This is a genomic window from Mesorhizobium sp. B3-1-6 (assembly GCF_006439555.1).
In the GTDB taxonomy this organism is placed as follows: domain Bacteria; phylum Pseudomonadota; class Alphaproteobacteria; order Rhizobiales; family Rhizobiaceae; genus Mesorhizobium.
Genome location: NZ_VFTM01000015.1, coordinates 55,317 through 111,587, shown reverse-complemented (window position 1 = coordinate 111,587; position 56,271 = coordinate 55,317). Strand labels below are relative to the sequence as shown.

Genomic DNA, 56,271 nt, shown 5'->3' with positions numbered 1-56,271 from the left:
CGATAGACTTCCTCGAAGCCGAGCGACCGGTAGAGCGAGAGGGCCGGCCTGTTGCTGGCCTCGACCTGCAGCCAGGCTTCGCGCGCGCCGCGCAGCCGGGCCCATTTCAGCGCCGACAGGATGAGATTGCGGCCATGGCCCTTCTTGCGCGCCGATTCTTCGGTGGCGACCTCGAACAGACCCGCGAGATCGCCGTCATGCACGCAGATCAGCGTCGCCAGCGGCTCGTTGCCCTCCTCGAGCGCGAACAGCCCCGCTTCCGGCTGGATCGCGCCGATGACCTCGGACAGGCCGGGCCGCAGCGAGGCGTCCGAGCCGCTCGTCCTCAGCGACGCGCCGATGAAGCGGCTGATGTCCTTGAGCGGAATCTGGTCCATGGCCGCGCCGAGCCCGACCTCCTTCAGCGGCAGCCGCATGACCAGGGATTCGTCGAACCTGTTCCAGCCGGCCTTGTCGAGATGCGTGGACAGAACCAGTCCCGACAGCGGCGACATGCGAAAGGTCAGCGGCCGGCCATAGGCGTCGAAGCGCCGCGCGGCGCGGCCGATGCGCTCTTCGATGGCGTGCGTGTCGCCCGGATCGAGCGGATTGACCGAGTTCAGGCGCTTGGCGGGGTGTCCTGCCGTGAGCCGTACCACCCAGGTCCCGTCATAATGGACGGCGGCCGCCGGCCAGGCGCGAAAGCCCGCCGCCTCGTAGCGGCGCACGACCGCCAGCACGCTTGCCGGATGCCCGGACACCGGCGCCATCAGCTCCGGTAATCGCCATTGATGGCGACATATTCCTTGGTGAGGTCGCAGGTCCACACCGTCGCCTTGCCGCGGCCGATGCCGAGATCGGCGCGAATGCGGATGTCGTCGCGCTTCATATAGGCCGAGGTCGCTTCCTCCGAATAGCTCGGATCGCGTTCGCCCTCATGCGCGAGCCGATTGTCGCCGAACCAGATCGACAGCCGGTCGCGGTCGGCCGGTTCGCCGGCCTTGCCGACCGCCATGACGACGCGGCCCCAATTGGCGTCCTCGCCGGCGACGGCCGTCTTGACCAGCGGCGAATTGGCGATCGAAAGCGCGATGCGCTTGGCCGAGCGGGCGGACTTCGCGCCGGTGACCGTGACCTCGACCTGCTTGCGCGCGCCCTCGCCGTCGCGCACCACCTGCAGCGCCAGCGACTTCAGCACCTTGCCGAGCGCCCGGCGGAAGGCGCCAAGCCGCGCATCCTTGGGATCGCCGATCGCCGGCGCGCCGCGGGCGGCGGCCTTGCCGGTGGCGAAGATGAGCAGCGTGTCGCTGGTCGAGGTGTCGCTGTCGACGGTCACCGCATTGAAGGTCTTGGCCGTGCCGCGCGAAAGCAGGTCCTGCAGTGCGGGGGCGGCGATCGGCGCGTCGGTGGCGATGAAGGAAAGCATCGTCGCCATGTCGGGTGCGATCATGCCGGCGCCCTTGGCGATGCCGTTGATGGTGACGTCGGCGTCGCCGAGCTTGACCGTCGCAGTCGCCACCTTCGGATAGGTGTCCGTGGTCATGATCGCCTTGGCCGCCTCGGTCCACAGATCCGGCTTGCCGTCCTTGACCAAGCCGGCGAGCAGATGGCTGAATTTGGTGGTGTCGAGCGGCTCGCCGATGACGCCGGTCGAGGCCAGGAAAACCTCGCTCTGCGAGCATCCGGCGGCCTTCGCCGCCGCCTCGCCGGTCAGCGCGGTCGAAGCCTTGCCCTTCTTGCCGGTGAAGGCGTTGGCGTTGCCGGAATTGACCACCAGGACGCGCGCCTTGCCGTCAGGCAGGTTCTGACGGCAGAAGTCGACCGGCGCCGACGGGCATTTCGACCTGGTGAACACGCCGGCGACAGCCGTGCCCGGATCGAAGACCATGGCCAAGAGGTCGGTTCTGTTCTTGTATTTGATGCCGGCTTCGGCGGTCGCGATGCGCACACCCTCGATGACCGGCATCTTCGGATACTTCTTCGGTGCGAGCGGCGAAATCGTAGCGGACATCGGAACCCCGGAGCGGCAAGAACGCGAAAGGAAGGCCGGTTTGCCCGATAGCGCGCGTCGGCGCAAGGGGCGTTCTGGCCGCGCCTTCCCGGCCTGGCCGGCGGCTTGGCAGTTGGAAACGCGTCGTTTCGTTTCGTCGCCGAAGCCAATATGATCGGCGCCAGATTCACCGGCTAAGGAAGACCTCGATGGACGAAGCCGCCGCTCGCGGGCGCAAGTCGATCGGCGCGAAACGCAATCCCGAGAGCGCCGATGCCATCGTCAAGGCCGCCGAGGCGGTGTTGCGCGAAGCGGGCTATGCCGGCTTCTCGATCGAGGCCGTCGCCCGGCGGGCGCGGGCGGGAAAGCCGACCATCTATCGCTGGTGGCCGAGCAAGGCGGCGCTGCTGATCGAGGTCTACCAGCGGCAGAAGCGCGTCGAGACGCCCGACACCGGGAACATCGAGGACGATCTGGCCGGCTTCCTTCAGAACCTGTTCGCGCATTGGCGCGACACCCCGTCGGGCAACATCTTCCGCTCGCTGATCGCTGAGGCGCAATCGGACGAAACTGCCGCGGCCGCCCTTGCAGAATATTCAAAGGGGCGCCGCAGCCATACCGGGCGGATGATCGAGCGCGCCAAGGCGCGGGGCGAGGTGGCGGCCGATGTCGATGCCGGGATCGTCGCCGATCTGATCGCTTCCTTCGCCTGGCGGCATCTTCTGGCCGGACGGCTCGACGAGGACGACGCGCTGATCCGCGCCGCCATACGCTACATCACGCGGGGTATAATGAACGCTTGACCCCCGAAAGCGAAAGGGCGCCCGAAGGCGCCCTTTTAGAATTATCCAGCCGCAAGCGGATTACTTGCCGGCTTCCAGCGTGTCGATGTCCTTCTTGAGCTTCTCGTCCGGGATCTCGACCTTGGCGGCCGCGCGCAGCTCCTTGACCATGGCGAAATACTTGTCGCGGATCACCGCCTGCTTGGCCTGATCCTTGACGTCGTCGAAGGCCGGCGGCTGCTTGGCGCGCTTGTCCTCGACCTTGATGACGTGCCAGCCGAACTGCGACTGCACCGGCTCCTTCGAATATTTGCCGACGTCGAGCGCGAAGGCCGCCTTGTCGAACTCCGGCACCATCTGCCCCGGGCCGAACCAGCCGAGGTCGCCGCCACTGGTCTTGCCGCTCGGATCGCTGGTGTGTTCGTTGGCGAGCTTCTGGAAGTCGGCGCCGCCGTCGAGCTGCTTGATGATCGCCTCGGCCTCTTCCTTCGTCTTCACGAGGATGTGACGGGCGTGGATTTCGTTGACCGGCGGCGTGTTGGCGATCTCCTGGTCGTAGCGGGCGCGCACTTCGGCGTCCGTCACCTTGTCGACCACTTCCTTCTCGACCACCTCGCCATGCAGGGCGCGAGCCTGCAGGAACGCCATGCGGCGCTGGAAGTCGGCGTCCTTGTCGAGGCCGCTGTCGACCGCCTTCTTGGCCATGACGCGGATTTCGATCGCGGCCGAAAGGGCAGCCGCGCGGCGCTGTTCGGGCGGCATCTGCGCGAACTGTTGCGACAGTTCGCCTTCGGCGAGCTGAAGATCGGCCTCGGTCAGCTTCTCGCCATTGACGGTGGCTACCACGGCATTGGGATCGACCGGAGCCGCCGCCGGCGCTGTGGCGTCCTGGGCGGGCTTGGTCTCCTGCGCCATCAGCGGCGACAGGCTAAGAGCCGAGAGCCCGAAGACCAGACCGAGGCTGGCGAGCGAGGCGCGGCGGAACGACAGGGACATCAAGATAACTCCAATGGGGATTGCCAATAAGGACCGCGTGAGCGGAAGGGTTCCAAATCAGTCGGATTGTGGCGGAATTTGGCGCTGCCCATAGGGCTAACGCGGCGTTGACATCGATTGAGCCCCCTCTTATCTGTCCATCGACTTGGCGTCCAGAACCGTTTTCCGGGCGCTTTTTGCGTTTGTCCGCATTCACGCGGATTTGATGGGCCCGCCAGGCGCCTGTCGCAAACGGCTAAATTGCTATCGAAAGGACCATTGGATGGTCAGTCTCGGCGGTCTCGCCCGTAAGGTTTTCGGTTCTTCCAACGACCGCCGTGTCAAGTCGACCCGGCCCAGGGTCGAAGCCATCAACGCCATGGAAAACGAGATGCGGGCGCTTTCCGACGCCGAGCTCTCGGGCCGCACTGAAAAATTCCGCCAGGATCTCGCCAACGGCGCCGCGCTCGACGACCTGCTGGTTCCAGCCTTCGCCACGGTGCGGGAGGCGGCCCGCCGCGTGCTTGGCATGCGTCCCTTTGACGTACAATTGATCGGCGGCATGGTGCTTCACAATGGCGGCATCGCCGAGATGCGCACCGGCGAGGGCAAGACGCTGGTCGCCACTTTGCCGGTCTATCTCAATGCGCTTGCTGGCCAGGGCGTCCATGTCGTCACCGTCAACGACTATCTCGCCACCCGCGACGCCGAATGGATGGGCCGCGTCTATAAATTCCTCGGCCTGACCGTCGGCATCATCGTCCACGGCCTTTCCGACGACGAGCGCCGCGAGGCTTACGCCTCCGACGTCACCTATGCCACCAACAACGAGCTCGGTTTCGACTATCTGCGCGACAACATGAAGTATGAGCGCTCGCAGATGGTGCAGCGCGGGCATGCCTACGCCATCGTCGACGAAGTCGATTCCATCCTGGTCGACGAAGCGCGCACGCCGCTGATCATTTCCGGTCCGCTCGAGGACCGCTCGGAAATGTACAACACCATCGACGCCTTCATGCTGAAGCTCGGCCCGGCCGACTACGAGGTCGACGAGAAGCAGAAGACGACGATCTTCACCGAGGACGGCACCGAGAAGCTGGAAAACATGCTGCGCGACGCCGGCCTGTTGAAAGGCGAGTCGCTCTACGACGTCGAGAACGTCGCCATCGTCCATCACGTCAACAACGCGCTGAAGGCGCATCTTCTGTTCCAGAAGGACCGCGACTACATCGTGCGCAACGGCGAGATCGTCATCATCGACGAGTTCACCGGCCGCATGATGCCGGGCCGCCGCTACTCCGAAGGCCTGCACCAGGCGCTCGAGGCCAAGGAGCATGTGCAGATCCAGCCGGAGAACCAGACGCTGGCCTCCGTCACCTTCCAGAACTATTTCCGCCTCTACAAGAAGCTTGCCGGCATGACCGGCACGGCGCTGACCGAGGCCGAGGAATTCGGCAACATCTACGGCCTCGAGGTCACCGAGATCCCGACCAACCTGCCGGTCATCCGCAAGGATGAGGACGACGAGGTCTACCGTACGGTCGAAGAGAAGTACAAGGCGATCGTCAAGGAAATCCGCGAGGCCAGCGCCAAAGGCCAGCCGACGCTGGTCGGCACCACCTCGATCGAAAAATCCGAGCAGTTGGCCGAACGCCTGCGCAAGGATGGCTTCAAGGACTTCGAAGTCCTGAACGCGCGCCACCACGAGCGCGAGGCGGCTATCGTCGCCCAGGCCGGCAAGCCCGGCGCCATCACCATCGCCACCAACATGGCCGGCCGCGGCACCGACATCAAGCTCGGCGGCAACGCCGAGATGCGCATCGCCGAAGAGCTTGGCGACATGCCGCCCGGACCCGAGCGCGAGGCTCGGGAAAAAGAGATTAACGACGACGTCGAGCGCCTGAAGGAAAAGGCGCTGGCCGCCGGCGGCCTTTACGTTCTGGCCACCGAACGCCACGAATCGCGCCGCATCGACAACCAGCTTAGAGGTCGTTCGGGAAGACAGGGCGATCCCGGCCGGTCAAAATTCTTCCTGTCGCTGCAGGACGACCTGATGCGCATCTTCGGCTCCGAGCGCATGGATGGCATGCTGCAGAAGCTCGGCCTCAAGGAAGACGAGGCGATCATCCATCCCTGGATCAACAAGGCGCTGGAGAAGGCGCAGAAGAAGGTCGAGGCGCGCAACTTCGACATCCGCAAGAACCTGTTGAAATATGACGACGTCTCGAACGACCAGCGCAAGGTGGTGTTCGAGCAGCGTATCGAGCTGATGGACGGCGAAGGCCTGTCGGAGACGATCGCCGAGATGCGCGAGGGCGTCATCGAGGAGATCGTCGCCAAGAACATTCCCGAAAACGCCTATGCCGAGCAGTGGAACGTCGCCGGCCTCAAGGAGGAAGCGGCGCAGTATCTCAACCTCGACCTGCCGATCGAGGAATGGGTCAAGGAAGAGGGCATCGCCGAGGACGACATCCGCGAGCGCATCGCGGCCGCGGCCGACGCCGCCGCCAAGGAACGCGCCGATCGCTTCGGCCCCGACGTGATGAACTATGTCGAACGTTCGGTGGTGCTGCAGACGCTCGACCATCTGTGGCGCGAGCACATCGTCAATCTCGACCACCTGCGTTCCGTCGTCGGCTTCCGCGGTTACGCCCAGCGCGACCCGCTGCAGGAATACAAGGGTGAGGCCTTCGAGCTGTTCCAGGGCATGCTCGGCAACCTGCGCCAGGCCGTCACCGCGCAGCTGATGCGCGTCGAGCTGGTGCGCCAGGCGGCGGACGCGCCGCCGCCCGAAGCCCCCGAGATGTTCGGCAGCCATATCGACGGCTCCACCGGCGAGGATGATTTCCAGAGCGGCGAGACCGCGCTTCTGCTGCGTCAGGACACCAGCGCCGTCGTCGCGCCGGAAAACCGCGACCCGAAGAACCCCGCAAGCTGGGGCAAGGTCGGCCGCAACGAGCTCTGCCCCTGCGGCTCCGGCAAGAAGTACAAGCACTGCCACGGCACGTTCGCCTGAGCAGGTCTTCAGTCCCGGCTTTCGCCGGGACTTTTCAACGGATATGATCCCAGCCCCAGATAACTTTCGCAAGGGGCTGAACAGGTTCAAAGCCGTGCCCGGCGTGCCTGACTACTTCCAACTGCACGACCTTAACTTCAATTCATCCATAAAGCCTGCAGTCATGGTGTCGGATATCGACACGACGCGGCAAACAATTCTATCGAAGATCGCGTCCTACAACGTCGGAGGTTGGACCCCGAGCGACAACGCGGCTGCACAGATCGCATCCCATGTTTGCTTCTGCAGCGGAACGCCGGAGCGCAGGCGCTCCTCGCGGTACCGGGCTTCCGGCTCGCCTGGAACCAGGACCGGGGTATCGGGCGTGGTCGGTCGTGAGGCCTTCACATAGTTGGCGTAAGCGCGCGCTCTCTGCAGGAAATCCGGCTCTCCAAAGCGGGCCGGGTCGAGGTAGATCGACAGCATGCCGTTGCTTATGCGGCCGCGCTTACCGCCAGGGATAGGACCGGACGTCGCGCCTCCAGCCAGGACGCCCGCCAGGATTTCGCACATGAAGGCAAGGCCGGAGCCCTTGTGCAGACCGAAAGCGACGAGAGCGCCCTCGCCATGCGCTAAGTCCCGAACGCCGCCCGGCACGATCGGTCCGTAAAGTGCCGACGGGTCCGAGGTGAACTTTCCGTCGAGCCCGACCAGTGCTCCCTCCGGCACTGGCTTGCCGCCGTTCGATGCGACCAGTACCTTGCCTTCGGCAACAAGCGACGTCGCGAAATCAAGCAGGAACATAGGTTCCTTGCCGTCCGACGGAACGCCTATGCAGATGGGATTCGTGGAAACCGTCGATCGATCCCACCGAACGGCGCAACCAGCTCACCGCCGCCCACATTGACGAAATGCAACGAAACCAGACCGGTATCGGCGGCCCGTTCTGCCCAGTCGCCGATCCGGCCGAGATGGCTGGAGTTTCGCAGGCCGATCATCGAAACGCCCGCGGCCCTGGCTTTCTCCACGCCCGTGTCGACGGCCAACGGACCGATTGTTTGGCCGAAGCCCCAATTGCCGTCCACCGTGGCGAAGGAGGGACCCTCCGAGACCACCGTCAGCGTCTGCCCCGGTAGGACATAACCCTGCCGCAGCCAATAGAGATAACGCGGAGTGCGTATCACGCCGTGGCTGTCATGGCCCGCTAGATTGGCCGACAGAAGGTAGTGTCCGATCCGATCCGCTTCGTCCCGCGCGCAGCCGGCGGTCGCGAAAATAGTCGCGACGAACTCTTTCAGCCGCGCGGCAGGAATGACGTAAGTTGGCTCCTCCATGACCATTGGTTTGTGCGGTACAATCAAGTTTAGATCAATCCCGAATCGCGCGCGGCCGCCGTCGCCTCGCCGCGCGAGACGGCCTCCAGCTTGTCCAGCACCGCCGACACGTGATGATCGACCGTCTTTGGCGAGATGGTCAGATGCGCGGCGATCTTCTTGTTGGAAAAGCCGCGTTCGATCAGCTGCAGCACCTCCATCTGGCGCTGCGTGAGGCCGGCCTGGTTGGCGCGCGTCGCCTGTCGCGGTCCTCTCGCGATGTGGCTGACGCCGCTTTCCCGCATAAGGCCGCGGACGTGCTGCGCGACCGCCCTCGCGCCAAGGTCCTCAAAAATGGCAAGCGCTTCGCGCTGCGCCGCTTCGTCGCCGCGCAGCAAGGCCATTGCCTGTTCGAAAGGCGCCTCCATTTCGGCCCATAGCGCTGCGGCGGCGCGCCAGTCGCCGGTCAGTTGCAGGCGGTGCGGCTCCGCCATGCCGTCCGTGTCGCCGGGTTCGGATCCGGGCGACAACAGCTCCCGCCAGTTGGCAAGTTCGCCGAACACGGCCGGCGTCGGCGCAAGGCTTTCGGCAACCGCGATCAGGCGCAAGGCTTCCTGCCTGTCGGCTTGTCCAAGCCAGGCCAACTCAGCCAGCACCTCGGCCAACGCCACCAGGCGCTGCAGCTCCATGCCCTTGTCCAGGAACCGCCTCATCTCTTCGACGATCGGCTCGGCCGACGGGTCGCCGCGGCGGATGCGCAGCCTCGCCAGCGCCACCAGCGACGGATAGCGCACGAGCGGCGTCGTTGCGTCGTCGTCGACAACCTCATGCGCCATTGTCGCGGCGTCGTCCCAAAAGCCGCGCCGAAGCAAAAGCTGCGCCTGCACGCCGCGCATGTAATCGCGCCATGTCGCGAGATCGTTCTCGACGCAATAGCCAATGCCGCGATCCAGGAACGACGCCGCCTCCTTGAAGTTGAGGCTGTTCATCTCGACGCAGGCGCAGTTCGTGAAGGCGCGCGCCGCATGCTCCTGGAAGTTGCCCGACAGCGCAATCCCAAGGCTGCGAGCGAGATCGCGCCGCCCTTTGGCAAAATCCAGCCATTGTCCGGCGGCGCCGACATTGTTCAGCGCATGACAGACAATGTCCGCCCGGTTGAGCCGCTCCGCCAGTTCGGCCGCCTTGCCTCCGAGCGAAAGCGTGTCCTCGAGCCGCTCGGCCAGCATCGCCAGTTGCGAGAGGTTCGAGTAGGCCATCGCCAGTTCGGCGCTGTCGGGCGCGGTCTCCAGAAGCTCCACGGCCTGCTCGCCGAAACGGTCCGCTGCATCGCGATCGCCGAGCAGATAGGCAAAACGCGACAGGCACCTGAGGCTGTCGCCTTCCTTGAGCCGATCGCCCAGCGCCTGGCGCAGCTGGCGCGCCCGGTCCTGCGCTTCCATCGCCGCGTCGATGCGGCCGATCAAGTGGCACTCGAAGGCATGGCCTTCATAAAGCTCCGCCCGCTTCTCGATCGGCAGGATATCCGCGTAGCGCAGGGCGACCTCGTAGTAGCCCGCCGCATCGCGATGGGCGCCAACGCGGGAAGCCTCGCGCGCGGCGACCGGCGCCAGCTCGCGCACCACGTCCAGGCTTTGCGCCTCCACGGCATGATGCACGAGCCTTGCGGTGGCGACTTGCGGATTTTCCCGCAACGCTGCCAGGGCGCGCTCGTTGTACTCCCGCCTCTTGCTGGGCGTCAGCGCCATCTCGATCGCCGTGCGGGCGATCTCGTGGCGGAAGGCATAGCCGTCGCCGAAATCCTCGAGCAGGCCGTTGGCGACGCATTCGGCGAGCTGGCCGGCGGCGGCGATTCCGCAAAGGCCGCTGAGCGCCCAGGCGTCGGCGCGGCGCGGGAACACCGAGACCGCGTCGAGCATCGAGCGGGCGCCGGAGGAGAGCTGCTCGGCGCGCGCGAGCACCGCGTCGCGCACGCTGACCGGCAGCAGGCCGTCTTTCTCGCCGGCCAGCAACTCCGTCACAAAGAAGGCATTGCCTGCCGTGGCGCGGTAGATGGCGCCGCCGTCGCGGCCGGCGGCCTCGGCGAGCGACAGGACGGCCGTCTCGCTGAGCAAAGGGACCTCGATACGATAGACGTTGCCGGCCGGGATTTCGCCGAGCGCCCGGCGCACCCGCATCTGCCCCTCGCTGCGGTCGGTGCGCGCCGTGATCAGAAGCAGGATGTGGGTGCTCGCGATACGCCGGCCCAGGAAGCGCACGAAATCGAGCGTCGCATCATCGGCCCAGTGCAGGTCCTCGATGACGAGCAGGCAAGGACCTTTCGCTTCGAAGACGTCGAGCGCCTCGGAAAACAAGGGCAGCCGCTGCACCTGGCGGTCGTCGATCGCTCGCGGCGGCTCCCACTGCGCCTCGCGCGCCAGATCGTAAAGCGGCCCCAAGGGATCGGGAATGGAGAGATCCTCGCAGGCGCTGCGAAGCACGGCCAGGTCCTTGCCCAAGCGGCTTGCGAACGCCTCGGCCAGCGCCGTCTTGCCGGCGCCGGCCTCCCCCGACAGGACCACGACGCGGCCACGGCCGCCTGTTGCATCCGCCAGCAAGGCATCCATTTGCTGCAGCTGCGTCTGCCGTTCCAGAAGCATTGTCACTCTCTCGCCAAATCAGAATTTCCATCGTGGCGGACCGCCGCCGCGATAGCCTGGGAAACGGCGCGACAATGTGACTTTCCACACATTGAGGTGCCATCTTCCACATAAAACGTCGCAAAGATAGGGATTCGTCCCGGCCAATATGGGGAATGGCTCCGATGCGCGCCTGCCGCGAAGGTGATTTCTGCTGGGTCGCGCTTGAACCGAGCGCAATTCACCAATGAAAGGAACCGATCGTGCCTCGTTACCTGATTGAACGTACCTTCCCCGATGGGCTTCACGTGCCGATGAACGATGCCGGCGCAACCGCGATGGGCGGCGTCATTGCCCGCAATGCCGAGAAAGGCGTCACCTGGGTGCAATCCTTCGTCTCGCCGGACAAGAGCAAGAGCTTCTGCATCTACGATGCGCCCTCGCCGGAGGCGATCCGCAGCACCGCGCAGAAGAATTCGCTTCCCGTCGACAAGATCACGGAGGTCCGGGTCCTCGACCCCTACTTTTATCGCTGATCGGGCAGACCATGTCGGGCAGACCATACCCGTCGCCGGCGGACCTGACGCCGTGCCAGAAGACGAGGCTGCATCCGCCGCGGCGGACATCGTCCCGTCACGGCGCGGCTTCATGCGACGGGCTGTGTCGGCGTTGCTTTCGCCGCTGCGAAACCGGCGACGCTTTCTGCCACCGCAGGACGACTACCTGAGACGCGACATCGGCCTGCACGAGCGGGAAAACCCGCGCGAATACTGGGAATATTGGTGGCATCACAGCTGATCCCGGGCACGGCAATTCCAGGAAAACTGCGCAGCGGTTTTCCGTCCGGAATTGCGCAAAACAAAGACTTGGAGCGGTTCGTTTGGTGAACCGCTCTGGTCGGGATCAGCGATCATCCCTTTTACCGACAGGCGCCGCCGGCGTTCGGAGTTGGCCTACCGGCCGACTGCCGCCGCTTGTGCGCCTCAATTGGAGAGACAAATGAACATTCAGACCTCAATCAAATGCGTTATCGGCGCTTCTGCCTCGATCATCATGCTGATGGCGGGCGCGGCCACGGCCGAAACCGTCAATCCGCTCGCCGAAAAGGTGCGGGCGCTGGACAGCCGCTTCGAGGACGTCGCGGTGGCGAAAGCTGAAGGCTACGCGCCGATCCCCTGCGCCAGCGGCATCACCGGCGGCGCCATGGGCATCCACTACGTCAATGCGACCTACCTCAAGGACGACGCCGTCGACGTCGCCAAGCCGGAGGCGGTCATGTACGAGCCGATGGCCGACGGCACGCTGAAGCTGGTCGCCGTCGAATATATCACTTCGAAGGGTCCGGCCTCGCTCGAAGGCCAGCTGTTCAACTTCAACAGCGCCCCCAACCGCTACGGCCTCGGCCCGTTCTACGAGCTGCATGTCTGGGCCTGGAAGCAGAACCCCACCGGCGCCTTCGCCGACATGAACCCGAATGTGTCCTGCGACGCTATGAAGGGGATGTAAGCAGCGCCCTTGCCTTCTCCCCGTTTGACGGGGAGAAGGTGGCCCGAAGGGCCGGATGAGGGGCAGCGCCGGCGATTGCGATTGGCCGCGTTTCGCAGCTAGTGACCTGAAATTAGTGCCAAAACGGCAACAAGGTACGAGACCGCAATCATGGCGTAGGCAATCTGGAGAAAGGTTATTCCGTCACCCTTAATTCGAGAATGACCTCCCAGATATTCCCAAAAATCTTGTCCCGACACGGGAAAATTCAGCGCGAATTCCCGTACGAGATGTCTGCTTATTTGCTATCATGCCCGCGCAGCTTTTTAGCTTTCTACGGCTTGCGCACTTCAGCGCAATTTCCGAAAGCCCGCGCTGCCCCTCATACGCCCGCCGGCACCCCACCCACCCTTTCTTAAGGTGTTTCGGATAGACCGAAACCTTGGAAAGAGGCGGAAAACGGAGAGTTCTGGGTGCGCTTTTCCGCGGCGACGACTGCCGGGCGGTTCCTGCCGCAGCGCTGGGCGCTGCGCATGCGTCCGTTGCTTGGCCGCATCGACGCAGTGCTGTTCACCGCCGACGAGCGCGGCGAAGCCGGGCGCATGTCGCTGATCGCCTTTTCGATCCGTATCATCAGCGCCTTCATCGCCTTCGTCAGCCAGGTGCTGATGGCGCGCTGGATGGGCTCGTTCGAATACGGCATCTCGGTGCTGGTCTGGGTGACGATGGTCATCGTCGGCAACCTCGCCTGCCTCGGCTTCCACACCTCGGTCATTCGTTTCATTCCCGAATATCGCGAACGCGGCATGCTGGCCGAACTGCGCGGCATCGTGCTCGCCAGCCGCCTGTTCGTGCTCGCTGCTTCGACGCTGATCGCGGGCCTCGGCGCCCTTGGCGTGTGGCTCGCCTCGGACTGGATCGAGAACTACTACGTCATCCCCTTCATCCTCGGCGTCATCTGCCTGCCGATGATCGCGCTCGGCGATCTCCTGCAGGGGCTGGCGCGCGCCAATTCCTGGGCGCTGCTGGCGCTCTCGCCCACCTATCTGGTGCGGCCGGTGCTGATTCTGGCGTTCATGGCGCTGATGCTTGGCCTGCACTACGTGCCCGACGCCAAGACCGCGATCTTCGCCTCGATCGCGGCCACCTATGTCACGACGCTCGGCCAGCTGATGGCCGTCACCTCGCGCATGGAGAAAAAGATACCGGCCGGGCCGATGGCGGTGCATTTCGGCCAGTGGATCCTCGTTTCGCTGCCGATATTCCTGGTCGAGAGCTTCTTCTTCCTGCTCACCAATGCCGACGTGCTGATGGTCGGCGCCTATATGAACCCCAACGATGTCGCCGTCTATTTCGCCACGGTGAAGACGCTGGCGCTGGTGCATTTCGTCTATTTCGCGGTCAAGGCCGGCGTTGCCCAGCGCTACGCGCAGTTCACCCATGGCGAACCGGACAAGCTCGCCGCCTTCGCTCGCGAGACCGTGTCCTGGACCTTCTGGCCCTCGTTGCTGATGGCGCTCATGGTGCTGGCGCTGGGCGAGCCGATGCTGATGCTGTTCGGTCCCGAATTCACCGCTGGCTACCCGCTGCTCTTCCTGCTTGTGCTGGGCGTCGTGGCGCGCGCCGCCGTCGGCCCCTGCGAAAGCCTGCTCACCATGAGCGGCAACCAGAACATCTGCGCCGCCGTCTATGCCATGACGCTTGCCCTGAACATCGGCCTCAACGTGCTGTTGATCCCGCTGTTCGGCCTCTGGGGCGCGGCAATCGCCACCAGCCTCGCCATGGTCTTCGAGGCCAGTGCGCTGTCCTTCACCGTCTGGCGCAAGCTCGGCATCGTGATGGCGATCTTCGTGCCCGCAAACAAGGAAATCGCCTGATGGCCGCCGTCCCGTTGCTCGAAGAGACCAGCGGCGGCACCGCCGGCGCCATGGTCTCCAACCTTGCCGGCCTGGCGCGCGAGGTCGACCCCGCCCATATCGAGCTCTTCGCCAGCAACCGGCCGGAGCGCAAGCTCGCCATCTACCCAGCCTCGGCGGGCTTCGAACTTGTCGAGGAACTCGACTATCTCAGCGCCCGCACGATCGAGCCGAACGTCTTCTTCAACCCGCGCTTCCTGGCGCCGGCGATGCCCCGGCTGGAAGACCGCGAGGTGCGGCTTGCCGTCATCCGCGACGGCGACGAATACCGCAACCGGCTTCGGCTTCTGGCGCCGTTCTCGGTCGAGCGGCCGGCGATCCCGCTCGGCGTCCCGGTGATGCGCACATGGTCGAGCCCGTTCGGCCCGCTCGGAACGCCGCTGGTCGATCGCGACGATCCGGTCGGCGTCATCGAGGATTTCTTCTCGATGCTGTCGAGGCCGCATCTCAAGCTGCCCAAGGTCTTCGTGCTGCCAGACATGAGGCTCGACGGCCCGGTGGCGAGCCTCATGACCTCCTTTGCCGACAGCCGCGGCCTGACCCTGGTGACCACCGGCAAGGTCGACCGCCCGGTGCTTGAAAGCGATGCCGACGGCGAGGACTACCTCAAGGCCTCGCTGCGCGCGCACCATTATCGCGAATTCCGCCGGCTGAAGCGGCGCCTCGCCGATCAAGGCAAGCTCGAGCACATCGTGGCGCGCGGGCAGGACGAGATACGCCACGCCATCGAAAGCTTCCTGACGCTTGAAGCGGCCGGCTGGAAAGGCCGCGAGCGCACCGCGATGGCGATCGACCGTTACCGCGCCGCCTTCGCCCGCGAAGCCGTGCACAGGCTGGCCGAGCAGGACATGTGCCGCATCCATCTGCTGACGCTCGACGGCCGCACCGTCGCCTGCCTGGTCGTCTTCGTCGAGGCCGGCGTCGCCTACACCTGGAAGACGGCCTATGACGAGGCGCTTTCCGCCTATTCGCCGGGCACGCTGCTGATGATCGAGGTGACCAAGCAGCATCTCGACGATCCCAACATCGTCATGACCGATTCCTGCGCGGTTCCGGACCACCCGGTGATGAGCCGGCTGTGGAGCGAGCGCAAGCCGATGGGCACGCTGGTGGTCGGGCTGACGCCGGATGCCGACCGGCTGGCCCGTCAGGCGGCCTCGCAACTGCACCTCTACCGTGAGACCCGCAACATGGCGCGCATCCTGCGCAACCGCATGCGGAGCCTTTTGAAAAGGCGCTAGATCAACGGCGGGACACAAGTTATGGGTCCGCGCGGCGAACTCGGGCCGGCCTACACGAAACCATCCAGATGATCAGAAGTCGTTTGCGTCACACCAGTTTCCGTGCGGCCGTGCTGCTGATTGCGCTCATGCCTGCCCGGGCCTGGGCCGATACCTGCCCGGAGGATTGCTCCGATCCGCTGCTTCCCCCGGTCAGCATCTACAGCCAGACCGCGGCCGGCCATCTGAGCCCCGCCACCGCCGGCGCGCTGCCGTGCGTCTATGTGCCGAACCGCTCCTCCAACAGCGTCTCGGTGATCGACACCATCACCTTGAAGGAGGTCAACCGGTTCCCGGTCGGCAGCAAGCCGCAGCACGTCGTGCCGTCCTGGGACCTCAAGACGCTTTGGGTCGCCAACAACGGCACCGGCAGGAACGGCAGCCTGACGCCGATCGACCCGATGACGGCCAAGCCCGGCCAGCAGATCCCGGTCGACGACCCCTATAATCTCTACTTCATGCCGGACGGCAGCGCGGCAATCGTCGTCGACGAGGCGATGAAGCGGCTCGATTTCCGCGACCCGCACACCATGGCGCTGAAATCGAGCCTGCCGACGCCGACCTGCCCCGGCATAAACCATGCCGATTTCTCGGTCGACAATTCCTACGCGATCTTCACTTGCGAATATGGCAATGGCGGCCTGGCTAAGATCGACCTGAAGAACCAGAAGATGCTCGGTCACCTCGACCTCTCCAAGATGGGCATGCCGCAGGACATCCGCCTCTCGCCCGACGGCAAGGTTTTCTACGTCGCCGACATGATGAATGATGGCGTGTTCCTGATCGACGGCGACAGTTTTCGCGAAATCGGCTTCATCCCCACCGGCATCGGCACGCATGGCTTCGTCGTCAGCCGCGACGGCAAGCGCCTTTATGTCTCGAACCGCGGCTCGCACAAGATGGAACAGGGCAAGGCCAACGGCCCGGGCAGCGTGACGGTGATCGACTTCGCCACCCGCGCCGTGGTCGCGCAATGGCCGATCCCGGGCGGCGGCAGCCCCGACATGGGCAATGTCAGCGCCGATGGCAAGCAATTATGGCTCTCCGGCCGCTTCGACAGCGACATCTATATGATCGACACCACCAGCGGCGGCGTGACGAAAATACGCGTCGGCGTCGAGCCGCATGGGCTGACGGTGTGGCCACAGCCGGGGCGCTACTCGCAGGGACACACGGGGAATATGCGGTAGCAGCCGGCTCCAACACAGCAGGACAGGCCGGGCTGCGCCGATGCCCGATCGGCATGAGATTGCTGGTGAGCCCGCCGGGCCGGACGAGCTCCTGCGGGATGCCCAGCCAGGGATGCCGCCGACATGGCGTCGAAATGGCGACTGTTTCGTCGAACCCATCGAGCTGACCAAGGCGGGCAATCCGACGATCCCAACTTCGTGATGTCCTTGTGTCTGCACAAATGGCACATCGTCACACAACTGAAATCCGGCGCGCCTAGCGGGTTCCTCGCCGCATCGCCGGCACATCTCCCGCCACTTCCTACATCGAGGAAAGACCATGCTTTTTCGTGCCATTGTCGCGCCACTGGGCATCTCACTGTCCATGACATCATCCAGCTTCGCCGCCGACCTTGTCGAAGCACCCCCGCCGGCAGCACCGACCTGGACTCTGGGAATTGAGGGAAGTCCCGAGTTCTACGCCATCGACAATGGCAGCAACAAAGCGCGATCGCTCGCCGACACCTACTTCAAGTTCAGCGTCTCGCACAATTTCGCCGACAATTTCGTCGGCGGGATATTCATCCAGCCGACCTTCAAGACCGGTGGAAAGACACAATATTACGGCGAGGCGAGTCTCGGCTACAAGATCAAGCTGACGGACGCCTTCACCCTCACTCCCAGCGTTGCCCTCGGCTACACTTGGCATGACACCGGCATCGTCAAGGACGCCGACGCAAATGCGCAGATCCCCTACTACGCCTTGTATCTCGCCGGAGATTGGAAACTGTCCAAGCAATGGACGTGGAATGTCTTCAACTTCCGCTACCGCAACGCCTTCAACACCACCTGGGAAACGCCGAAGCTGGCCACAGGCGTGACCTACAACATCGACTCCACCAATGCGGTCTATGCCAACCTCGGCTATTCGTGGAAAAAGGCCGATACGACGTCGGCGCCTTACGACGATCTCGCCGGCGACAAGCTCAACATCGCGATCGGCTACAAGCACTCGCTCTGATCGCTAGAGCAATTCCAGGAAAAAAGTGTGTAGCGGTTTTTCGTCCGGAATTGCGTGAAAACAACAAAGGCGCAGGCTGGCCGTCGTCGGCCTGCGCCCCACGCCCGCAATGCAGCTCTTGCGGCTCTGAGGCCACCTCTAGAAAGTCCCAGGACCGCGATGCGCTCCCAATAGGCCGGAGACCCGGCAGGGGGAACGTGGCGCGTGCTGATAATCGGATTGGGCGCGCAAATCTTGCCAAAATATTCCGACCCCCATCAGCCTGTCATCCAACCGTCATGCTGCCCACCTACACATCCACAAATCCGGATGGATGGATGTATGGACAAGACTACTGCTCTGCTGGCGCTGGCCGCGCTTGGTCAGGACACAAGGTTAGAGACTTTCCGGCTGCTCGTGCAAGCGGGTGCCGAAGGCGTTCCAGCCGGCGAGATCGCATCGCAGCTTGGAACGGTGCAGAACACCATGTCTGCGCATCTGAAGGTCCTCGACCGCGCCGGGCTTGTTCGCGCCGAACGGGAGGGGCGGATCATCCGGTATGTCGTCGACATGAACGCCTTTCGCGATCTGCTGGCCTACCTGATGGAAGACTGCTGTAGGGGCGCCCCGGAGCTTTGCCGGCCGGTCATCCAGGCGGTGACCTGTAAGTGCTAACGATCTCAATGGAGGCTCGGCACCGTGTCAGCTGACCTGCCGCGACGGCTCGCTGCCGAAGGACTTGGAACTGCGATGCTGGTCGCCACCGTGGTCGGTTCCGGGATCATGGCCGACCGGCTGACCCATGATGTGGCGCTCGCCTTGCTCTGCAACACCTTGCCGACCGGCGCGATACTGATCGTGTTGATCACTATCCTCGGCGCGATTTCCGGTGCGCATTTCAACCCAGCGGTCACGCTCGTGTTCAGCCTGAGGCACCAAATGGCCCGCGATGTGGCCCTGACCTACGTGGCAGCCCAGCTCGCGGGAGGCATACTCGGCACACTGACGGCTCATGCCATGTTTGACATGCCGCTCTTCAGTCTCTCGACCACGGTGCGCTGGGGGCCTGGTCTGTGGATCGCTGAGGCGGTTGCGACCTTCGGCCTCGTCTTCACCATCCTTGCCGGTCTCCGCTTTCGCTCTGATGCCATCCCGTGGCTGGTTGGCCTCTACATCGTGGCCGCCTACTGGTTCACTGCCTCGACATCGTTCGCAAACCCGGCCGTGGCCGTGGCCCGCGCCCTCTCCAATACCTTCGCTGGCATCCGGCCGCTCGATGTCCCGGCCTTCATCGCTGCCCAGCTTGCCGGGGCTCTGGTGGCAATGGCGCTTGCCGGCTGGCTGCTTGCGGAACCCCAAGCCATCACCAATGAGGAACCCGCCGAATGACCATCACGATCTATCACAACCCCCAGTGCGGCACCTCGCGAAACACGCTGGCCATGATCAGGCAGAGCGGCGAAGAGCCCGAGATCATCGAATACCTCAAGACGCCTCCCTCACGTGCAAAGCTGGTTGAGCTGATCGCAGCCATGGGGATCACTACCCGTGCGCTGCTTCGGGAGAAGGGAACGCCCTATGAGGAGCTTGGGCTCGCGGACCCAAAGTGGTCAGACGACGATCTGATCGACGCCATGCTCAAGCATCCGATCCTGATCAACCGCCCAATCGTGGTGACCCCGCTGGGCGCGGTCCTTGCGCGACCCTCTGAGGCGGTCCTCCCGATTTTGCCCAATCCCGACATCGGCCCCTTCACCAAGGAAGACGGCGAGGTCGTTATCGACGCGACCGGTAAACGGGTCGTTTGATCATATTTCGATCTTTGTCGAAATAGGTATTGACCTGTGCCGGCGGCGGGTGCAGTGTTATTTCCATGAAACTCGAACAAGCAGCAAAACAGCTCGAAGCCATCGGCAACCCGACACGGCTCAAGCTCTATCGCACACTGGTCAGAGCCGGCGAAGCAGGCCGGCCCGTGGGGTACTTGCAGGACAGCCTTGGCATCGCGGCCTCGACGCTGTCCCACCATCTGCATCGCCTCATTCTGACCGGCCTCGTGACGCAGGAGCGGCAGGCAACGACCCTGATCTGTCGGGCCAGCTACCCTATCATGAGGGAGCTGATCGGCTTCCTGGCTGACGAGTGCTGCGCTGACGCCGCTTGCGGTGCCCTCGAGGGCGAAGCAGCGGCATAGCGCATATTTTTTTGTTTCGTATTTCGATGATCCCGGAAGGATGGAAACAATGCCGATGAATGACCATGACGATCTCCCTGTTGCCGTCATCGGAGCCGGCCCGGTCGGCTTGGCGGCTGCAGTTCAGCTCGTTCAGCGTGGGCTCCCCGTGAAGGTCTACGAGGCCGGCGCGGAAGTCGCCACCAATCTCCGCGACTGGGGTCATGTTCGGGTGTTCACGCCTTGGCGCTACTGTGTGGATCGGACGGCGGCAAGACTTCTTGAGCGCAGTGGCTGGACGATGCCCGATCCTGAGGCGTTCCCAACCGCTGACGAGCTGATTGCGCACTACCTTGAACCGCTCGCAAAGCTGCCTGAACTCTCAACGTCTATCGAGACCAACGCCAACGTGGTCGGCATCTCCCGCTGGGGTGCGGACAAGGTATTGAGCAAGGATCGACAGGCAAGGCCCTTCATGTTGGTCGTGAAGACCGCCGACGGGATCAGGCGCGATCGCGCGCGCGCCGTCGTTGATGCGTCCGGGACATGGCAGACGCCAAACCCACTTGGGGGCGGTGGTATCACGGCGGAGGGTGAAGCGGAGTTCGCTGACAAGATCGCTTACGGCATCCCCGACATTCTCGGCCGCGACCGCAACCTCTATGCCGGTCGCACGACGCTGGTTGCTGGCTCCGGCCTTTCGGCCGCCAACGCTCTGCTGGAACTCGATAGACTGGCTGCTGACGAGCCGGGCACCGCTTCTCTCTGGGTGACACGCAGTACCGATCTTGTTCGCATCTACGGCGGTGGAGACGCCGACCAGCTTCCCGCTCGTGGCGAACTGGGTGCCGATGCTCGCGAGCTGGTGGAAAGTGGCGGCACAACGATGGTCACCGGCTTCGCAACGCTGGCCATCCGCGGCTCAAACGGCCGCCTGACCGTCGAAGGTCAAACGCGGGACGGCTTACAAGTGCTGGGGCCTGTTGACCGTATCATCGCCGCGACCGGCCAGCGGCCCGATCTCTCCCTCACGCGCGAACTTAGGCTGGACCTTGACCCGTGGCTTGAGAGCGTCAAGGCGCTGGGGCCTCTGATCGACCCCAACGAGCACTCCTGCGGCGACGTTCCCCCGCACGGCCATCGCGAACTGAGCCATCCCGAGCCCGACTTCTACACTGTCGGCGTCAAGAGCTACGGCCGCGCTCCGACCTTCTTGCTGCTGACCGGGTATGAACAGGTACGGTCGGTCGCGGCAGCCCTCGCTGGCGAGATGGCGGCTGCGGATGCCGTGCAACTGGTGCTACCCGAAACAGGCGTCTGCACCGTCCCTCCCTCAACCATACGCGCGACGGGTGGCGGGTGTTGTGGTGGCCCAGCTCCTTCCGAGGCTGACGCCTGTTGTGTCGCCGACGCTGAAGCGAAAGCCGCTGGCAAGAGCGGCTGCGGTTGCAGCGCAGCAGCATGAACGAACCAAACCGCGATGGAGCGCAGTCGGCGAACGATCATAACCGTCCTTGGACTGACCCAGATCATGGCTTGGGGGTCCACCTACTACTTGCCGGCGGTCATCGCACCGAAGGTAGCCGCCGACACTGGCTGGCCGCTGACTTGGGTCGTTGGCGGATTGTCGCTCGGCTTGCTCGTCGCCGGCTTGATCTCGCCTCATGTCGGCTCATCCATTGAACGGCACGGCGGCCGAAACGTGCTTGCGTTCAGCGCGTGCTCGATCGGCGTCGGCCAGATCGGGCTTGCGGCCGCCCCGAACCTCGTCGCCTACATCGCGGCATGGGTCGTTGTGGGACTTGGCATGGGGGCAGGCTTGTACGACGCCGCCTTCGGCACCCTCGGGCGGCTCTATGGGCACGGCGCGCGCTCCGCTATCACAACCCTCTCGTTGTTCGGCGGGTTCGCCAGCACCATCTGTTGGCCGATCTCGGCCTTCCTGATTGGCGAGACGGGCTGGCGCGGCACCTGCCTCGTCTATGCCGCGGTACAGTTGTTGTTCGCCCTCCCCCTCTATCTCGCAATGCTGCCGCGTGGGGTGTCTCCGCCGAGCGTCCCGGACCGGCCGGGAAAGACACAGGCTGCGGTCCCTTCTGCGGCGACCTCAGTTCCGATCATGGTCCTCCTGGCTGCCACGCTGACGTTGGCGGCGGTCATTTCGTCGACGGTGTCAGTTCATCTGCTCACCATCTTGCAGGCCGGCGGCATGGCGCTCGCCGCCGCCGTTGGGCTCGGGGCACTCGTCGGCCCCGCTCAAGTGTCGGCGCGTGCTGTCGAGATGTTTATCGCCCGCTACCATCATCCCATCTGGACCAAGTTCGCGTCCGTGACATTCGTCGCCATCGGCATTGGTGCGCTCTGGCTAGGGATTCCGGTTGTGGCTGTGGCGCTTGCCTTCTACGGGGCTGGTATCGGCCTCGAAACGATAGCGCGGGGCACGCTGCCGCTCGCTCTGTTTGGCCCTGCGGGATACGCGAGGCTCATGGGACGTCTCGCTATGCCCAGCTTGATCGCTCAGGCAGCAGCGCCGTCCGTGGGAGCGTTGTTGTTGGAGCAAGTCGGCCCTCATGGCACCCTTGCAGCTCTCGCCGCTTTGGCGTTGCTGAACGTCGGGTTCGCCTGCAGCTTGGGCTGGCTGATCTTCCGTCGTCGAACACTGCAGGTTCAGATGCAGTAATGCATAGCGACCGGCCGGGTTGTCACTCCCAGCGTTGCGCTCGGCTACACTTGGCACGACACCGGCATCGTCAAGGACGCCGACGCGAACGACGATCTCGCCGGCGACAAGCTCAACATCGCGATCGGCTACAAGCACTCGCTCTGACCGCCAAGCGCAGGCTGGCCGTCGTCGGCCTGCGCCAGTCGTCAAAACCCGAAAAGATTGGAGAAGGATAGCCTGCCAACTCGCAGAGCGAAGATGGCCTGCCATCCGAAGCTCGCAGAGCGAAGGATGGTGCCCCTAGCCGGGATCGAACCAGCACTCCTTGCGGAACTCGATTTTGAGTCGAGCGCGTCTACCAATTCCGCCATAGGGGCTCAGGCCGGGCGGCCTGGATGGGCGCGGACTATACGGTTGGACGGGCTTTCGTCAACTGGCCTGTTGCCGATTTACCAGTGGTAGCCGCGCCCGGACCGCGCCTTACGGTTCCGTAAGGGCGCCGCCATTGTGCGGCGCGTAAAATCTTTCTAGAGAAACGAAACTTATCGCGTCTGGCTGGAAACGCCGGCTGCGGCGCTTTGGGTCCTTGTTTCGTGCATGCCGGTGCCCGAAAACCACTCCGCCGTTCGGAACCAAATCAGGAGAGCCGATGCTTCGCGGACTTTACGACTGGACCCTGTCGCTGGCGGCGCGGAAATCCGCCGAATGGTGGCTGGCCTTCATCGCCTTCGTCGAAAGCTCCGTGTTCTTCATACCGGCCGACGTGCTCTTCCTGCCCATGGCGTTGGCGCGGCCCGAACGCGCCTATCGCTACGCGCTGACCGCTACGGCTGCGTCCGTGCTGGGCGGCATAGCCGGCTGGCTGATCGGCTACTATGCCTACGACACGATAGCACGCCCGATCCTGGAGCATTTCGGCGGCCTATCCACGTTCGAGAAATGGCAGTCGTCCGGCGCCGGGCTGATGCTGGTGCTGCTCGTCACATCCGGCGCCGCGCACCTGCCGCCGATCAAGGTGGTCACCATTCTGGCCGGGGCGCTTCACGTCAATCTTTTGGTCTTCATCGTCTCGGCGATCGTGGCGCGCGGCGCCCGTTTCCTGCTGCTTGCCTGGCTGCTGCGCTGCTATGGCGAAGAGATCAGGGAGTTCATCGAAAAGCGTTTGGGATTGATTGTCGGCGCCGGCGCCGCTGCCCTGATTTTGCTCTATATCCTCGTCAGATACGCCCACGGATAGCGACGCAACAACGGATCTCCATCGATGACAGCGACCATGATTGCCGACACCGGACGCCAGCGCACGCGCGCGGCGCTCTTTCTTGCCGTCGCCATGGCGGCGACCGTCGGCTCGGCGCTGGCCTTCCAATATATCGGCGGCTACATCCCCTGCCACCTCTGCCTCGAGCAGCGCACCCCCTACTATATCGGCGTGCCGCTGATGGTGCTGGCGGTGATCGCCTCGATGCTGCGCGCGCCAGCCTGGGTGACGCGCGGCCTGCTCGCGATCGGCGGCCTTTTGATGCTCTACGGCCTTTATCTCGGCGTCTACCATTCGGGCGTCGAATGGGCCTGGTGGCAAGGTCCGGCCGACTGCACCGCGGGCGCCGGCCCGGTCGACACCGGCGGCAAGGGCGTGCTCGACGCGCTCGACAAGTTCGTGCCGCCCTCCTGCGACAAGGCGGCGCTGCGCATCCTCGGCCTGTCGCTCGCCGGCTGGAACGCCATCGCCAGCCTCATTCTCGCCGCCGTCGCCTTCCGCAGCGCGCTCGCGCGGGATTGAGCGAGATTGATTGGATTCAGCGGCGCAGGGTTCGAGCAAAAATTCGGCAGGCTGAGTCGAATGGCGCTGCTTTCGACGTCCGAGCCAGGTCGACCCCCCACTCCGTCTCGGCTTCGCCGAGCCACCTCTCCCCCGATCGACGGGGTAGAGGAACGGCGCGAGCCTAGTAGCCAGCGCTCCTTCAAGCAGGCTCCCTTCCTCTCCCTCCGGAGGGGGGAGAGGTGGCGCTGCGAAGCAGCGACGGAGCGGGGGAAGCCCGTCCTTAAACGCGAAGCCATTGACAAGTAGGGATGACCGAGTTGGTCCGATATCAGGGTGTGTCTGATAATCACGGTCTGTCAGGTTACGTGAGCACCGGAAGCGCAGAAAGCTGCGGCAGACGGCCGGGCTCGCGGATTTCTGCCGAACTCTAAGGTTCGAGTTCGACATCCCAGTAGAGATAATCCATCCAGCTTTCATGCAGATGGTTGGGCGGGAACAGGCGGCCGTTGTTGTGCAGGTCGTGTACCGTCGGCTGATAGGGTTTTTGCAGCGGCCACATCTTGGCCTGGGCCGGCATCATGCCGCCTTTGCGAAGATTGCAAGGCGAGCAGGCGGCGACGACATTCTCCCAGGTCGTCGCCCCGCCGCGATGGCGCGGGATGACATGGTCGAACGTCAAATCCTCCGGCGTGCCGCAATATTGGCACTGGAAGCGGTCACGCAGGAAGACGTTGAAGCGGGTGAAGGCCGGATGCCGCGACGGCTTCACATAGGCTTTCAGGCTCACCACGCTCGGCAGCTTCATCGAGAAGGTCGGCGAGGAGACGGCGTGCTCGTATTCGGCGACGATGTTGACCCGGTCGAGGAAGACGGCCTTGATGGCGTCCTGCCACGACCAGAGCGACAGGGGGTAATAGCTGAGCGGACGGTAGTCCGCATTCAGCACCAGCGCGGGAAGCCCATCCGGAGATACGGCAACCGTCACGTCCTTCGCCTCCTTGCTTCTAGAACCGAACGGCGCGGATACTGTAAGCCCGACATGACAGGGATGTGAAGCGGATTGTCTCTCGCCGAAGCCGCCAAAAACGCATGATTTTCATGCTTTTTTGGCCATTTCGACAGGCGGCGCCGCATCCCTGCCCTTCAATTCCCGGTAATAGGCCCAAAAAAGCCGCGACGCGACACCCCGCCACGGGCTCCATGATTCGGCCAGCCGGATAAGCATTTTCTCCGGCGGACGCGGGTCGATGCCGAGTGCATGGCCAACCGCCGTCTGCAAAGCGACGTCGCGCGCGGGGAACACGTCGGGATGGCCGGCGGCAAACAGCAGGTAGCATTCGGCCGTCCATGGGCCGATGCCGGGCACGGCCGTCATAGCCGCGATCGCCTCGCCGGCGTCCAGCGTGCACAGGTGATCGAGATCGAGCCCGCCGGCCACGGCTTGCGCGACGGCGAGCAGCCCGCGCTGCTTCGGCCGCGACAGCCCGGCCTCGCGAAAAATCCCTTCACCGGCGGCAAGGATCCCCTGTGGCGTCAGCGGATCGACCAATTTCACCAGCCGCCCGAAGATGGCGTCGGCGCTTGCGCGGGAAACTTGCTGTGAAACGATAATGGAAGCGAGGCTCCTGAACCCTGGCTCCGACAGCCGAAGCGGCACTTCGCCCGCTTTGCCGCGCACGGTCGCCAGCCGCGGATCGATCCGGCAGAGCGCGTCGAGCCCTGCCGCAATGTCGTCGAGCGAGGCGATGCGTTGCACGTTGCTTGTTCCCAGGGCGCCCGCGAAGTGGCAATGGAGAGCTAAATACCAATTGGCAAAAGCGCCTTTCAACCCGAATGCCGCCTGAAAGATGACGCTCCTGACATTCCGCTTCGCGCCGAGCCCCAATGGCGAACTGCATCTCGGCCACGCCTACTCGGCCCTGCTCAACCAGCGGATGGCGGCGCAAGCGGGCGGACGCCTGCTGTTGCGCATCGAGGATATCGACGTCGCCCGCTGCACGCCGCAATTCGAGGCCGGCATTTTCCGCGACCTCGAATGGCTGGGATTGAACTGGGAGCGGCCGGTGCGCCGCCAGTCCGAGCATTTCGCCGAATACCGCACGGTGCTCGACCGTTTGATCGCCGAGGAACTCGTCTATCCCGCTTTCATGAGCCGCGGCGAGATCCGCGCCTTCATCGCCGAGACCGGCGGCCGCGACTGGCCGCGCGATCCCGACGGCGTGCCGCTCTACCCGCCGCTCGACAAGGCGTTGCCCGCCAGGGAGCGCAAGCGGCGGATTGCCGAGAACATGCCTTTTGCCTGGCGGCTCGACGTCGAAGCGGCGATGGCGCGCTTCGCGGCCGGCCTGTCATGGGCGGAGTTCATCGATGAGACGATGTCGGCGACGCGAACCGTCGCAGCACGACCACAGGATTGGGGCGACATCATCGTCGCCCGCCGCGACATCCCGACCAGCTACCATCTCGCCGTCGTCGTCGACGACGCGCTGCAGGATGTCAGCCACGTCGTGCGCGGCCAGGACCTTTATTCGGCGACCGGGGTGCAGCGCCTGCTGCAGGAACTGCTCGGCCTGCCTCAGCCACGCTATTTCCACCACCGCTTGATCCTTGGCCCGGACGGCCGGAAACTGTCCAAGAGCTTCAAGGACACCGGTCTTGCCGCGCTTCGAGACGCGGGCGTGCCGGTACGGGACGTCAGGCGTCTTATCGGACTTGATTAAAGTCGGGCCATCCCAGCCTTGATCAGCGCCAGCACGCTGATGAAGACAAAGGCGCCGCCCAGCCCACAGGCAACCGCCAGCTTGAGATCGCTCAGGCTGATGCCATGCTTGTTGGCGACCGCCACCGCGACGAAAAACCCGAAGATGAACAGCAGCGTATTGCCGGTCGGGCCGAAGCCGCTCTCCTTCATGATCGCGTCGAGCGCCGTGCCGAAGAAGAAGCCGAAGGCGGCGATGATCGCGAAGGCGAACAGAAGCCAGGTCGTGTCGAGATGCAAAAACATGCCTCACCATGGCGCGACCACGCGCCATGCCCCTCTTGGCACGGTTTGTTGAATTCGACTTAGCTTATGGATCAACCGTTTCGTTTTGCTTGCGGGATTGAACGGCTTTAGAGCAATTGCCGTCATCAACCGTTCATCCTGGCAGCCTCCCCCATGCAGAGCATCAAGCGGTTCATCCCCGCCTCCTTCGTCGTTCTGTGGGCGACCGGCTTCATCGGCGCGCGCTATGCCATGCCCTGGGCGGAACCCTTTACCTTCCTTGCCATCCGCTTCGTGACGGCGGCGATTCTGTTTGCGGGGCTGACCGTGCTGCTCGGCTCGCGCAAGGCGACGCGCGAAGAGGCGCTGCACGCAACGGTGGCCGGCGTCCTCATGCATGGCGTCTATCTCGGCGCCGTCTTCTGGGCGATCCACAGGGGCATGCCGGCGGGTCTATCGGCACTGATCGTCGGCCTGCAGCCGCTGATCACGGCGGTGCTTGCCGGAAAATTCCTCGGCGAAGCGATCCTGCCGCGCCATTGGGCCGGCCTTGCGGTCGGGCTGCTTGGCGTCGTCATCGTGCTCTGGCCGAAGCTGGGCACGCTTGGCGGCGGCGTCACGCCGGCGACGCTGACGGCTTCGCTCGTCTCCGTGCTCGGCATGAGCGCCGGCACCATCTGGCAGAAGCGCTATGCCTCCGGCGGCGATCTGGTGTCGGCGACGATGTGGCAGTATGTCGGCGGTTCCGCGGTGATGATCCTGGGCTCGCTCGCTTTCGAGACGCGCGCCGTCACCGTCAATGGCGAGCTGATCTTCGCCATGGCCTGGCTGGTCCTGGTGCTGTCGATCGGCGCCATATTCCTGTTGATGGTGATGATCAGGGACGGTGAGATGTCTAAGGTCGCCTCGCTGTTCTACCTCGTGCCGGCCGTAACCGCGGTCGTCGCCTGGGTGCTTTTCAACGAGCGGCTCAACCTGCTGCAGATCGCCGGCATGGCGATCGCCACGCTCGGCGTCGCCCTGGCAACCGCCAGATCTAACGGAGTTCAACCGACGCGCGCGCGCGCCTCCAGATAGCGGCTGATCGCGGCGTTGAGCTCGCCGCCCAGGATGAAGATCGCCGAGATGATGTAGAGGAAGACGACCGCGATCATGATCGAGGCGAGCCCGGCATAGGTCGTCACATAGGACGAGAAATGGTCGAGATAGGTGGCGAAGATCGTCGACCCGACCAGCCAGGCGACCAGCGTGAAGACGATGCCCGGTATGATCGAGACGAAGCGGCGCTTGCCGGCCGGCAGCCAGATATGCACCGAGAACAGCCCGATGACGATGACCGTCGAGGCGATCACGTAACGCCAGATGGTGATCGTTCCCATATAGGGCTTGATCCATTCCAGATGCGCTTCCGCCAGCCGCGCGAGCAGCGGCGCGAACACCAGAAGCACGCTGATGGCGAGGAAGCAGGCGGTGGCGATCAGGACGAAGATGATGCTCTGTACCCTGCGGTGGACGATGCCGCGCGTCTCGGTGACGCGATAGGCGCGGTTGAGCGAGGTGCGCAGCGCCTCGATGCCGTTCGAGGCGAAATAGGCCGCAAGCAGCACGCCGTAGGTCAGAAGGTCGGTGCGCCGCACGGTGAGCACGTTCTGCACCTCATGCGCGATCGGCTTGGCGATCTGCTCGGGCCAGGTGTCGAAGACCAGATGCACGGCCGTGTCGGCGAAGGCGCGTGCCCCGAGGAAGCTGCCGAGCGTCGTGGCGAAGATCAGGAACGGAAACAACGCCATCAGCGAGGTGATCGCCAGATGGCTGGCCATCGCCCAGCCGTCATCGGTGTTGAAATGTCCAATTGCATCGTAGAGCACGCGCTTGAGGGCAACGATATTCCGCAGCAAGGACCCGCGCTCCGCTCGATTGTGTCGACGCCGCGAATATGGGAAGGGATTGCGGCAAATGGCAACCCCAGGTCCCACAACGCGCCCCGCCGCCAAGGAGTTGCGCACCGTCATCGTCACCGGTGCCTCCTCCGGCATCGGCGCCTATTGCGCGCGGGCGTTGAAGGCGGAAGGCTGGCGGGTGTTCGCCACGGCGCGCAAGCCGGCCGATATCGCCGCGCTCGAGGCCGACGGTTTGGAGGCCCTCTATCTCGACTATCGCGAGCCCGAATCCATCGCCGCCTTGGTCGATGCGGTGCTGGAGCGTACCGGCGGCACGCTTGACGCGCTGTTCAACAACGGCGCCTACGCCCAGCCCGGCGCCGTCGAGGACCTGCCGGTCGCGGCACTTCGCGAACAGTTCGAGGCCAATTTCTTCGGCTGGCATGATCTCACCCGGCGCATCGTGCCGGTCATGCGCAGCCAGGGGCACGGCCGGCTCGTCCACTGCTCCTCGATCCTCGGGCTGGCTCCGGTCCGCTTCCGCGGCGCCTATTCGGCCTCCAAGCACGCCATCGAAGGCCTGATGCTGTGCATGCGCCAGGAGCTCGAAGGCAGCGGCATCCACCTTTCCCTCATCGAGCCGGGACCGGTAACGTCGAAGATCGCCAGCAACGGCCTGCCCTGGTTCCTGAAGAACATCGATGTCGAGAATTCCGTCCACCGCGCTGACTATCAGGCGCAGCTCGCCCGGCTTCAGGCGGGCGGCATCGTGTCGAAGCTGAAACCAGGGCCGGAGATCGTGCACAGGGCGTTGCGCCACGCGCTTCTGTCACAGCGCCCGCGCCCGCACTATGTGGTAACGGTGCCGGCCAGGATCGGTGTGGCGCTGAAACGCGTCTTGCCGGCATCCTTGCTTTATCGCGTGCTCGCCAGGCGCGCCTGACCGAACCTGAACCGGAGCCAGCCAGATGCTCATCACCCTGAAGATCCTCGCCGTCATCGCCATGGCCGCCGTGGTGATCGTGCTGGTCCGCGGTCTGATCAACATGATGCGCGGCGGCTCCGGCATCACCTCGAACAAGCTGATGCAGACGCGCGTCATGCTGCAGGCCGTGGCCTTGGCGCTGCTGTTGCTGGTGGTCTATTTCACGCGCAAATAGCGCGGCTGAGGGGGATCGCGTGGTCAAGCTCAACAAGATCTACACCCGCACCGGCGACGACGGCACGACGGGGCTCGGCACCGGCGAGCGGCGGCTGAAATCCGATCTGCGCGTCGATGCCTACGGCACCGTCGACGAGGCCAATGCCTGCATCGGCATGGCCCGCCTTCACACCGGCGCGGCGCATCCCGCGATCGACGCCATGCTGTCGCGCATCCAGAACGATCTGTTCGATCTGGGAGCCGACCTCGCCGTGCCGGACGATGGCAAGCCCTTGGAATACGAGCCGCTGCGCATCGTCGCCACCCAGACCGACCGCGTCGAACAGGATATTGACGCGCTCAACAAAAGCCTGCGGCCGCTGAAATCCTTCGTGCTAAACGGCGGCACGCCGGCGGCCGCCGCGCTCCATCTGGCCCGCACCGTGGCGCGCCGCGCCGAGCGCCTGATGGTGGCGCTGGCGCAGGATCCGGCCGAGCATGTCAACCGCGAGGCGCTCAAATACATCAACCGTGTCTCGGATTTCCTGTTCGTCGCCGCCCGCGCGGTCAATGACAATGGAGAGGCCGACGTGCTATGGGTGCCTGGCAAGAACCGCTGAACTTTGGGGGCGGGAGGGTCCGATGTTCATCCCGCTTTACGACACCAACAGGCTGCGCCACATCCGCCTGCAATATGTGACGATCGGCCTGATCGTGGCGAACGTGCTCGTCTATCTGGCGACCACGCTTGGCGGTGAAAATTTCACCAATGCCGCGGTTCTCGGTCTCGGCTTCATCCCGTCGGTGGTTCACGACAAGGTCGAGCTCTCGCCCGAATTCGTCGTCATCCCCGAGAGCCTGAGCTACCTTACCTATTCCTTCCTGCATGCCGACATCTTCCATCTCGGCGGCAACATGCTGTTTCTCTGGGTGTTCGGCGACAATGTCGAGGACGCGCTCGGCCACATACGCTACCTGATCTTCTATCTCGCCTGCGCCGTCGCCGGCGCCTTCTTCCAGGGGCTGGTGGCCTGGGATTCGCAGGTGCCGTTGATCGGCGCCTCCGGCGCCATCGCCGGCGTCGTCGCCGCCTATCTGATCCTCTACCCCCGGGTGAAAGTCTGGGTGCTGGCCTTTGCCCGCATTCCGCTGCGCATCCCGGCCTTCATTCCGCTGATCCTGTGGATCCTGTTCCAGATCGTGATGTTTGCCGCGGGCGGCGAGGACCAGATCTCCTGGGCCTGCCATATCGGCGGCATCATCGCCGGATCGATCCTGGTGCTGGTGCTGCGCAGCCGCGGCGTGCCGCTGCTGGCCGGCGCCGACGGCGAGCCAGATCCGACGCCCAACGTCCAGCAGCCGCCTGTTCCTGTCGAACCGGCCGCTGGCGACCCGGCCCAGCCGGCGTCGCAATGGGGCCGTGGAGCAGCGACGTCCCGCGACTGAACCGATTTGGGTGCGTCGTGGGATATTGACGCGCCGATTTGCCGCCACTACGGAAACGGCACCGTTGGGCGGATATTCCGCCCGTAATGTCGGCTTTCGACAACTCTGACAGGGCGCACGCTGGTATAGCGCCCCGACTATCTCAGGAGAGGTGACAGGAAAATGAAGATCCTTGTGCCCGTGAAGCGGGTTGTGGACGCCAACGTCAAGGTCCGGGTGAAAGCCGATGGACTGGGCGTTGAGCTTGCCAACGTCAAGATGGCGATGAACCCGTTCGACGAGATCGCGGTCGAGGAAGCCATCCGCATCAAGGAAGCCGGCAAGGCGGAAGAGATCATCGTCGTCTCGGTCGGCCCGCAGCAGGCGCAGGAGACGCTGCGCACCGCGCTCGCCATGGGCGCCGACCGCGCCATCCTGGTGAAGACCGACGAGCAGACCGAGCCGCTGGGCGTCGCCAAGGTGCTGAAGGGCGTGGTCGAGGCCGAGGCGCCCGGCCTCGTCATCCTCGGCAAGCAGGCGATCGACGACGATTCGAACCAGACCGGCCAGATGCTGGCGGCGCTGCTTGGTTGGTCGCAGGGCACCTTCGCGTCCAAGATCGTGCTCGAAGGCGATCATGCCAAGGTGACGCGCGAAGTCGACGGCGGCCTGCAGACGGTGGAATTGAAGATGCCGGCGATCGTCACCGCCGACCTGCGCCTCAACCAGCCGCGCTATGCCTCGCTGCCCAACATCATGAAGGCCAAGAAGAAGCCGCTCGATGAGAAGAGCCCGGCCGACTACGGCGCCGACGTCAAGCCGCGCCTCAAGGTGATCAAGACCGAGGAACCGAGCGGCCGCAAGGCGGGCGTCAAGGTGAAGTCGGTGGCCGAGCTCGTCGAGAAGCTGAAGAACGAAGCCGGCGTGCTCTGAGCGGTCAGGAAAGGATAAAGAAAATGGCAATTCTCCTCATCGCCGAACACGACAACGCAAGTCTTTCCGACCAGACCGCCAAGGCGCTGTCGGCCGCGCTGCAGATTGGCTCCGATGTCGACGTGCTGGTGGCCGGCAAGGGCGCCAAGGCTGCCGCCGACGCCGCCGCCAAGCTGAAGGGCGTCCGCAAGGTGCTGCTCGCCGAGGCCGACGAGCTTTCGGAACGCCTCGCCGAGCCGACCGCGGCTCTCGTCGTCTCGCTGGCTGGCGGCTACGACACGATCGTCGCGCCCGCCACCTCGTCGGGCAAGAACGTCGCGCCGCGCGTGGCCGCCCTTCTCGACGTCGCCCAGGTGTCCGAGATCATCGAGGTCGTCTCGCCCGACACCTTCAAGCGGCCGATCTATGCCGGCAACGCCATCCAGACCGTGCAGTCGACCGACGCCAAGAAGGTCATCACTGTGCGCACCGCATCCTTCTCGGCCGCGCCGGAAGGCGGCTCGGCCTCGGTCGAAACGGCCAACGCCGCCGCCAATCCGGGCCTCTCCTCCTTCGTCGAGAACAAGCTCTCCGAGAACGATCGGCCGGAACTGACTTCGGCCAAGATCATCATCTCGGGTGGCCGCGCGCTCGGCTCCTCGGAGAAGTTCCAGGAAGTCATCCTGCCGGTCGCCGACAAGCTCGGCGCCGCCGTCGGCGCCTCCCGCGCCGCGGTCGACGCCGGCTACGCGCCGAACGATTGGCAGGTCGGACAGACCGGCAAGGTGGTCGCGCCCGACCTCTACATCGCCGTCGGCATCTCCGGCGCCATCCAGCACCTAGCCGGCATGAAGGATTCGAAGGTGATCGTCGCCATCAACAAGGACGAGGAAGCCCCGATCTTCCAGGTTGCCGACTACGGCCTGGTCGGCGATCTCTTCGTCATCCTGCCGGAGCTGCAAAAGGCGCTTTGACGCAGCCGGTTCCGGCATATTAAAATCCGAAGGGTGGGGTAGACGAAGTCGCCCCGCCCTTTTAGTTTGCACTGCACAAAAAGCGGGCTATCGAGGCCTGAAGCCAATCCGGCGGTTTTGCGTCCGGATTGCAGGAAATAAACAAATAGGAGCGTTTCCGCGCTTCAAAGAAGCGGAAATGCTCAGGACGGGATCGGGGTAATGAGCAAGATCGAGACGATCGGCATTGTCGGCGCGGGTCAGATGGGTGGCGGTATCGCCCATGTCTCGGCGCTCGGGGGCTACAAGGTCCTGATCCACGACGTGTCGCCCGACCGGATCGAGAAGGGCATCGCCACCGTCAGCGGCAACATGGCGCGCCAGGTCGGTTCCGGCAAGCTGGAGGAGACGGCGCGCAACGAAGCGATGGCGCGCATCTCCGCCGCCCCGGCCATGGCCGACCTCGCCACCGCCGACCTTGTGATCGAAGCGGCGACCGAGGACGAGACGGTCAAGCGCAAGATCTACGCGCAGCTCTGCCCGCAGCTCAATCCGGAAGCGATCCTGGCGACCAACACCTCGTCCATCTCGATCACCCGGCTTGCCGCCCAGACCGATCGTCCCGAGCGCTTCATCGGCATACATTTCATGAACCCGGTGCCGGTGATGAAGCTGGTCGAGCTGGTGCGCGGCATCGCCACCGAGGACCAGACCTTCGAGGCGGCCAAGACCTATGTGAAGCACCTCGACAAGACGATCACCGTTTCCGAGGATTTCCCGGCCTTCATCGTCAACCGCATTCTGCTGCCGATGATCAACGAGGCGATCTACACGCTCTACGAAGGCGTCGGCACGGTCGATGCCATCGACACCGCCATGCGGCTCGGCGCCAACCACCCGATGGGACCGCTGCAGCTTGCCGACTTCATCGGCCTCGACACCTGCCTGTCGATCATGCAGGTGCTGCATGAGGGCCTGTCGGATTCGAAATACCGCCCCTGCCCGCTGCTGGTGAAATATGTCGAGGCCGGCTGGCTCGGCCGCAAGACCGGCCGCGGCTTCTACGACTATCGCGGCGACCATCCGGTGCCGACGCGCTGATCTTCGCCGGCTGAACCCTTTCGGCGCGGCTCAGGAGGCCGCAGCAAGCGGCGGAAGCCGCACGCCACCTTTCGAAACATCCTCGGACGAAACTTCGTCGGGTGCCGCCGAAACGCAGCCGCGTCCTGCCGCCTTGGCGGCATAGCAGGCGGCGTCGGCGCGGGCGATGATCTCGTCCACTTCGCCGCAACCGGCGCGGATCGGCGCGAGCCCGATGCTGGCGCCGATCGAATGCGGGCGCCCGTCCCAGCTGAAATTGAGGTTGCGGATGGCGTCGATGACCGAGCGCGCCGCGATCGGCCCGCGCGCCGCGGCACCCGATTTGAGGATGACGGCGAACTCGTCGCCGCCGAGCCGCGCGACGATGTCTTCCGGGCCAAGCACATTGCGCAGGGTGTCGGCCACGCGCTTGAGCAGCGCATCGCCCGCGGCATGGCCGCCAGTGTCGTTGACCGCCTTGAAGTGGTCGAGGTCGACGAACATGAACTGATGCTCGCCGCCATTGAGACGGCACTGGTCGACAAGTTCCTCCATAGTGCGGATGAAGCTCGAGCGGTTGGCGAGCCCGGTCAGCGCGTCATGGGCGGCGGCGTAGGCCAGCTGGCGCTGCAGGGCGCGCGCGTCGGTGAAATCCTGGAACACGATGACGAGGCCGCAGAACTCGTCGCGGTCGTTCATCATCGGCGATACCACTTGGCGGATGCTGCAGCGCGTGTCGTCGCGCCGGACAAGGACAGCCCGCGTGTTCTGGTCGCAGTGCGGCCGCTCGCTCGTCGAAGGGCGCGTCAGCCCGATCCTCTGCCCGCTTTCCTCGTCGACCGCCCAATAAACATGGCCGAGCACCTTGCCCATAGCCTCGCCAACGTCAACTCCGGTGAGCTTTTCGGCAACCGGGTTCATGAAGGTGACGCGATTGGCGGCATCGGTGCAGATCACCGCGTCGCCGATCGACTGCAGCGTCACCCTGAGACGTTCCTTCTCGTCGGCCAGCATCGCCGCCGAGACCATCAGCCGCGCCTCGGCCTCTTTGCGCTCGGTGATATCGGTCAGGCTGCCGATGGCCTGGATCAGCCGGCCCTCGCCGTCACGCTCGATCACCTTGCCGCGGTCGAGGATCCAGACCCAGTGGCCGTCCTTGTGCCGCATCCGGAACTCCGCCTCGAAAAAGGCCGTCTCGCCGGCAAGGTGCGCGCGATCCGCCTCGGCGACGCGCTCGCGATCGTCGGGGTGGATCATCGTCAGCCAGCGGTCGGGGTCGCCGTCGAGCTCACCGTCGGCATAGCCCAGCATCTTCACCCAGGTTTCGGAATAGGTCGTGCCGCCCTTGCGCATGTCGAGGCTCCAGATGCCCTGCCCGGCACTGGTGAGCGCGAAATTCCATCGAGTCTCGGCCTCGGCGATGCGCGCCTCGGCCTGCCTGCGGGCGTCGATGTCCTCGATCTGCGACACCAGATAAAGCGGCTTGCCTGTGTCCTCGTCGCGGATGACCGAGCCGGCAAGCTGCGCCCAGACCGGGGTCCCGTCTTTCCTGAGGTAGCGCTTTTCGAAATGGTAGGAGCTGATCCGGCCTTTCCGCACGTTCATCATCGTCTCGCGGCCGATCGAAAGATCGTCCGGATGTGTGATCTGCGAGAAGGTCAGCGCCTCGATCTCCGCGCGGCTGTAGCCGAGCATGGCGGCGAAGGCAGGGTTGGCCTGCTGGATGCGACCGTCGAGGCCGACAATGGCGACGCCGATCGCCGAATCCTCCATGGCGCGGCGGAAGCGCTGCTCGCTCTCGGCTATCTGCCGGCGATCGTCGACGATGCGGTGAATGAACAGCGCCGACAAAAACAGCGTCGCGGCGGTGATGGCGACGGATATCTGCAGGCAGAGCCTCAGCGCGTCGGCGCCCAGTTCAAGGCGCGGCAGCAGGATCGACACGGCGGTGGCAACCAGGCCGACCGCCAGCAGACCCTGCGCAGCGTGCCTGTCGGCACGGAGCCCTTTCCAGTTCAACCACGCCACGATGCGATCCCACCCAACACGCAACTGCACGTTGCCACAACCCTGGCGGATCGGTTTTAAGGAATGGTTGCGTGGACGCTGGCGATCACTCCGCTAACCGGCAAACAATTGCCGGCATGCTTAAGGTACTGTTTCCAAACCGTATCATAGGATCGGTGTGCGGCGGCTACCAGCGCACGAAGAGCCGGCCGCCGATGGCTCCGAGCAGCGTCAGGAAGGCGATCGCGACCGTATACCAGGTGGCAACGAAGAGCGGTGAATCGTCGAAGCAATGCGCGGCATAGAAGGTTGCCGCGAGCCCGCCCGCGAGCAGGCCGGCGACGGCGCCGGCAAGCACCGGCCGCGTCGGCGCCCCGTAACGCAGCATGCCGAGGAAGATCGCCAGCGGACCGATGCCGATCAGCGGGATGAAACTCATGCAGATCATCATGTTCGTGCCGACGAGCCGCTTGCCCCAATCGGCCTCGGGCACGACAAATAGCTCGAGGATCACGGCCAGCACGACCAGAAGCGGCGCGGCGATCATCCAGGCCATTGCCCGCCTGGTCGAAGCACCCGGCATCGACAGCGCGCGGATCAGCGCGAAGGCGCTGACCGCAAGCACCAGCGTGAACAGGAATTTCGACATGAAGCGCATCGTGTGCATGGCCAGCATGATGTCGGGGCGCGGCCCGATGGTCGCAAAGAAAACCACCGCCGCGATCACCACGGCCACGCCGACCGCCAGCCACCAGGCCTTGCCCATCGGCATCGCCTTGTCGCGGGCATCGGCATCGAGCGCCTTGATGAGATCCTCGGTCCTCATGTCACTGTCGTCCGAATCTTTTGGCGATCGCCGCGAGGCCGCGATGCAGGGACACCCGCACCGCCGTCTCGCTGATGCCGAGCTTGGCCGCCGTCTCGCCGATCGACTGCCCGTCGACCGAGATCGAGGAGACGACCGAGCGTTGCGCGGGCGGCAACCCGTCGAGCGCCCGGTTGATATCGCGCTCGCTCACCGTCTCCGTCTCCGGCTCGGCGAAGGTTTCGGCGATCTCGTCAATCTCGACCTCGATGCGCCGCCCGCGCCTGCGGAACGCGTCGATCAGCTTGAAGCGGGCGATCGCATAGATCCAGGGCAACACCGGCGCATCCGGCCGCCAAGTGTGGCGTTTCACATGAATGGCCAGCAATGTTTCCTGCACGACATCCTCGGGGTCGACCCCGCCCTGAACGATTTTGCGCCGGACAAAGCCGCGAACAAGGGTGGCGACCCGGTGCAGAAAGTCGGCATAAGCCCTTTCGTCTCCACCGATCGCGGCCCTGAGCAGCCGGGAAACCTCGGCCTCGTCCTTGCCGGTCACAAGAGTTTACCCCCAGATGTTCGCGTCTCGGCCTTGGTTTGTTACGTGGCCGGCGAAATAATGTCCAAGCCAAACTACCGCAAAATCACGAAAGTTTGCGGCACGGCGACCGATTGAAGCAGGGTCACAATGTTGACTACAATAATCAGGTATTGATAGGTGCAGCCGTGCCCGAACCCTGTCTCCAGATTTGAGGATGATGCCCATGAAGATTGCCCTTTCCACGCTCGCCACCGCGCTGGCGCTCGGCCTGATCGCCGCCCCGGCCATGGCCGAGGATCAAGGCATCATCGTCTACAATGCCCAACATGAGAGCCTCGCCAAGGAATGGGCGGCGGGCTTCACCAAGGAAACCGGCATCAAGGTCACGCTGCGCAACGGCGGCGACAGCGATTTTTCCAACCAGATCGTCGCCGAGGGCGCGGCCTCGCCGGCCGACGTGTTCCTGACCGAGAATTCGCCGGCCATGGCGCTGGTCGAGGCGGCCGACCTGTTCGCGCCGGTCGACGCCGATACGCTGGCGCAGGTTCCGCAGGAATACCAGCCGTCGAGCGGCAAGTGGGTTGGCGTCGCCGCCCGCAGCACCGTCTTTGCCTACAACAAGGACAAGCTCAAGGAAGACCAGTTGCCCAAGTCGCTGCTCGATCTTGCCGATCCGAGCTGGAAGGGCCGCTGGGCCGCTTCGCCGTCCGGCGCCGACTTCCAGGCCATCGTCAGCGCGCTGCTGCAGATCAAGGGCGAAGCCGCCACCTCCGACTGGCTGAAGGCGATGAAGGCGAACTTCACCGCCTACAAGGGCAACTCGACGGTGATGAAGGCGGTCAATGCCGGCGAGATCGATGGCGGCGTGATCTACCACTATTACTATTTCGGCGATCAGGCCAAGACCGGTGAAAACAGCGGGAATGTCGCCCTGCACTATTTTAAGAACCAGGACCCGGGCGCCTTCGTTTCGGTGTCGGGCGGCGGCGTGCTGGCTTCCAGCAAGCATCCGAAGGAAGCCCAGGCCTTCCTGAAGTGGGTGACCGGCAAGGGCGGCCAGGACGTGCTGAAGACCGGCACGTCCTATGAATATGCAGTCGGCAAGGGTGCCGAATCCAACCCTAAGCTGGTGCCGCTCCCCGACCTGCAGGCGCCGAAAGTCGATCCGGCGACGCTGAATTCCAAGAAGGTCATCGACCTGATGACGCAAGCCGGCTTGCTTTAGTTCGCGTTGGTCCTAAAAGGGCAAACGACCGTGCTCCCGCGGCAATTCGCCTTCCTCGGGAGCGTTTTTTGTTTGGAGATGGCTTCGTCGATGACAGTCGACTGCGCTTCGAGCCGCTCGCGCGGCGTATCAGATCGCGTCCGCCGCCCGGCGGCAGCGGCGCAGCGGCCTGCCTGATGCAGTCGGCGATCGACATGACGCCGGCAAGACTGCCGGCGGCCGGGATGAAGAAGCACCGGTCCATCTCGTGGATCACGCTCGCCGCCGCTCTGATCGCGCTTATCGCGCTGCTGCCGCTCGCCTTCATCGTCTGGGTGGCGATCCAGACCGGCTGGGACACCGTGGTGGCGCTGATCTTCCGCCCGCGCGTCGGCGAATTGCTGGTCAACACGGTGCTCCTCGTCGTTGTCGCCGTGCCGATCGCCATCGTGCTCTCGGTGGCGCTGGCCTGGCTGACCGAGCGCAGCGACCTGCCAGGCAACCGCTGGTGGTCGTGGCTTTCGGTCGCGCCGCTCGCCATTCCCGCTTTCGTGCACAGCTATGCCTGGATCAGCTTCGTTCCGGGCCTGCACGGGCTGTGGGCCGGCGTGCTGGTCTCCGTCATCGCCTATTTCCCGTTCCTGTATCTGCCGATCGCCGCCGCGCTGCGCCGGCTCGATCCGGCGCTGGAGGACGCGGCCGCGGCACTTGGTCTTGATCCTTGGCGGGTTTTCGCGCGCGTCGTGCTGCCGCAGCTCAGGCTCGCCATCTGCGGCGGCTCGCTGCTGGTCGGCCTGCATCTTCTGGCCGAATACGGCCTCTATGTCTTCATCCGTTTCGATACCTTCACCACCGCGATCGTCGACCAGTTCCAGTCGACCTTCAACGGTCCGGCGGCCAACATGCTGGCCGCCGTGCTGGTGGTCTGCTGCCTTTTCCTGCTCGCTCTTGAGGTGACGATACGCGGCGAGGAGCGCTATGCCCGCGTCGGTTCCGGCGCCGCGCGCCAGCAGCAGCGCGCTCGCCTCGGCCGCGCCACCTTGCCCTGCCTGCTTTTGCCGGCGGGCGTCGCGCTGCTGTCGCTCGGCGTGCCCTTCGTCACGGTCAGCCGCTGGCTGATCGCCGGCGGCACGGAAGTCTGGCGTTGGGACGAGATCGGCCTGGCGCTCGGCCAGACGCTGTTCCTCGCCATCGCCGGCGCGGTGCTTGCAACGATCGCCGCCATGCCGATGGCCTGGATCTCGATCCGCGCGCCGGGACGGCTGCAGCGACTGCTCGAGAGCTGCAACTATATCGTCGGCGCGTTGCCGGGCGTGGTCATCGCGCTGGCGCTGGTGACGATCACCGTGCGCGTCGCGCTGCCGCTCTACCAGACGCTGTTCACCATCCTGTTCGGTTACGCGCTGATGTTCCTGCCGCGCGCGCTGATAAGCCTGCGCGCCTCGATCGCGCAGGCGCCGGTGGAGCTGGAGCGCGCCGCTTCCAGCCTCGGCCGTCCGCCGGTCAAGGCGCTGTGGTCGACGACCATCCGTCTGTCGGCGCCGGGTGCGGCGGCCGGCATGGCGATGGTGGCGCTCGGCATCACCAACGAGCTCACCGCCACCCAGATGCTGGCGCCCAACGGCACCCGCACGCTGGCGATGGCCTTCTGGTCCTACAGCGGCGAGATCGACTACGCCTCCGCCGCCCCTTACGCGCTGATCATGGTGGCGATGTCGTTGCCGATGACCTGGTGGCTCTACGTCCAATCGAAGCGGATGGCGGGACGATGAGCTTTCTCGAACTCAGTGGCGTCGCGAAGAATTATGGCCCGGTGACGGCGCTCGCCGGCGTCGACCTGGCTGTCGAGAGCGGCAGCCGCACCGCGATCGTCGGGCCGTCCGGCTGCGGCAAGACCACCTTGCTCAGGCTGATCGCCGGCTTCGAGGCGCCGGACCGCGGTCGCATCGCGCTCGACGGCAAGGTGCTCGCCAATGGCGGCGCGGCCGTGCCGGCGCATCGGCGCGGCATCGGCGTCGTCGCGCAGGACGGCGCCCTGTTCCCGCATCTCACCATCGCCGACAATATCGGTTTCGGCATCGCGCGGAATGCCGATAGACGAGCCGAGCATATCGTCGAGCTCGCCTACATCGTCGGACTGGACAAGGCGATCCTGAAGCGGCGGCCGCACGAGCTTTCCGGCGGCCAGCAGCAGCGCGTGGCGCTTGCCCGCGCCATGGCCATGAAGCCCAGGCTGATGCTGCTCGACGAGCCGTTCTCGGCGCTCGACACCGGGCTTCGCGCGTCGATGCGCAAGGCGGTGGCCGAGCTTCTGGAAGAGGCGGGCATCACCACCATACTGGTCACGCACGACCAGGCCGAGGCGCTCTCCTTCGCCAGCCAGGTGGCAGTGATGCGCGACGGCCTGTTCTCGCAGGTCGGCACCCCGCGCGAGCTCTATTTCCAGCCCAGGGACCGGATGGTCGCCGAGTTCCTCGGCGACGCCATCATCGCGCCGGCGAGGATCGCGGACGGTTTTGCCGTGTCGCGGCTCGGCCGCATCGCGGTCGACACAAAGGAACGGCGCGATGTCGCGCGCGTCATGCTGCGGCCCGAGCAGGTCCTGCTCAAGCGGACCTCGCGCGAGGGCATGTCCGGCACGCCGGACATGCTGTTCGGCGAAGTGACGGACTGCGAGTTCGCCGGCTCGGTCTGCACCGTCGCGGTGCGGCTGCTCAACAGCCCGGATCCGCCCGATGCCGCCGCCATCGGCAACACGCCGCTCATTCTGCGCAGGACAGGCATGGACGCGCCGGCTGTAGGCGAGATCGTGCGCCTCACCTTCACCGGCAAGGCGCATGTCTTTGCTTGATCTCCGTCTTGAGAATAATGCAATATTGCATTATTTTTAGCGCTTGAGCAATTCCAGGAAAAGTGTGAGCGGTTTTCCGTCAGGAATTGCGACAAAAGAAGGAGATAGAGCGGTTCGCCGTTTCCGTGAAACGGTGAACCACTCTAGCAGGCCACATCATGACGACATTGACGGTTACCGCACGGGGCCAGGTCACATTCCGGAAGGACGTGCTCAAGCACCTTGGCATCCAGCCCGGCGACAAGATCAGGCTTGATCTTCTGCCTGGTGGACGGGCGGAGCTGAAAGCTGACCAGGGCAAGGGCTCGTGGCAAGAGCTGAGCGGGATGCTCAAGGGCAAAACGAACGGCGCACGGCTTTCGATCGAGGAGATCAACGATGCGATCGCCGGCGCCGGTGCTTCGAGCGGGATGCGCGGAATCGAGCGCAAGTGAAGATCAACCTCGACACCAACGTGCTGTTGCGCCTTGTTGTCGGAGACGACGAAGCGCAGCAACGGACAGCAGCCGAGACCCTGGAAGGGGCCGAGTTGGTCGCGATCAGCGTTCAAGCGCTCTGCGAGTTTGTTTGGGTGCTGGATAGAAGTTACCGGGTTACGCGGCCGGATATATCCGCTTCGATCCGCCGCATCCTCGATATGCGCAACGTCGTAGCCAACCGACCAACGATCGAAGCGGGCCTGGCTGTGCTCGACGCTGGTGGAGATTTCGCGGATGGCGTGATCGCGTTCGACGGTCAGTGGCTCGGTGGCGAAACCTTCGTGTCCTTCGATAGGAAAGCGGTAAAGCTGGTCGATGGGCAGGGAACGCCCACACTGTTGCTCGGGTGATTTCTACCGTACGCGCTGCCCCGTCGCCGGCGACCATAGCGGCCATTGCTCGAGGAAATCGCAGCTGTGGATGACGACGCGCTGGCTATCGATCAGGATGATCGAATAGGCGGGCGGCGCCTGCTCGACGACCTCGTCGCCGACGAGATCGAGCATGAAGCGGGCATGCAGGCCGCGCTGCACCGAGAAGGGAATGCCGGCGACGGTGCCGGCTATGTCGCGGTGGACATGGCCGAAGAAGATGTAGCGGACATTGCCGTGGCGGGTCAGCACATCGAGTAGCCGCTGCGGCTGTTCGAGGCCGAGCGGGTCGAGCAGCGTGAGCCCGAGTTCTACCGGCGGATGATGCAGGAAGATATAGGCCGCCTTGCCTGCGGCCTCGCCAAGCCGTGCATCGAGCCAGGCAAGCCGGTTGTCGCACAACTCGCCGGTGACACGGCCTTCCGCCAGGCTGTCGAGAAAAACCAGCCGCCCTTCCGGCGTGTCGAAAACCGACTGCGCGAAGCCGTTGCCGTCGGTTCCATTCTCGGGAAAGGCGGCGATGAGATTGGCGCGCCGGTCGTGGTTTCCGGGCAATAGACGGTAAGGCACGGTGAGCCGGCTCAGCGCCGCCTTCAGGTCGGCATAGCTCTCGGCCTCTCCGTCATCGGTCAGGTCGCCGGTGAAGATGCAGAGCGTCGCATCGCTGTGACGTTGATTGATATGATCGATGCATCGATCGAGTCGTTCATTCAGGTTCGCGCCGTAGCGTATCTCGCGCCGACGACCGAGATGGACGTCGGTGACCTGGATGATTTTCATTGCATGAACCCTCAAATCAAATTCACAACGTCGCCGGAGCCGGTTCCGGCACCGAGGCCTTGAACACGTCGAGCCTGCCACCCGTCTCCGAGGAGAAGAAGTGCAGGTCCGATTCGGCGAACTGCAGGCCGATCGTACTGCCCGGTTCGGGGTGGACGGTCTCCGACGTCACGATGGAGAACGGCGCGCCGTCGAGATCGACATAGACGACGCGGCCGGCACCCAACTCTTCGATGAGATCGACAGTCGCCGCGAGCGCTCCCGGCGTGCCCGGCGCCACCATGCGCACAGCCTCCGGCCGAATCCCGACCGCGACTTTCGCGCCCACGGGAACGCCCGTGCGCGACACATTGAGCTTGCGGCTGCCGCCGAGCAATGACAGCCCGTCGAGCGTGACGGTGCCTTCGAGCATGTTCATCGCCGGCGCGCCAACGAAAGTGGCGACGAAGCGGCTTGCCGGCCGGCTGTAGACTTCAGCCGGCGTGCCGACCTGCTCGACGCGGCCGCCATTCATCACCACCAGCCGGTCGGCCAGCGTCATCGCCTCGACCTGGTCATGCGTGACGAAGACCGAGGTGGCGCTGAGGCGCCGGTGCAGCTTGCGGATCTCGGAGCGCATCTGCACGCGCAGCTTGGCGTCGAGGTTGGAGAGCGGCTCGTCGAAGAGGAACACCTTCGGCTCGCGGATCATGGCACGGCCCATGGCGACGCGCTGGCGCTGGCCGCCGGAGAGCGCCATCGGCTTGCGGTCGAGCAGGTGCTCCAGCTCCAGGACGCGCGCCACCGCCTGGACGCGCTGGGCGCGCTCGGCCGACGCAACGCCGGCTACCTTCAGCGAATAGCCGATATTCTGTGCCACGCTCATATGCGGATAGAGCGCGTAATTCTGGAACACCATGGCGCAGCCGCGCTCGCGCGGCTCGAGCTTGTTGACCACCGTGCCGTCGATCGCGATCGTGCCGTCGGAAATCTCTTCCAGTCCCGCGATCATCCTGAGCAGCGTGGACTTGCCGCAGCCGGACGGCCCGAGGATGACGACGAATTCGCCCGAGGCGAAGTCGAGGTCGACGCCGTGCACGACCTGCGTCTTGGCGTAGTTCTTCTTGACGCCGCGAATGGTGATGGAGGCCATTTTTGTCTCCCTATTTTTCGGTGGCGATCAGGCCGCGCACGAACCAGCGCTGCATCAAGACCACGACGATCAGCGGCGGCAGCATGACGATCAGCGTGCCGGCCATTGCGATATGCCATTCCGGCGCGCCGCCGACATTGGGTATGAGCTGCTTCAGCTCGGTCACCGCCATCGCATGCGACTGGTCGGTGGTGATGAGCAACGGCCACAGATACTGGTTCCAGGCCCACAGGAACATGATGGTGCCGAGTGCCGCCATGTTGTTGCGCGACAGCGGCAGAAGGATATCGACGAAGAAGCGCAGCGCGCCGGCGCCGTCCATACGGGCCGCCTCGGTCAACTCGTCCGGCACGGTCAGGAAGAACTGGCGGTAGAGGAACGTGCCGGTGGCGGTGGCGACCAGCGGCAGGATCAGGCCGCTATAGGAGTTGAGCAGTCCCAGGCTGAGCGAAACCTGCACGCCCGAGACCTTTTCGATCAGCCAGGAGAGGCCGGTCAGGTCCATGATCGCCTGATAGGGCTCGAGCACGTTGGCGACCACCGCGTAGGTCGGCACGATGCGCACCTCGAGCGGCAGCATCAGCGTGATGAAGATCAGCCAGAACATCAGCATGCGGCCGGGATAGCGGAAATAGACGATCGAGAAGGCGGTCAGCGCCGAGATGATCACTTTGCCGGCGGCTACGCCAAACGCCATGATGAAGGAGTTGAGCAGCTTCGGGCCGAGATCGGCGGTCGTCCACGCCGTCTTGATGTTGACCCAGAAATCGCTGCCCGGCAGCAGCGACATCGGCACGTCGTTGACGTCTTTCAGATTGTGCGAGGCGGCGATCGCGACAATAGCAAACGGCGCCACGCAGAATACGAAGCCGGCGAACAGGATCAGATGCGTGAAGAAATTGAGGATCGGGGTGCGCTCGACCATGGCCGCCTCACCGGTAATGCACGCGCCGCTCGATGAAGCGGAACTGAACGATGGTAAGGGCGATGATCAGCAGCATCAGGATGATGCTCTGCGCGGCGGCGCCTGAATAATCCAAACCTTTGAAGCCGTCGGAATAGATCTTGTAGACCATCAGATTGGTGGCGTTGGCCGGGCCGCCGGAGGTCATGATGTCGACGATGCCGAAGGAGTCCTGGAAGCTCTCGGTGATGTTGATGACCAGCAGGAAGAAGATCGTCGGCGTGATCAGCGGGAACTGGATATCCCAGAAGCGCCTGATGACGCCGGAGCCGTCCATCGCCGCCGCCTCGATCAGCGAGCGCGGAATCGCCTGGAAGGCGGCGAGGAAGAAGATGAAATTGTAGCCGACATATTTCCAGGAAAAGGCAATGATGATCGAGGCCATGGCGTCGGCGCCGTCGAGGCCCGGGTCCCAGAAACCGGGCCAGACTCGGTTGACGACGGCCATGAAGCCGGCTTCCGGCGCCAGGATGAAGCGAAATGCCAGCGCAAGCGCCGGCGCGGCGATGCCGTAGGGCCAGATCAGCACCACGCGATACAGCCATGAGCCGGCAAGTTGCCGGTCGGTCAAGGCGGCGAGCACCAGCGCGATTGTCATCGCCAGACCCGTGCTGATGCCGGCGAAGATCATGCTGGCGGTGATCGAGTCCCAGTAGCTGGCGTTGGACAGGATCGAGCGGAAATTGTCGAGCCCGACCCAGATATTGCCGCCGCCCCAAGGCTGCTGCAGCGTCAGCGACCAGTACACGGCCTGCCCGGCCGGCCAGTAGAAGAAGGTGAAGATCAGGAAAAGCTGCGGCACCGCGAACAGGATGCCGATCGTCCATTTGCTGAAAGTGACGCGTTTTTCCATCGATCCGCCGATGTCGTTGAACCGCCAACCCGCTCTCGCGGCACAAGACTAAAGCATGTCTCCCGAAAGTGGGAACCGGTTTCGGGACAAAGACATGCGTAAATCAAAAACCCATATGAAATGGCCGCCCGTCGATGCTCGGCGGGCGGCCGTTCCAGTATCCGGGATCAGGGCAGGGTCTTACCCGGATAGGTCTGCTGGAAGCGATCGAGGATCGCGTCGCCATTCTTGACCAGCGCGTCGAGGCCTTCCTGCACGCTGACCTTGTTGGCGAAGATCGCCTGCATCTGCGTGCCGAACTCGGCGCGGATCTGGGTGAAGTTGCCGAGGCGAACGCCGCGGGTGATGTCGGTCGGCTCCGACGCGGTCAGGCTGGCGATAGCCACTTCGCGGCCCTTATAGGGCGCCTTGTCGTAGAAGCCGTTGGACTTCATGAAATCGAAGCCCGACTTCGTCACCGGAATGTAGCCGGTGTTGGTCGACCAGAACAAAGCGGTCTTGGGGTCGTGGACGAAGTTGAGGAACGCGGCCGCGCCCTTGTATTCGCCGTCCGACTTGCCCGACAGCACCCACAGCGAAGCACCGCCGACCAGCGAATTCTTGCGCTCGGTGCCGGCATAGACCGGCAGCTCGGCGACGTCCCAGTTCATGCCTTCCTTCTGCGTGCGGCCGACCGTGCCGTGGTCGCCGACCGAGGTCAGGATGAGCTGGCAGGTGCCGGTGGCGAAAGCCTGAACCATATCCTGGCCGAGATCCTTCGATTTGATCTTGACCAAGCCGGCGTCATACCACTTCTTGAGGTCGGTGACGTACTGGACGAACTTGGTCTTGTTGACTTCGAGGCGGGCGTCGAGGCCGTCATAGCCGTTGTTCTTGGTGGCGACCGGCTGGTTGTGCAGCGCCGAGAACTGCTCCATCAGCTGCCAGCTTTCATTGGCCGAGATGTTGATCGCCATCGGGCAATCATAGCCGGCGTCCTTCAAGGCCTGGAGGTCGGCGGCGACATCTTCCCAGGTCTTCGGCGCCTCGGTCTTGCCGATTTTGGCGAAGGCGTCCTTGTTCCAGTACATCAGCGCGGTCGACGAGTTGAACGGGAAGGACAGCATCTCGCCCTTCGACGTCGCGTAATAGCGCGCGATGCCTGGGAAATAGTCGCTGTAGTCGATCTTGTAGCCGTTTTCTTCCATCAGCTTGTCGGCGGGCTTGTAGGCGCCCGACAACATCATGGTGGCGGTGCCGACGTCATAGACCTGGACGACGGTGGGCTGCTTGCCGGCGCGGAAGGCGGCGATCGTGTTCTGCAGCGTGGCGTCGTAATTGCCCTGGCTGGTGCAGACGACCTCGTAGTCCTTCTGGGATTCGTTGAAGTTCTTGCACAGCGTATCGACGACGCGGGCGAGATCGCCCGAAAGACCGAACCAGAAATCGAATTTGACCGGCTCCGCAAAAGCAGGAACCGCGAGCGCGCTGCTGAGCGCGCCGGCGGCAAGGGCGGCAAAGCCCCGCTTGATGATCGTCATGGTTTTTCCCTCTTGATTGGCAGTGTGACAAGGGTTTTGCGCAAGTCCTTGCCCGCTCTCATAGAGAAGGTATGTGACAGTTCTGTTGTGGCCCCTGGACCGGTAAGCGGTTCCTGTGGACAGCCAGTCTCTTCTCCCCTGGCAGCGGTCGCGCCGGCATGAAAACGTCACATCGGCGCTCTAGGAAGCTAGGGCGCCTCGAAGCGCCGAAAAGGCCTTCCGTGATTAACCGGCTAACTGGATGAGAAGAGACATGCTGGTCCCGCAGCTCACGCACGTGCCTGTCGCCGCCCGCAACGCGATGCGGAACGGACCGCGCGACAGCGCCACCCATCTGCGCCACGCCGCCGCCGTTCCCGCCCTGGGCGAGATCGAGATCGGCGGCCAGGCGACGCGGGAGAGCGTCGGCGGGAGCCTGACCGTCATGGCCTGGAACGTCGAGCGGCTGCGCCATGTCGATGCCATCGCCGCAACGATCGCCGGCCGGGCGCCAGACGTCGTGCTGCTGTCCGAGGTCGACAAAGGCATGGCCCGCTCCGGCAACGGCCATCTGTTGAGCCGGCTTGCCGATCGTCTGGGCCATTCCTACGCCTATGGCGTCGAGTTCCTGGAACTCGGCACCGGCAATGAGACGGAGCAAGTGGCAAATGGCGGCGCCGAGAACACGGAGGGCTTCCATGGCAATGCCGTAACCAGTGCCGTTCCGCTGCTGCGGCCTTTTCTCATTCGCCTGGACGCGGCCGGCGCCTGGTTCCTGCCGGAGCACGGCCAGCCGCGCATTGGCGGCCGCATGGCGCTTGGCGGGCAGGTGATGGTCGGCGACCATCGGGTCACCGTCGTTTCGGTGCATCTCGAAAACCGCACCACGCCTGCCGGCCGCGCCGACCAGACGCGCCATCTCCTCGACGCCATCGACAGGTATGACGCGGAGGCGCCGGTCCTGATCGGCGGCGACTTCAACACGCTGACCGCCACATACCCGGAACGCAATGACGATCCTGCGGCGTGGCTAAAGCGCGTTGCCGCCGAACCGGACCGGCTGATGTATCCGGAGCGCCATGAGCCTTTGTTCGCGGTGTTTGCCGGGCATGGCTACGACTGGAAGACGGCCAATGCTTTCGACAAGCCCACCCAGCGGCGCGCGGTCGGCGACTTGACGCCGGCCGGCCATATCGACTGGTTCTTCACCCGCGGCCTCACGGCAAGCGCGCCGGCGACGCTGCCGGCGGTGTTGCCGGACGGCAGCCCGAGCGCCGATCACGAGGCGCTGGTGGTCACGGTGCGGGTGAAGTAACAGCCTGCCGGATCGACACAATCGATCCCGAGATCGTTCCGGCGCATCAATACAACCTGGAAAGCACGCAGCGGTTGCGGGCAGCATAATCGATTCTTCAGCCGTCCAGCCCTAATCAATCATGTTGCCTTGATTGATGGGGGAAGATCAGGTGAAGCAAGATGCTGACCGTCTATAATTGCATCGTGAACGAGCACGACCTGAGACTGGTGGCACTGGCCGCGCTCATTTGCGGAATCTCCTGTTTCTCCGCCGTCAACCTGCTTCGCCATGTCGACCAATCGACGAGCCGAAACCGTCATGTGTGGCTGCTGATTGCAGCCGCGTCGACCGGCTTCGGCATATGGGCGACGCACTTCATCGCCATGATCGCCTTCACGCCGGGAATACCCAACGCCTACAACGCCGAGCTTTCGGTGGCTTCGCTGGCGATGTCCGTCATCCTGACCGCGGCCGGTATGTGGATCGCGACGGTGCGCGGTAGCATCGACCACTACCTCGTCGGCGGCGCCGTGCTCGGCATCGGCATTGCGGCGATGCATTATACCGGCATGGCGGCTTTCGAGGTCGAAGGCCGGATCGTCTGGAACCGGCTGCTGGTCGCCGCGTCGTTGGCCTCGGGCGTAACGCTTGCCGCGCTCTCCATGCTTGTCGTGCTGCGCCGACCGTCCACACAGGCGACGGTCGCCGGCGCTGTCCTGCTCACGCTGGCGATCTGCACGCTGCATTTCATCGCCATGGCCGCCGTCTCGATCTATCCGGATTCCTCGATCGAGATCTCGAAATTCACGATTGCGCCGATGTCGCAGGCCTTTGCCGCCGCGGCGGCAAGCCTCGTCATCCTCGTGCTGTCGGCCACGGCGCTGTGGATCGACCTGCGCTTCCGCCGCCACAGGACAGAGGCGGAGCGTATGCACGGCCTCGCCAATGCCGCCGTCGAAGGCCTCATCGTCTGCGACGGCAGCCGCATCGTCAGCGCCAATGACAGCATCGCTGCGCTGAGCGGTATCGCCGCCGGCACGCTGGACGCGATGACGCTGGGCGACCTGTTCGGCGAGCGGATTGCTTCCGCCGTCGCCGCCGGCAACGGGCAGGCGCAGGAGGTCGACCTGCGCGGCCAGGACGGCAGCCGGATTCCGGTGGAACTGATCGCCAGGAGCATCGACTATTGCGGCAAGCCGCACCTGGTCGTTGCCGTCCGCGATATTCGCGAGCGCAGGAAGGCCGAGCAGGAGATCATGCGCCTCGCGCATTACGACCCGCTCACCGGGCTTGCCAATCGCCGCAGCTTCACCGGCCGCCTGGAAGCCGAGATCGCCGCGTCCGCGGAAGGCGGCAAAGACGGCCAGCTGGCGCTCATGCTTCTCGATCTCGACCGGTTCAAGGAAGTGAACGACCTCTTCGGCCACGCCGCCGGCGACGCCGTGTTGCAAAAGGTGGCTCACTGCGCCTCCGGCGTGCTGCGCCACGGCCAGATGCTGGCCCGGCTAGGCGGCGACGAATTCGCCATCATAGCCCCCAGCCTTCCCGACCCGCAGGCGGCCGGCCGCATTGCCGAAGCGGTGCTTTCGGCGCTGCGTCAGGAAAACCGGCTGTCGCCCGGCGGCATGATTTCGGCCAGCATCGGCATCGCGCTCTACCCGCTCGACGCCGACGAACAGGCGGCGCTGATCAGCCATGCCGACACCGCGCTCTATCGCGCCAAGGCCGAGGGCAAGGATACGTTCCGCTACTTCGAGGCCTCGATGGGCGCCGAGGCGCGAGACCGGCGCATCATGGAGCAGGACCTGCGCCAGGCCGTGGCGCGCGGCGAATTCCGGCTCGTCTACCAGCCGCAGAAGGAAATCAGCAGCGGCAGGATGATCGGCTTCGAGGCCTTGCTCCGCTGGCAGCATCCCGAACGCGGAGAGGTTCCGCCCTCGGTGTTCATCCCGGTGGCCGAGGATAGCGGTTCGATCGCTCAGATCGGCGAGTGGGTGCTGGCGACGGCCTGCAACGAGGCCGCGACATGGAAGAACCCGTTGACAGTCGCGGTCAACGTCTCGGCGGTGCAGCTTCACAACCTCGATTTCAGCCGCCGGGTGCATGAGGTGCTGCTTCGTTCAGGCCTCGCGGCGGGCCGGCTCGAGCTCGAGATCACCGAGACGGCGCTGGTGAAGGACATGCCGCGGGCGCTGGCCACCTTGCGCCAGATCAAGGCGCTCGGCGTGCGCGTGGCGATGGACGATTTCGGCACCGGCTATTCGTCGCTGTCCAACCTCCGCGCCTTCCCGTTCGACAAGATCAAGATCGACGGATCCTTCATCAAATCGGTCGACCGCAACGACCAGGTGGCGACCATCGTGCGCGCCGTGCTGGGTTTGGGGCGCGGCCTCGGCCTGCCGGTCCTGGCCGAAGGCGTCGAGACGCTGGACGAGCTGCGCTTTCTCGATGCCGAGGATTGCGACATCGGCCAGGGATATTATCTCGGCAGGCCTGGCCCGATCGAGGCGTTCGGCGAGCTGACGGGCGTTCCGGCCGCCGATGACGGCGTCAAGCCTGCCGGCGTCAGGAGCGGCGGCAGCATCCTGATGCTCGAGCCTGCCGCGGCGGCGCGCTCGGCCTGATACGATCAAGGTTCCAGCGCCGCTTCCACCAGCCGCTTGGCGTCAGGGCTCGACCATTCGGCCGGGCCGTTCATATGCGCGATCAGGCAGCCATCCGCGTCGATCAGCATGGTGACCGGAAGCCCGAGCGCCAGCCCGCGCGTCTTGACCTCGTTGAACAGCGCGATCGTCGGGTCCCGGTAGAAGCCGAGCGTTTGAACGCCGATCTCGTTGAGGAACTTCTTCGGCTTCGTGTCGTCGCCAGTGTCGACATTAACCGCGACCACCTCGAAGGCATTGCCGCCCTTTTCCTTCTGCAGCATATCGAGCGCCGGCATCTCGGCGCGGCACGGCGCGCACCATGTCGCCCATAGATTGAGCAGCACCGTCTTGCCGGCATGGTCGGCCAGCGTCATCGGCTTGCCGTCGGGGCCGTTGAAGGCCAGGCTCTTCAGCGACTGCGGCGGGTCGGCCGGCTGCAGCGCGGCCACCTGGCCGACGGCCTTGGCGGCGATCTGCTTGGCGCGCCCGGCCTTGGCCGCGCAGGCGGCGTCGTCCTTGCCGGCGGCAACAGCGACCTTCTCGGGAGCGTTGTTGCCAGAACCGCTCTCGCTGACATATACCGCGACCGCGCCCGCCAGCACGCCCGCCAGCAAGGCGGCCAGGATGAGGCGCGTAGCCGGAAAAAAGAATCTCTTGCCGTCTGCCATTTTCAAAACTGCTCCGGAGCACGGGTTATAGCGATGAGCGACAAGAAGGCCAGCAACCAGATGTGGGGCGGACGTTTTGCCTCGGGTCCGGCCGCAATCATGGAAGCGATCAACGCGTCGATCGGCTTCGACCGCAAGCTCTATGCGCAGGACATAAGCGGATCGATCGCCCATAGCGAGATGTTGGCCGAAACGGGCATTATTTCGGCGGCAGATCAAGAAAAAATCGCTCACGGGCTGAACACGATCCTGAAAGAGATCGAGGCCGGCACGTTCGAATTCTCGACCAAGCTGGAAGACATCCACATGAATGTCGAGGCCCGCCTTGCCGATCTGATCGGCCCGGCGGCGGGACGCCTGCACACCGCCCGCTCGCGCAACGACCAGGTGGCGGTCGACCTCAGGCTCTGGGTCAAGCAGGAATGCCAGCGCGTCGCCCGGGCATTGAAGGACCTGATCGCCGCGTTGCTCGAACGCGCCGAGGAACATGCGGCGACCGTCATGCCCGGCTTCACCCATATGCAGGCGGCGCAGCCGGTGACTTTCGGCCACCATTGCATGGCCTATGTCGAGATGTTCGGCCGCGACCTCGCGCGCGTCCGCGACGCCATCGAGCGCATGGACGAAAGCCCGCTCGGCGCGGCGGCGCTTGCCGGCACAAGTTTCGGCATCGACCGCCACATGACCGCGAAGGCGCTGGGTTTCCGCGAGCCGACGCGCAATTCGCTGGACAGCGTTTCGGATCGCGATTTCGCGCTCGAATTCCTGAGCCTCGCCGCGATCTGCGCGACGCATTTGTCCAGGCTCGCCGAAGAGATCATCATCTGGTCGACGCCGCAATTCGGCTTCGTCCGCCTGTCGGATTCCTTCTCCACTGGCTCCTCGATCATGCCGCAGAAGAAGAACCCGGACGCCGCCGAGCTGGTGCGCGGCAAGACCGGCCGCGTCAACGGCCATCTCGTCGGTCTGCTGACCGTGATGAAGGGCATGCCGCTGACCTATGGCAAGGACATGCAGGAAGACAAGGAAGCGGTCTTCGACGCTGCCGAGACGCTCGACCTGATGCTGGCGGCGACCGCCGGCATGGTGCGTGACATGACCGTCAGCGCCGCCGCCATGAAGAAGGCGGCCGGCGCCGGTCACGCCACCGCGACCGACCTTGCCGACTGGCTGGTGCGCAATCTCGGCCTGCCCTTCCGCGAGGCCCATCATGTCACCGGCCGCGCCGTGGCGCTTGCCGAGGAGAAGAAGGTCGGGCTGGAAAAGCTCTCGCTGGACGATCTGCGCTCGATCCATCCAGGCATCACCGACGACATCTTTTCGGTGCTTGCCGTGCAGAATTCGGTGAGGAGCCGCACAAGCTTCGGCGGCACCGCGCCGTCGGAAGTGCGAAAGCAGATCCGCTATTGGAAAAAGCGGCTCGCCAAGGCTTAATGCATGTCGCCCAGAACTGTGCAGCGGTTCTGGGACAACGACATGCATCAAAGCAATTGCCGGGATGCAAAGCGCTGAAAACTCGGCTAAAAGCGGCGTCACAAGAAACAGTTTCGAACGGATGGATCGATGACCCGTAGCAGGATTTTGGTGACGCTGGCGCTGCTGGCGGCGGTTGTCACCGTCACGGCCTGCGGCAGGAAGACCGGCCTCGACACGCCGTATGAGGCGGCGGAGCAGGCGCGCAAGGATGCGGAAAAGGCCAAGCAGCCGGTGCCGCCCGAGCCGGAAAAACCGGTCAAGGACAGGAAGTTCATCCTCGATCCCCTGCTCTAGAGCCGATGAGATCGACCCGATCTCATCGAGCTTCAACCCTCCGGAACCGAACCCCGTGAACCATTTCGACTACCGCGACGGCGTGCTCCACGCCGAGGACGTCGCCATCCCCGACATCGCAGCCGAGGTCGGCACGCCCTTCTATTGCTATTCGACGGCGACGCTGACCCGGCATTTCCGCGTCTTCAAGGAGGCCTTTTCCGGCCTCGACGCGCTGGTCTGCTACGCCATGAAGGCGAACTCCAACCAGGCCGTGCTGAGGACGCTGGCCAGGCAGGGCGCGGGCGCCGACGTGGTCTCCGAAGGCGAATTGCGCCGCGCCCTGGCCGCCGGCGTCCCGGCCAGCAAGATCCTGTTTTCCGGCGTCGGCAAGACCGCGCGCGAGATGGACTTCGCGCTTTCCGCCGGCATTCTCTGCTTCAACGTCGAATCCGAGCCGGAGCTGGAATTGCTGTCGGCGCGTGCCGTGGCCTTCGGCAAGGTGGCGCCCATCTCGCTGCGCATCAATCCGGATGTCGATGCCAGGACCCACAAGAAGATCTCGACCGGCAAGGCCGAGAACAAGTTCGGCATTCCGTGGCAGCGCGCGCGGCAGGTCTATGCCCGCGCGGCTGAACTGCCCGGGATCAGGGTGACCGGCATCGACACCCATATCGGCAGCCAGATCACCGAATTGCAGCCGTTCGACGATGCCTTCGCATTGCTGGTCGAACTGGTCGGGGCGCTGCGCGCCGACGGACATTCGATCGAGCATGTCGATCTCGGCGGCGGCCTCGGCATTCCCTACCGCGTCGACAACAGCCCGCCGCCCCTGCCCGACGCCTATGCCGAGATCGTCAGGAAGCACGTCACCAATCTTGGCCTGAAAGTGATGTTCGAGCCCGGCCGCCTGATCGTCGGCAATGCCGGCATCCTGGTGTCTGAGGTCATCTATGTGAAGGAAGGCGACGCCAAGAACTTCCTCGTCGTCGACGCCGCCATGAACGACCTGATCCGGCCGACGCTCTATGACGCCTTCCACGACATCCGGCCGGTGGTGCAGCCGCCTGCCTCCACGCCGCGCATGAAGGTCGACGTCGTCGGCCCGGTCTGCGAGACCGGCGATTTCATCGGTCTCGACCGCGACCTGCCAAGATTGAAGGCAGGCGATCTGATCGCGGTTTCCACCGCCGGCGCCTATGGCGCGGTGCAGGCCGGCACCTACAACACCAGGCTTCTGGTGCCCGAGGTGCTAGTCGACGGCGACCGTTTTCACGTCGTGCGGCCGCGCCAGACCTATGAGGACCTGATCGGACTGGATTCGGTCCCCGACTGGCTGAAATAACCGAGCGGCGCGCCTTAAGGAGCTGGCCATGCTGGAAAAAAAGACGATCACGCGCGAGCGCATCGCCGCTGTCGAACCGCGCATCCGCCCCTTTGTCCGGCACACGCCGGTGATGCGCGTCGACCTGGCGGATTTCGGCCGTCCCGCCTTTCCGGTCGATCTCAAGCTCGAATGCCTGCAGCATTCCGGGTCCTTCAAGGTGCGCGGCGCCTTCACCAACCTGCTCGAGCGCCAGGTGCCCGAGGCCGGCGTGGTCGCCGCGTCCGGCGGCAATCATGGCGCCGCCGTCGCTTATGCCGCCATGAAGCTCGGCCACAAGGCGACCATCTTCGTGCCCGAGGTCAGCCCGCCGGCGAAGCTCGCGCGCATTCGCGGCTACGGCGCCGAGTTGGTGGTCGTCGGCGCGCGTTATGCAGAGGCGCTCGCCGCCAGCGAGGATTTTGCGGCCAGGACCGGCGCCCTGCAGATCCATGCCTTCAACCAGGAGGAAACGCTGCTCGGCCAGGGCACGCTCGGCCTGGAGATCGAAGCCGACCTGCCCGAAATCGACACGCTGCTGGTCGCCGTGGGCGGCGGCGGCCTGATCGGCGGCATCGCCGCCTGGTTCTCGG

Annotated in this window: 54 protein-coding genes, 1 tRNA gene and 1 pseudogene (2 of these 56 running past the window's edge); 37 read left to right on the top strand and 19 right to left on the bottom strand. The window is 64.5% G+C overall.

All coding sequences use genetic code 11. The features are described from left to right. Together FJ414_RS15485 and argJ are read right to left on the bottom strand one after the other, a co-directional pair. Positions 1-749: the 5' portion of a GNAT family N-acetyltransferase gene (locus FJ414_RS15485; protein ID WP_181181627.1), read on the bottom strand. Its footprint begins 31 nt before the window's first position; the window shows 749 of its 780 coding nt (coding positions 1-749); the start codon lies at positions 747-749; its stop codon lies off the left edge, out of view. Continuing rightward, positions 749-1,990 (bottom strand): bifunctional glutamate N-acetyltransferase/amino-acid acetyltransferase ArgJ, encoded by a 1,242-nt coding sequence (gene argJ, locus FJ414_RS15480; RefSeq protein ID WP_140645237.1) that lies wholly within the window; start codon positions 1,988-1,990, stop codon positions 749-751. The genes FJ414_RS15485 and argJ overlap by 1 nt, the downstream gene beginning before the upstream one ends. Before the next feature lie 188 nt (positions 1,991-2,178). On the opposite strand from argJ, the gene FJ414_RS15475 reads away from it, so the two are divergent. Next, positions 2,179-2,772, top strand: a complete 594-nt coding sequence (locus tag FJ414_RS15475; RefSeq protein ID WP_140645236.1) for a TetR/AcrR family transcriptional regulator — start codon at positions 2,179-2,181, stop codon at positions 2,770-2,772. Between the two features lie 60 nt (positions 2,773-2,832). Here the strand turns inward: FJ414_RS15475 and FJ414_RS15470 are convergent, their stop codons facing one another. Next, complete coding sequence (locus FJ414_RS15470) at positions 2,833-3,747, bottom strand: peptidylprolyl isomerase (RefSeq protein ID WP_140645235.1); 915 nt, start codon at positions 3,745-3,747, stop codon at positions 2,833-2,835. 262 nt (positions 3,748-4,009) lie between these two features. On the opposite strand from FJ414_RS15470, the gene secA reads away from it, so the two are divergent. Beyond that, positions 4,010-6,742: a preprotein translocase subunit SecA gene (gene secA / locus FJ414_RS15465; protein WP_140645234.1), complete on the top strand. Its 2,733-nt coding sequence runs from the start codon at positions 4,010-4,012 to the stop codon at positions 6,740-6,742. Between the two features lie 216 nt (positions 6,743-6,958). Here secA and FJ414_RS15460 read toward each other — a convergent pair. Both FJ414_RS15460 and FJ414_RS15455 read right to left on the bottom strand, forming a co-directional pair. Further along, positions 6,959-8,055: pseudogene (locus FJ414_RS15460) on the bottom strand (malate/lactate/ureidoglycolate dehydrogenase). Between the two features lie 29 nt (positions 8,056-8,084). Beyond that, positions 8,085-10,670, bottom strand: coding sequence for an AAA family ATPase (locus tag FJ414_RS15455; RefSeq protein WP_140645233.1), 2,586 nt, complete (start codon positions 10,668-10,670; stop codon positions 8,085-8,087). Positions 10,671-10,912: 242 nt separating this feature from the next. Here FJ414_RS15455 and FJ414_RS15450 point away from each other — a divergent pair, with 242 nt between their 5' ends. From FJ414_RS15450 to FJ414_RS15390, 13 genes are all read left to right on the top strand, one after another. After that, the gene (locus tag FJ414_RS15450) at positions 10,913-11,185 is read left to right on the top strand and encodes a DUF4242 domain-containing protein (protein WP_095767571.1); all 273 of its coding nucleotides are present in this window, start codon (positions 10,913-10,915) and stop codon (positions 11,183-11,185) included. 52 nt (positions 11,186-11,237) lie between these two features. Further along, positions 11,238-11,447, top strand: coding sequence for a hypothetical protein (locus FJ414_RS15445; RefSeq protein ID WP_246672410.1), 210 nt, complete (start codon positions 11,238-11,240; stop codon positions 11,445-11,447). Positions 11,448-11,702: 255 nt separating this feature from the next. Further along, positions 11,703-12,155: a hypothetical protein gene (locus FJ414_RS15440; protein WP_246672411.1), complete on the top strand. Its 453-nt coding sequence runs from the start codon at positions 11,703-11,705 to the stop codon at positions 12,153-12,155. Between the two features lie 452 nt (positions 12,156-12,607). Beyond that, a complete protein-coding gene (locus FJ414_RS15435) occupies positions 12,608-14,011 on the top strand; it encodes a lipopolysaccharide biosynthesis protein (RefSeq protein WP_140645231.1) in 1,404 nt (467 codons plus the stop codon). Further along, complete coding sequence (locus tag FJ414_RS15430; protein WP_140645230.1) at positions 14,011-15,291, top strand: GNAT family N-acetyltransferase; 1,281 nt, start codon at positions 14,011-14,013, stop codon at positions 15,289-15,291. Before FJ414_RS15435 ends, FJ414_RS15430 begins: the two co-directional genes overlap by 1 nt. Before the next feature lie 68 nt (positions 15,292-15,359). Next, on the top strand, positions 15,360-16,520 hold the full coding sequence (locus FJ414_RS15425) for a YncE family protein (RefSeq protein ID WP_140645229.1): 1,161 nt from the start codon (positions 15,360-15,362) through the stop codon (positions 16,518-16,520). 319 nt (positions 16,521-16,839) lie between these two features. Beyond that, entirely contained in the window at positions 16,840-17,520 is a 681-nt protein-coding gene (locus FJ414_RS15420) for a hypothetical protein (protein WP_140645228.1), read from the top strand. A 321-nt stretch (positions 17,521-17,841) separates the two neighbouring features. Beyond that, entirely contained in the window at positions 17,842-18,174 is a 333-nt protein-coding gene (locus tag FJ414_RS15415) for a helix-turn-helix transcriptional regulator (RefSeq protein ID WP_140645227.1), read from the top strand. 24 nt (positions 18,175-18,198) lie between these two features. Beyond that, on the top strand, positions 18,199-18,888 hold the full coding sequence (locus tag FJ414_RS15410) for an MIP/aquaporin family protein (RefSeq protein ID WP_140645226.1): 690 nt from the start codon (positions 18,199-18,201) through the stop codon (positions 18,886-18,888). After that, a complete protein-coding gene (gene arsC / locus FJ414_RS15405; protein WP_140645225.1) occupies positions 18,885-19,307 on the top strand; it encodes an arsenate reductase (glutaredoxin) in 423 nt (140 codons plus the stop codon). Before FJ414_RS15410 ends, arsC begins: the two co-directional genes overlap by 4 nt. A 65-nt stretch (positions 19,308-19,372) precedes the next feature. Next, positions 19,373-19,693, top strand: coding sequence for a metalloregulator ArsR/SmtB family transcription factor (locus FJ414_RS15400; RefSeq protein WP_140645224.1), 321 nt, complete (start codon positions 19,373-19,375; stop codon positions 19,691-19,693). Positions 19,694-19,748: 55 nt separating this feature from the next. Continuing rightward, positions 19,749-21,137 (top strand): FAD-dependent oxidoreductase, encoded by a 1,389-nt coding sequence (locus FJ414_RS15395; protein ID WP_140645268.1) that lies wholly within the window; start codon positions 19,749-19,751, stop codon positions 21,135-21,137. A gap of 15 nt (positions 21,138-21,152) precedes the next feature. Then, positions 21,153-22,352, top strand: coding sequence for an MFS transporter (locus FJ414_RS15390; protein ID WP_140645223.1), 1,200 nt, complete (start codon positions 21,153-21,155; stop codon positions 22,350-22,352). Between the two features lie 274 nt (positions 22,353-22,626). Here the strand turns inward: FJ414_RS15390 and FJ414_RS15385 are convergent. After that, positions 22,627-22,711 (bottom strand) — tRNA-Leu (locus tag FJ414_RS15385). A gap of 272 nt (positions 22,712-22,983) precedes the next feature. On the opposite strand from FJ414_RS15385, the gene FJ414_RS15380 reads away from it, so the two are divergent. Both FJ414_RS15380 and FJ414_RS15375 read left to right on the top strand, forming a co-directional pair. Next, positions 22,984-23,571 (top strand): YqaA family protein, encoded by a 588-nt coding sequence (locus tag FJ414_RS15380; RefSeq protein ID WP_140645222.1) that lies wholly within the window; start codon positions 22,984-22,986, stop codon positions 23,569-23,571. A 24-nt stretch (positions 23,572-23,595) separates the two neighbouring features. Continuing rightward, a complete protein-coding gene (locus FJ414_RS15375; RefSeq protein WP_140645221.1) occupies positions 23,596-24,114 on the top strand; it encodes a disulfide bond formation protein B in 519 nt (172 codons plus the stop codon). A 409-nt stretch (positions 24,115-24,523) separates the two neighbouring features. On the opposite strand, the gene FJ414_RS15370 is transcribed toward FJ414_RS15375, so the two are convergent. Next, on the bottom strand, positions 24,524-25,081 hold the full coding sequence (locus FJ414_RS15370) for an HNH endonuclease (protein ID WP_027167440.1): 558 nt from the start codon (positions 25,079-25,081) through the stop codon (positions 24,524-24,526). 111 nt (positions 25,082-25,192) lie between these two features. Beyond that, entirely contained in the window at positions 25,193-25,852 is a 660-nt protein-coding gene (locus FJ414_RS15365; protein WP_140645220.1) for a DNA-3-methyladenine glycosylase, read from the bottom strand. Positions 25,853-25,943: 91 nt separating this feature from the next. On the opposite strand from FJ414_RS15365, the gene gluQRS reads away from it, so the two are divergent. Beyond that, positions 25,944-26,816 carry a tRNA glutamyl-Q(34) synthetase GluQRS gene (gluQRS, locus tag FJ414_RS15360; protein WP_140645219.1) on the top strand — a complete coding sequence of 291 codons (873 nt, stop codon included), beginning with the start codon at positions 25,944-25,946 and terminating at the stop codon, positions 26,814-26,816. On the opposite strand, the gene FJ414_RS15355 is transcribed toward gluQRS, so the two are convergent. Beyond that, complete coding sequence (locus FJ414_RS15355; RefSeq protein WP_140645218.1) at positions 26,813-27,100, bottom strand: hypothetical protein; 288 nt, start codon at positions 27,098-27,100, stop codon at positions 26,813-26,815. The genes gluQRS and FJ414_RS15355 overlap by 4 nt on opposite strands. A gap of 153 nt (positions 27,101-27,253) precedes the next feature. On the opposite strand from FJ414_RS15355, the gene FJ414_RS15350 reads away from it, so the two are divergent. Then, positions 27,254-28,156 (top strand): DMT family transporter, encoded by a 903-nt coding sequence (locus FJ414_RS15350; RefSeq protein ID WP_140645217.1) that lies wholly within the window; start codon positions 27,254-27,256, stop codon positions 28,154-28,156. On the opposite strand, the gene FJ414_RS15345 is transcribed toward FJ414_RS15350, so the two are convergent. Further along, positions 28,126-28,977 carry a YihY/virulence factor BrkB family protein gene (locus FJ414_RS15345; protein ID WP_140645216.1) on the bottom strand — a complete coding sequence of 284 codons (852 nt, stop codon included), beginning with the start codon at positions 28,975-28,977 and terminating at the stop codon, positions 28,126-28,128. The genes FJ414_RS15350 and FJ414_RS15345 overlap by 31 nt on opposite strands. A 58-nt stretch (positions 28,978-29,035) precedes the next feature. Here FJ414_RS15345 and FJ414_RS15340 point away from each other — a divergent pair, with 58 nt between their 5' ends. The 7 genes from FJ414_RS15340 (at position 29,036) to FJ414_RS15310 (ending at position 34,491) form a co-directional block, all read left to right on the top strand. After that, positions 29,036-29,902: an SDR family oxidoreductase gene (locus FJ414_RS15340; protein ID WP_140645215.1), complete on the top strand. Its 867-nt coding sequence runs from the start codon at positions 29,036-29,038 to the stop codon at positions 29,900-29,902. A gap of 25 nt (positions 29,903-29,927) precedes the next feature. Beyond that, the gene (locus tag FJ414_RS15335) at positions 29,928-30,119 is read left to right on the top strand and encodes a twin transmembrane helix small protein (protein ID WP_140645214.1); all 192 of its coding nucleotides are present in this window, start codon (positions 29,928-29,930) and stop codon (positions 30,117-30,119) included. 19 nt (positions 30,120-30,138) lie between these two features. Further along, a complete protein-coding gene (locus tag FJ414_RS15330) occupies positions 30,139-30,720 on the top strand; it encodes a cob(I)yrinic acid a,c-diamide adenosyltransferase (RefSeq protein ID WP_140645213.1) in 582 nt (193 codons plus the stop codon). 22 nt (positions 30,721-30,742) lie between these two features. Continuing rightward, complete coding sequence (locus FJ414_RS15325; RefSeq protein ID WP_140645212.1) at positions 30,743-31,546, top strand: rhomboid family intramembrane serine protease; 804 nt, start codon at positions 30,743-30,745, stop codon at positions 31,544-31,546. Positions 31,547-31,708: 162 nt separating this feature from the next. Then, positions 31,709-32,458, top strand: a complete 750-nt coding sequence (locus FJ414_RS15320; RefSeq protein ID WP_140645211.1) for an electron transfer flavoprotein subunit beta/FixA family protein — start codon at positions 31,709-31,711, stop codon at positions 32,456-32,458. 23 nt (positions 32,459-32,481) lie between these two features. After that, a complete protein-coding gene (locus FJ414_RS15315; protein ID WP_140645210.1) occupies positions 32,482-33,411 on the top strand; it encodes an electron transfer flavoprotein subunit alpha/FixB family protein in 930 nt (309 codons plus the stop codon). A 201-nt stretch (positions 33,412-33,612) separates the two neighbouring features. Further along, positions 33,613-34,491, top strand: coding sequence for a 3-hydroxybutyryl-CoA dehydrogenase (locus FJ414_RS15310; RefSeq protein ID WP_140645209.1), 879 nt, complete (start codon positions 33,613-33,615; stop codon positions 34,489-34,491). A gap of 30 nt (positions 34,492-34,521) precedes the next feature. On the opposite strand, the gene FJ414_RS15305 is transcribed toward FJ414_RS15310, so the two are convergent. From FJ414_RS15305 to FJ414_RS15295, 3 genes are all read right to left on the bottom strand, one after another. Next, the gene (locus FJ414_RS15305) at positions 34,522-36,498 is read right to left on the bottom strand and encodes a PAS domain S-box protein (protein ID WP_246672408.1); all 1,977 of its coding nucleotides are present in this window, start codon (positions 36,496-36,498) and stop codon (positions 34,522-34,524) included. Between the two features lie 166 nt (positions 36,499-36,664). Then, a complete protein-coding gene (locus FJ414_RS15300) occupies positions 36,665-37,303 on the bottom strand; it encodes an NrsF family protein (RefSeq protein ID WP_140645207.1) in 639 nt (212 codons plus the stop codon). Position 37,304: 1 nt separating this feature from the next. Then, the gene (locus FJ414_RS15295; protein WP_140645206.1) at positions 37,305-37,841 is read right to left on the bottom strand and encodes a sigma-70 family RNA polymerase sigma factor; all 537 of its coding nucleotides are present in this window, start codon (positions 37,839-37,841) and stop codon (positions 37,305-37,307) included. Positions 37,842-38,046: 205 nt separating this feature from the next. On the opposite strand from FJ414_RS15295, the gene FJ414_RS15290 reads away from it, so the two are divergent. The 5 genes from FJ414_RS15290 (at position 38,047) to FJ414_RS15270 (ending at position 42,707) form a co-directional block, all read left to right on the top strand. Beyond that, the gene (locus FJ414_RS15290) at positions 38,047-39,048 is read left to right on the top strand and encodes an iron ABC transporter substrate-binding protein (protein WP_140645205.1); all 1,002 of its coding nucleotides are present in this window, start codon (positions 38,047-38,049) and stop codon (positions 39,046-39,048) included. Between the two features lie 176 nt (positions 39,049-39,224). Beyond that, positions 39,225-40,799 (top strand): iron ABC transporter permease, encoded by a 1,575-nt coding sequence (locus FJ414_RS15285; protein ID WP_140645267.1) that lies wholly within the window; start codon positions 39,225-39,227, stop codon positions 40,797-40,799. Beyond that, positions 40,796-41,878 carry an ABC transporter ATP-binding protein gene (locus FJ414_RS15280; protein ID WP_140645204.1) on the top strand — a complete coding sequence of 361 codons (1,083 nt, stop codon included), beginning with the start codon at positions 40,796-40,798 and terminating at the stop codon, positions 41,876-41,878. The genes FJ414_RS15285 and FJ414_RS15280 overlap by 4 nt, the downstream gene beginning before the upstream one ends. Positions 41,879-42,036: 158 nt before the next feature. Continuing rightward, on the top strand, positions 42,037-42,312 hold the full coding sequence (locus tag FJ414_RS15275) for an AbrB/MazE/SpoVT family DNA-binding domain-containing protein (RefSeq protein ID WP_140645203.1): 276 nt from the start codon (positions 42,037-42,039) through the stop codon (positions 42,310-42,312). Next, a complete protein-coding gene (locus FJ414_RS15270; RefSeq protein ID WP_140645202.1) occupies positions 42,309-42,707 on the top strand; it encodes a type II toxin-antitoxin system VapC family toxin in 399 nt (132 codons plus the stop codon). Before FJ414_RS15275 ends, FJ414_RS15270 begins: the two co-directional genes overlap by 4 nt. Positions 42,708-42,710: 3 nt before the next feature. Here FJ414_RS15270 and FJ414_RS15265 read toward each other — a convergent pair whose 3' ends face one another. The 5 genes from FJ414_RS15265 to FJ414_RS15245 form a co-directional block, all read right to left on the bottom strand. Beyond that, positions 42,711-43,508 carry a phosphodiesterase gene (locus FJ414_RS15265; protein ID WP_140645201.1) on the bottom strand — a complete coding sequence of 266 codons (798 nt, stop codon included), beginning with the start codon at positions 43,506-43,508 and terminating at the stop codon, positions 42,711-42,713. Between the two features lie 22 nt (positions 43,509-43,530). After that, positions 43,531-44,640: a sn-glycerol-3-phosphate ABC transporter ATP-binding protein UgpC gene (gene ugpC / locus FJ414_RS15260; RefSeq protein ID WP_140645200.1), complete on the bottom strand. Its 1,110-nt coding sequence runs from the start codon at positions 44,638-44,640 to the stop codon at positions 43,531-43,533. Between the two features lie 10 nt (positions 44,641-44,650). Continuing rightward, positions 44,651-45,565: an ABC transporter permease subunit gene (locus FJ414_RS15255; RefSeq protein WP_140645199.1), complete on the bottom strand. Its 915-nt coding sequence runs from the start codon at positions 45,563-45,565 to the stop codon at positions 44,651-44,653. Between the two features lie 7 nt (positions 45,566-45,572). After that, the gene (locus tag FJ414_RS15250; protein ID WP_140645198.1) at positions 45,573-46,457 is read right to left on the bottom strand and encodes an ABC transporter permease subunit; all 885 of its coding nucleotides are present in this window, start codon (positions 46,455-46,457) and stop codon (positions 45,573-45,575) included. Between the two features lie 167 nt (positions 46,458-46,624). Next, the gene (locus FJ414_RS15245) at positions 46,625-47,977 is read right to left on the bottom strand and encodes an extracellular solute-binding protein (RefSeq protein WP_140645197.1); all 1,353 of its coding nucleotides are present in this window, start codon (positions 47,975-47,977) and stop codon (positions 46,625-46,627) included. A gap of 253 nt (positions 47,978-48,230) precedes the next feature. On the opposite strand from FJ414_RS15245, the gene FJ414_RS15240 reads away from it, so the two are divergent. Both FJ414_RS15240 and FJ414_RS15235 read left to right on the top strand, forming a co-directional pair. Continuing rightward, a complete protein-coding gene (locus tag FJ414_RS15240) occupies positions 48,231-49,271 on the top strand; it encodes an endonuclease/exonuclease/phosphatase family protein (protein ID WP_140645196.1) in 1,041 nt (346 codons plus the stop codon). 161 nt (positions 49,272-49,432) lie between these two features. Then, a complete protein-coding gene (locus FJ414_RS15235; protein ID WP_140645195.1) occupies positions 49,433-51,877 on the top strand; it encodes an EAL domain-containing protein in 2,445 nt (814 codons plus the stop codon). Between the two features lie 5 nt (positions 51,878-51,882). Here FJ414_RS15235 and FJ414_RS15230 read toward each other — a convergent pair whose 3' ends face one another. Then, positions 51,883-52,566, bottom strand: a complete 684-nt coding sequence (locus FJ414_RS15230; RefSeq protein WP_140645194.1) for a TlpA disulfide reductase family protein — start codon at positions 52,564-52,566, stop codon at positions 51,883-51,885. A 33-nt stretch (positions 52,567-52,599) separates the two neighbouring features. Here FJ414_RS15230 and argH point away from each other — a divergent pair, with 33 nt between their 5' ends. The 4 genes from argH to FJ414_RS15210 all read left to right on the top strand — a co-directional run. Then, positions 52,600-54,000 carry an argininosuccinate lyase gene (argH, locus tag FJ414_RS15225; protein ID WP_140645193.1) on the top strand — a complete coding sequence of 467 codons (1,401 nt, stop codon included), beginning with the start codon at positions 52,600-52,602 and terminating at the stop codon, positions 53,998-54,000. Positions 54,001-54,129: 129 nt separating this feature from the next. After that, on the top strand, positions 54,130-54,336 hold the full coding sequence (locus tag FJ414_RS15220; protein ID WP_127253283.1) for a lipoprotein: 207 nt from the start codon (positions 54,130-54,132) through the stop codon (positions 54,334-54,336). Positions 54,337-54,391: 55 nt separating this feature from the next. Then, a complete protein-coding gene (gene lysA / locus FJ414_RS15215; RefSeq protein ID WP_140645192.1) occupies positions 54,392-55,660 on the top strand; it encodes a diaminopimelate decarboxylase in 1,269 nt (422 codons plus the stop codon). 28 nt (positions 55,661-55,688) lie between these two features. Beyond that, positions 55,689-56,271 carry the 5' portion of a threonine/serine dehydratase gene (locus FJ414_RS15210; RefSeq protein WP_140645191.1) on the top strand. Its footprint extends 359 nt past the window's final position, so only the first 583 of its 942 coding nucleotides appear in the window; its start codon is at positions 55,689-55,691; the stop codon falls past the right edge of the window.

Bases quoted from the DNA above. Each gene is read 5' to 3' on its own strand.
- argJ (WP_140645237.1), bottom strand. From the start codon at position 1,990: ATGTCCGCTACGATTTCGCCGCTCGCACCGAAGAAGTATCCGAAGATG.
- FJ414_RS15475 (WP_140645236.1), top strand. From the start codon at position 2,179: ATGGACGAAGCCGCCGCTCGCGGGCGCAAGTCGATCGGCGCGAAACGC.
- FJ414_RS15470 (WP_140645235.1), bottom strand. From the start codon at position 3,747: ATGTCCCTGTCGTTCCGCCGCGCCTCGCTCGCCAGCCTCGGTCTGGTC.
- secA (WP_140645234.1), top strand. From the start codon at position 4,010: ATGGTCAGTCTCGGCGGTCTCGCCCGTAAGGTTTTCGGTTCTTCCAAC.
- FJ414_RS15455 (WP_140645233.1), bottom strand. From the start codon at position 10,670: ATGCTTCTGGAACGGCAGACGCAGCTGCAGCAAATGGATGCCTTGCTG.
- FJ414_RS15440 (WP_246672411.1), top strand. From the start codon at position 11,703: ATGCTGATGGCGGGCGCGGCCACGGCCGAAACCGTCAATCCGCTCGCC.
- FJ414_RS15430 (WP_140645230.1), top strand. From the start codon at position 14,011: ATGGCCGCCGTCCCGTTGCTCGAAGAGACCAGCGGCGGCACCGCCGGC.
- FJ414_RS15425 (WP_140645229.1), top strand. From the start codon at position 15,360: ATGATCAGAAGTCGTTTGCGTCACACCAGTTTCCGTGCGGCCGTGCTG.
- FJ414_RS15420 (WP_140645228.1), top strand. From the start codon at position 16,840: ATGCTTTTTCGTGCCATTGTCGCGCCACTGGGCATCTCACTGTCCATG.
- FJ414_RS15415 (WP_140645227.1), top strand. From the start codon at position 17,842: ATGGACAAGACTACTGCTCTGCTGGCGCTGGCCGCGCTTGGTCAGGAC.
- arsC (WP_140645225.1), top strand. From the start codon at position 18,885: ATGACCATCACGATCTATCACAACCCCCAGTGCGGCACCTCGCGAAAC.
- FJ414_RS15400 (WP_140645224.1), top strand. From the start codon at position 19,373: ATGAAACTCGAACAAGCAGCAAAACAGCTCGAAGCCATCGGCAACCCG.
- FJ414_RS15395 (WP_140645268.1), top strand. From the start codon at position 19,749: ATGAATGACCATGACGATCTCCCTGTTGCCGTCATCGGAGCCGGCCCG.
- FJ414_RS15390 (WP_140645223.1), top strand. From the start codon at position 21,153: ATGGAGCGCAGTCGGCGAACGATCATAACCGTCCTTGGACTGACCCAG.
- FJ414_RS15380 (WP_140645222.1), top strand. From the start codon at position 22,984: ATGCTTCGCGGACTTTACGACTGGACCCTGTCGCTGGCGGCGCGGAAA.
- FJ414_RS15375 (WP_140645221.1), top strand. From the start codon at position 23,596: ATGACAGCGACCATGATTGCCGACACCGGACGCCAGCGCACGCGCGCG.
- gluQRS (WP_140645219.1), top strand. From the start codon at position 25,944: ATGACGCTCCTGACATTCCGCTTCGCGCCGAGCCCCAATGGCGAACTG.
- FJ414_RS15355 (WP_140645218.1), bottom strand. From the start codon at position 27,100: ATGTTTTTGCATCTCGACACGACCTGGCTTCTGTTCGCCTTCGCGATC.
- FJ414_RS15350 (WP_140645217.1), top strand. From the start codon at position 27,254: ATGCAGAGCATCAAGCGGTTCATCCCCGCCTCCTTCGTCGTTCTGTGG.
- FJ414_RS15340 (WP_140645215.1), top strand. From the start codon at position 29,036: ATGGCAACCCCAGGTCCCACAACGCGCCCCGCCGCCAAGGAGTTGCGC.
- FJ414_RS15335 (WP_140645214.1), top strand. From the start codon at position 29,928: ATGCTCATCACCCTGAAGATCCTCGCCGTCATCGCCATGGCCGCCGTG.
- FJ414_RS15325 (WP_140645212.1), top strand. From the start codon at position 30,743: ATGTTCATCCCGCTTTACGACACCAACAGGCTGCGCCACATCCGCCTG.
- FJ414_RS15320 (WP_140645211.1), top strand. From the start codon at position 31,709: ATGAAGATCCTTGTGCCCGTGAAGCGGGTTGTGGACGCCAACGTCAAG.
- FJ414_RS15315 (WP_140645210.1), top strand. From the start codon at position 32,482: ATGGCAATTCTCCTCATCGCCGAACACGACAACGCAAGTCTTTCCGAC.
- FJ414_RS15310 (WP_140645209.1), top strand. From the start codon at position 33,613: ATGAGCAAGATCGAGACGATCGGCATTGTCGGCGCGGGTCAGATGGGT.
- FJ414_RS15300 (WP_140645207.1), bottom strand. From the start codon at position 37,303: ATGAGGACCGAGGATCTCATCAAGGCGCTCGATGCCGATGCCCGCGAC.
- FJ414_RS15290 (WP_140645205.1), top strand. From the start codon at position 38,047: ATGAAGATTGCCCTTTCCACGCTCGCCACCGCGCTGGCGCTCGGCCTG.
- FJ414_RS15285 (WP_140645267.1), top strand. From the start codon at position 39,225: ATGCAGTCGGCGATCGACATGACGCCGGCAAGACTGCCGGCGGCCGGG.
- FJ414_RS15280 (WP_140645204.1), top strand. From the start codon at position 40,796: ATGAGCTTTCTCGAACTCAGTGGCGTCGCGAAGAATTATGGCCCGGTG.
- FJ414_RS15275 (WP_140645203.1), top strand. From the start codon at position 42,037: ATGACGACATTGACGGTTACCGCACGGGGCCAGGTCACATTCCGGAAG.
- FJ414_RS15265 (WP_140645201.1), bottom strand. From the start codon at position 43,508: ATGAAAATCATCCAGGTCACCGACGTCCATCTCGGTCGTCGGCGCGAG.
- ugpC (WP_140645200.1), bottom strand. From the start codon at position 44,640: ATGGCCTCCATCACCATTCGCGGCGTCAAGAAGAACTACGCCAAGACG.
- FJ414_RS15255 (WP_140645199.1), bottom strand. From the start codon at position 45,565: ATGGTCGAGCGCACCCCGATCCTCAATTTCTTCACGCATCTGATCCTG.
- FJ414_RS15250 (WP_140645198.1), bottom strand. From the start codon at position 46,457: ATGGAAAAACGCGTCACTTTCAGCAAATGGACGATCGGCATCCTGTTC.
- FJ414_RS15245 (WP_140645197.1), bottom strand. From the start codon at position 47,977: ATGACGATCATCAAGCGGGGCTTTGCCGCCCTTGCCGCCGGCGCGCTC.
- FJ414_RS15240 (WP_140645196.1), top strand. From the start codon at position 48,231: ATGCTGGTCCCGCAGCTCACGCACGTGCCTGTCGCCGCCCGCAACGCG.
- FJ414_RS15235 (WP_140645195.1), top strand. From the start codon at position 49,433: ATGCTGACCGTCTATAATTGCATCGTGAACGAGCACGACCTGAGACTG.
- FJ414_RS15230 (WP_140645194.1), bottom strand. From the start codon at position 52,566: ATGGCAGACGGCAAGAGATTCTTTTTTCCGGCTACGCGCCTCATCCTG.
- argH (WP_140645193.1), top strand. From the start codon at position 52,600: ATGAGCGACAAGAAGGCCAGCAACCAGATGTGGGGCGGACGTTTTGCC.
- FJ414_RS15220 (WP_127253283.1), top strand. From the start codon at position 54,130: ATGACCCGTAGCAGGATTTTGGTGACGCTGGCGCTGCTGGCGGCGGTT.